The 57,194-nt window shown below is 69.3% G+C and carries 50 protein-coding genes and 1 pseudogene (1 of these 51 running past the window's edge); 30 read left to right on the forward strand and 21 right to left on the reverse strand.

The window, feature by feature from the left end; genetic code table 11:
• Positions 1-96: 96 nt before the first annotated feature.
• A complete protein-coding gene (locus ACFYY6_RS29955) occupies positions 97-1,401 on the reverse strand; it encodes a hypothetical protein (RefSeq protein ID WP_389196551.1) in 1,305 nt (434 codons plus the stop codon).
• Positions 1,402-1,783: 382 nt separating this feature from the next.
• Between ACFYY6_RS29955 and ACFYY6_RS29960 the strand changes: the two genes are divergently transcribed.
• The 3 genes from ACFYY6_RS29960 to ACFYY6_RS29970 are packed head-to-tail and all read left to right on the forward strand — an operon-like array spanning position 1,784 to position 4,744.
• The gene (locus tag ACFYY6_RS29960; RefSeq protein WP_389196553.1) at positions 1,784-3,460 is read left to right on the forward strand and encodes an Eco57I restriction-modification methylase domain-containing protein; all 1,677 of its coding nucleotides are present in this window, start codon (positions 1,784-1,786) and stop codon (positions 3,458-3,460) included.
• Positions 3,461-3,472: 12 nt separating this feature from the next.
• The gene (locus ACFYY6_RS29965) at positions 3,473-4,192 is read left to right on the forward strand and encodes a PaeR7I family type II restriction endonuclease (RefSeq protein ID WP_389196555.1); all 720 of its coding nucleotides are present in this window, start codon (positions 3,473-3,475) and stop codon (positions 4,190-4,192) included.
• Positions 4,193-4,246: 54 nt separating this feature from the next.
• The gene (locus tag ACFYY6_RS29970) at positions 4,247-4,744 is read left to right on the forward strand and encodes a hypothetical protein (RefSeq protein WP_389196557.1); all 498 of its coding nucleotides are present in this window, start codon (positions 4,247-4,249) and stop codon (positions 4,742-4,744) included.
• 53 nt (positions 4,745-4,797) lie between these two features.
• Here ACFYY6_RS29970 and ACFYY6_RS29975 read toward each other — a convergent pair whose 3' ends face one another.
• Entirely contained in the window at positions 4,798-4,965 is a 168-nt protein-coding gene (locus ACFYY6_RS29975) for a hypothetical protein (protein ID WP_389196559.1), read from the reverse strand.
• A gap of 179 nt (positions 4,966-5,144) precedes the next feature.
• On the opposite strand from ACFYY6_RS29975, the gene ACFYY6_RS29980 reads away from it, so the two are divergent.
• Complete coding sequence (locus tag ACFYY6_RS29980; RefSeq protein WP_389196561.1) at positions 5,145-6,773, forward strand: NaeI family type II restriction endonuclease; 1,629 nt, start codon at positions 5,145-5,147, stop codon at positions 6,771-6,773.
• A 139-nt stretch (positions 6,774-6,912) separates the two neighbouring features.
• Here the strand turns inward: ACFYY6_RS29980 and ACFYY6_RS29985 are convergent, their stop codons facing one another.
• Positions 6,913-7,620: a PaeR7I family type II restriction endonuclease gene (locus ACFYY6_RS29985; RefSeq protein ID WP_389196563.1), complete on the reverse strand. Its 708-nt coding sequence runs from the start codon at positions 7,618-7,620 to the stop codon at positions 6,913-6,915.
• Positions 7,621-8,659: 1,039 nt separating this feature from the next.
• Here ACFYY6_RS29985 and ACFYY6_RS29990 point away from each other — a divergent pair.
• Positions 8,660-9,334 (forward strand): hypothetical protein, encoded by a 675-nt coding sequence (locus ACFYY6_RS29990; protein WP_389196565.1) that lies wholly within the window; start codon positions 8,660-8,662, stop codon positions 9,332-9,334.
• 188 nt (positions 9,335-9,522) lie between these two features.
• Here the strand turns inward: ACFYY6_RS29990 and ACFYY6_RS29995 are convergent, their stop codons facing one another.
• A complete protein-coding gene (locus ACFYY6_RS29995) occupies positions 9,523-9,729 on the reverse strand; it encodes a hypothetical protein (protein ID WP_351630259.1) in 207 nt (68 codons plus the stop codon).
• Between the two features lie 94 nt (positions 9,730-9,823).
• On the opposite strand from ACFYY6_RS29995, the gene ACFYY6_RS30000 reads away from it, so the two are divergent.
• The gene (locus tag ACFYY6_RS30000) at positions 9,824-9,976 is read left to right on the forward strand and encodes a hypothetical protein (protein ID WP_388651426.1); all 153 of its coding nucleotides are present in this window, start codon (positions 9,824-9,826) and stop codon (positions 9,974-9,976) included.
• 170 nt (positions 9,977-10,146) lie between these two features.
• On the opposite strand, the gene ACFYY6_RS30005 is transcribed toward ACFYY6_RS30000, so the two are convergent.
• The gene (locus ACFYY6_RS30005; protein ID WP_351516945.1) at positions 10,147-11,385 is read right to left on the reverse strand and encodes an MFS transporter; all 1,239 of its coding nucleotides are present in this window, start codon (positions 11,383-11,385) and stop codon (positions 10,147-10,149) included.
• 120 nt (positions 11,386-11,505) lie between these two features.
• Between ACFYY6_RS30005 and ACFYY6_RS30010 the strand changes: the two genes are divergently transcribed.
• The 5 genes from ACFYY6_RS30010 (at position 11,506) to ACFYY6_RS30030 (ending at position 17,678) form a co-directional block, all read left to right on the forward strand.
• Positions 11,506-12,402, forward strand: a complete 897-nt coding sequence (locus ACFYY6_RS30010) for a LysR substrate-binding domain-containing protein (protein WP_351516946.1) — start codon at positions 11,506-11,508, stop codon at positions 12,400-12,402.
• A gap of 679 nt (positions 12,403-13,081) precedes the next feature.
• Positions 13,082-14,080, forward strand: a complete 999-nt coding sequence (locus ACFYY6_RS30015) for a LysR family transcriptional regulator (RefSeq protein WP_351516948.1) — start codon at positions 13,082-13,084, stop codon at positions 14,078-14,080.
• A gap of 394 nt (positions 14,081-14,474) precedes the next feature.
• Positions 14,475-14,798, forward strand: a complete 324-nt coding sequence (locus ACFYY6_RS30020) for a 2Fe-2S iron-sulfur cluster-binding protein (RefSeq protein ID WP_351516949.1) — start codon at positions 14,475-14,477, stop codon at positions 14,796-14,798.
• Positions 14,798-16,183 carry an NAD(P)/FAD-dependent oxidoreductase gene (locus ACFYY6_RS30025; RefSeq protein WP_389196568.1) on the forward strand — a complete coding sequence of 462 codons (1,386 nt, stop codon included), beginning with the start codon at positions 14,798-14,800 and terminating at the stop codon, positions 16,181-16,183. The genes ACFYY6_RS30020 and ACFYY6_RS30025 overlap by 1 nt, the downstream gene beginning before the upstream one ends.
• A 325-nt stretch (positions 16,184-16,508) precedes the next feature.
• A complete protein-coding gene (locus tag ACFYY6_RS30030; RefSeq protein ID WP_351516951.1) occupies positions 16,509-17,678 on the forward strand; it encodes a glutathione-independent formaldehyde dehydrogenase in 1,170 nt (389 codons plus the stop codon).
• A gap of 152 nt (positions 17,679-17,830) precedes the next feature.
• On the opposite strand, the gene ACFYY6_RS30035 is transcribed toward ACFYY6_RS30030, so the two are convergent.
• Positions 17,831-18,601, reverse strand: a complete 771-nt coding sequence (locus ACFYY6_RS30035) for a phosphotransferase (protein ID WP_389196570.1) — start codon at positions 18,599-18,601, stop codon at positions 17,831-17,833.
• 561 nt (positions 18,602-19,162) lie between these two features.
• On the opposite strand from ACFYY6_RS30035, the gene ACFYY6_RS30040 reads away from it, so the two are divergent.
• The 3 genes from ACFYY6_RS30040 (at position 19,163) to ACFYY6_RS30050 (ending at position 22,368) form a co-directional block, all read left to right on the forward strand.
• Positions 19,163-20,530, forward strand: coding sequence for an alpha-lytic protease prodomain-containing protein (locus ACFYY6_RS30040; RefSeq protein WP_351516953.1), 1,368 nt, complete (start codon positions 19,163-19,165; stop codon positions 20,528-20,530).
• A gap of 362 nt (positions 20,531-20,892) precedes the next feature.
• Positions 20,893-21,720, forward strand: coding sequence for a carbohydrate-binding protein (locus ACFYY6_RS30045; protein ID WP_351630284.1), 828 nt, complete (start codon positions 20,893-20,895; stop codon positions 21,718-21,720).
• Between the two features lie 219 nt (positions 21,721-21,939).
• Complete coding sequence (locus ACFYY6_RS30050; protein WP_351630287.1) at positions 21,940-22,368, forward strand: hypothetical protein; 429 nt, start codon at positions 21,940-21,942, stop codon at positions 22,366-22,368.
• 24 nt (positions 22,369-22,392) lie between these two features.
• Here ACFYY6_RS30050 and ACFYY6_RS30055 read toward each other — a convergent pair whose 3' ends face one another.
• The 4 genes from ACFYY6_RS30055 to ACFYY6_RS30070 form a co-directional block, all read right to left on the reverse strand.
• Positions 22,393-24,144, reverse strand: a complete 1,752-nt coding sequence (locus ACFYY6_RS30055) for a bifunctional 3'-5' exonuclease/DNA polymerase (RefSeq protein WP_389196573.1) — start codon at positions 24,142-24,144, stop codon at positions 22,393-22,395.
• 156 nt (positions 24,145-24,300) lie between these two features.
• Positions 24,301-25,353 carry a type III polyketide synthase gene (locus ACFYY6_RS30060; protein ID WP_389196575.1) on the reverse strand — a complete coding sequence of 351 codons (1,053 nt, stop codon included), beginning with the start codon at positions 25,351-25,353 and terminating at the stop codon, positions 24,301-24,303.
• A gap of 815 nt (positions 25,354-26,168) precedes the next feature.
• Positions 26,169-27,374: a cytochrome P450 gene (locus ACFYY6_RS30065; protein WP_351516961.1), complete on the reverse strand. Its 1,206-nt coding sequence runs from the start codon at positions 27,372-27,374 to the stop codon at positions 26,169-26,171.
• A gap of 366 nt (positions 27,375-27,740) precedes the next feature.
• Positions 27,741-28,772, reverse strand: a complete 1,032-nt coding sequence (locus ACFYY6_RS30070; RefSeq protein ID WP_351516962.1) for a DUF1259 domain-containing protein — start codon at positions 28,770-28,772, stop codon at positions 27,741-27,743.
• An 839-nt stretch (positions 28,773-29,611) separates the two neighbouring features.
• On the opposite strand from ACFYY6_RS30070, the gene ACFYY6_RS30075 reads away from it, so the two are divergent.
• Both ACFYY6_RS30075 and ACFYY6_RS30080 read left to right on the forward strand, forming a co-directional pair.
• Complete coding sequence (locus ACFYY6_RS30075) at positions 29,612-30,844, forward strand: DUF2786 domain-containing protein (RefSeq protein WP_389196577.1); 1,233 nt, start codon at positions 29,612-29,614, stop codon at positions 30,842-30,844.
• A gap of 417 nt (positions 30,845-31,261) precedes the next feature.
• Complete coding sequence (locus ACFYY6_RS30080; protein WP_351516965.1) at positions 31,262-33,427, forward strand: FUSC family protein; 2,166 nt, start codon at positions 31,262-31,264, stop codon at positions 33,425-33,427.
• 198 nt (positions 33,428-33,625) lie between these two features.
• On the opposite strand, the gene ACFYY6_RS30085 is transcribed toward ACFYY6_RS30080, so the two are convergent.
• Positions 33,626-34,162 (reverse strand): hypothetical protein, encoded by a 537-nt coding sequence (locus ACFYY6_RS30085; RefSeq protein WP_388651414.1) that lies wholly within the window; start codon positions 34,160-34,162, stop codon positions 33,626-33,628.
• A 253-nt stretch (positions 34,163-34,415) separates the two neighbouring features.
• Between ACFYY6_RS30085 and ACFYY6_RS30090 the strand changes: the two genes are divergently transcribed.
• Entirely contained in the window at positions 34,416-34,658 is a 243-nt protein-coding gene (locus tag ACFYY6_RS30090; protein ID WP_073789582.1) for a DUF397 domain-containing protein, read from the forward strand.
• A gap of 194 nt (positions 34,659-34,852) precedes the next feature.
• Here ACFYY6_RS30090 and ACFYY6_RS30095 read toward each other — a convergent pair whose 3' ends face one another.
• Positions 34,853-35,416 (reverse strand): ATP-binding protein, encoded by a 564-nt coding sequence (locus ACFYY6_RS30095; RefSeq protein ID WP_351516981.1) that lies wholly within the window; start codon positions 35,414-35,416, stop codon positions 34,853-34,855.
• On the opposite strand from ACFYY6_RS30095, the gene ACFYY6_RS30100 reads away from it, so the two are divergent.
• The 5 genes from ACFYY6_RS30100 (at position 35,352) to ACFYY6_RS30120 (ending at position 39,589) form a co-directional block, all read left to right on the forward strand.
• On the forward strand, positions 35,352-35,669 hold the full coding sequence (locus tag ACFYY6_RS30100; protein ID WP_351516982.1) for a hypothetical protein: 318 nt from the start codon (positions 35,352-35,354) through the stop codon (positions 35,667-35,669). The two genes, ACFYY6_RS30095 and ACFYY6_RS30100, sit on opposite strands and share 65 nt — an antisense overlap.
• A 73-nt stretch (positions 35,670-35,742) precedes the next feature.
• Positions 35,743-36,627, forward strand: coding sequence for a helix-turn-helix transcriptional regulator (locus ACFYY6_RS30105; RefSeq protein ID WP_351516967.1), 885 nt, complete (start codon positions 35,743-35,745; stop codon positions 36,625-36,627).
• A gap of 53 nt (positions 36,628-36,680) precedes the next feature.
• Positions 36,681-38,138: an aldehyde dehydrogenase family protein gene (locus ACFYY6_RS30110; RefSeq protein WP_389196579.1), complete on the forward strand. Its 1,458-nt coding sequence runs from the start codon at positions 36,681-36,683 to the stop codon at positions 38,136-38,138.
• A 239-nt stretch (positions 38,139-38,377) separates the two neighbouring features.
• A complete protein-coding gene (locus ACFYY6_RS30115; RefSeq protein WP_386608418.1) occupies positions 38,378-38,929 on the forward strand; it encodes a DinB family protein in 552 nt (183 codons plus the stop codon).
• Between the two features lie 18 nt (positions 38,930-38,947).
• Positions 38,948-39,589 carry a PadR family transcriptional regulator gene (locus tag ACFYY6_RS30120; RefSeq protein ID WP_351516971.1) on the forward strand — a complete coding sequence of 214 codons (642 nt, stop codon included), beginning with the start codon at positions 38,948-38,950 and terminating at the stop codon, positions 39,587-39,589.
• 96 nt (positions 39,590-39,685) lie between these two features.
• On the opposite strand, the gene ACFYY6_RS30125 is transcribed toward ACFYY6_RS30120, so the two are convergent.
• On the reverse strand, positions 39,686-41,110 hold the full coding sequence (locus ACFYY6_RS30125) for a glutamate decarboxylase (protein WP_351516972.1): 1,425 nt from the start codon (positions 41,108-41,110) through the stop codon (positions 39,686-39,688).
• Positions 41,111-41,159: 49 nt separating this feature from the next.
• A pseudogene (locus ACFYY6_RS30130) lies at positions 41,160-41,783 on the reverse strand (flavodoxin family protein).
• Between the two features lie 259 nt (positions 41,784-42,042).
• Here ACFYY6_RS30130 and ACFYY6_RS30135 point away from each other — a divergent pair.
• Together ACFYY6_RS30135 and ACFYY6_RS30140 are read left to right on the forward strand one after the other, a co-directional pair.
• The gene (locus ACFYY6_RS30135; RefSeq protein WP_351516974.1) at positions 42,043-42,801 is read left to right on the forward strand and encodes a MerR family transcriptional regulator; all 759 of its coding nucleotides are present in this window, start codon (positions 42,043-42,045) and stop codon (positions 42,799-42,801) included.
• Positions 42,802-42,998: 197 nt separating this feature from the next.
• Entirely contained in the window at positions 42,999-43,715 is a 717-nt protein-coding gene (locus ACFYY6_RS30140) for a VTT domain-containing protein (protein ID WP_351516975.1), read from the forward strand.
• Positions 43,716-43,911: 196 nt separating this feature from the next.
• Here ACFYY6_RS30140 and ACFYY6_RS30145 read toward each other — a convergent pair whose 3' ends face one another.
• A complete protein-coding gene (locus ACFYY6_RS30145) occupies positions 43,912-45,633 on the reverse strand; it encodes a threonine/serine exporter family protein (protein WP_351630309.1) in 1,722 nt (573 codons plus the stop codon).
• A 353-nt stretch (positions 45,634-45,986) separates the two neighbouring features.
• Positions 45,987-46,481, reverse strand: a complete 495-nt coding sequence (locus ACFYY6_RS30150; protein ID WP_351518875.1) for an inorganic diphosphatase — start codon at positions 46,479-46,481, stop codon at positions 45,987-45,989.
• Positions 46,482-46,567: 86 nt separating this feature from the next.
• On the opposite strand from ACFYY6_RS30150, the gene dacB reads away from it, so the two are divergent.
• The 6 genes from dacB (at position 46,568) to folE (ending at position 54,323) form a co-directional block, all read left to right on the forward strand.
• Complete coding sequence (gene dacB / locus ACFYY6_RS30155; protein ID WP_351518813.1) at positions 46,568-48,073, forward strand: D-alanyl-D-alanine carboxypeptidase/D-alanyl-D-alanine-endopeptidase; 1,506 nt, start codon at positions 46,568-46,570, stop codon at positions 48,071-48,073.
• Positions 48,074-48,199: 126 nt separating this feature from the next.
• Positions 48,200-49,327, forward strand: a complete 1,128-nt coding sequence (locus ACFYY6_RS30160) for a zinc-dependent metalloprotease (RefSeq protein ID WP_351518815.1) — start codon at positions 48,200-48,202, stop codon at positions 49,325-49,327.
• 225 nt (positions 49,328-49,552) lie between these two features.
• Positions 49,553-50,683 carry a tRNA lysidine(34) synthetase TilS gene (gene tilS / locus ACFYY6_RS30165; RefSeq protein ID WP_389196582.1) on the forward strand — a complete coding sequence of 377 codons (1,131 nt, stop codon included), beginning with the start codon at positions 49,553-49,555 and terminating at the stop codon, positions 50,681-50,683.
• Positions 50,684-50,783: 100 nt separating this feature from the next.
• Complete coding sequence (hpt, locus tag ACFYY6_RS30170) at positions 50,784-51,323, forward strand: hypoxanthine phosphoribosyltransferase (RefSeq protein ID WP_335938371.1); 540 nt, start codon at positions 50,784-50,786, stop codon at positions 51,321-51,323.
• 218 nt (positions 51,324-51,541) lie between these two features.
• Complete coding sequence (gene ftsH, locus ACFYY6_RS30175; protein WP_351518817.1) at positions 51,542-53,572, forward strand: ATP-dependent zinc metalloprotease FtsH; 2,031 nt, start codon at positions 51,542-51,544, stop codon at positions 53,570-53,572.
• A 145-nt stretch (positions 53,573-53,717) separates the two neighbouring features.
• Entirely contained in the window at positions 53,718-54,323 is a 606-nt protein-coding gene (folE, locus tag ACFYY6_RS30180; RefSeq protein ID WP_073789601.1) for a GTP cyclohydrolase I FolE, read from the forward strand.
• A 271-nt stretch (positions 54,324-54,594) separates the two neighbouring features.
• Here the strand turns inward: folE and ACFYY6_RS30185 are convergent, their stop codons facing one another.
• From ACFYY6_RS30185 to folP, 5 genes are all read right to left on the reverse strand, one after another.
• Positions 54,595-55,077 carry a DUF3180 domain-containing protein gene (locus tag ACFYY6_RS30185; RefSeq protein WP_351518819.1) on the reverse strand — a complete coding sequence of 161 codons (483 nt, stop codon included), beginning with the start codon at positions 55,075-55,077 and terminating at the stop codon, positions 54,595-54,597.
• Positions 55,078-55,170: 93 nt separating this feature from the next.
• Positions 55,171-55,782 (reverse strand): 2-amino-4-hydroxy-6-hydroxymethyldihydropteridine diphosphokinase, encoded by a 612-nt coding sequence (gene folK, locus ACFYY6_RS30190; RefSeq protein ID WP_351632593.1) that lies wholly within the window; start codon positions 55,780-55,782, stop codon positions 55,171-55,173.
• Positions 55,779-56,138, reverse strand: coding sequence for a dihydroneopterin aldolase (folB, locus tag ACFYY6_RS30195; protein WP_073789606.1), 360 nt, complete (start codon positions 56,136-56,138; stop codon positions 55,779-55,781). Before folB ends, folK begins: the two co-directional genes overlap by 4 nt.
• 259 nt (positions 56,139-56,397) lie before the next feature.
• Positions 56,398-56,892 carry a nuclear transport factor 2 family protein gene (locus ACFYY6_RS30200; RefSeq protein ID WP_386608415.1) on the reverse strand — a complete coding sequence of 165 codons (495 nt, stop codon included), beginning with the start codon at positions 56,890-56,892 and terminating at the stop codon, positions 56,398-56,400.
• A protein-coding gene (folP, locus tag ACFYY6_RS30205; protein ID WP_351518825.1) for a dihydropteroate synthase crosses the window boundary here: on the reverse strand, positions 56,889-57,194 show its 3' portion. It continues 552 nt past the right edge of the window; the window shows 306 of its 858 coding nt (coding positions 553-858); its start codon lies beyond the right edge, outside the window; the stop codon is at positions 56,889-56,891. The genes ACFYY6_RS30200 and folP overlap by 4 nt, the downstream gene beginning before the upstream one ends.

Consider the following 57,194-nt stretch of genomic DNA (forward strand, 5'->3'; position numbering starts at 1 on the left):
TCCAGTACCGCCCGGACCTGGTCGACGGATGCCTCGCCAGCACCGACCTGATTATGGACGACTGACCGACATCACGAATTCAAGTTCAGTAGCGAGTCAGATTACTCGTCCGTTGGCAATGATGATCTGTTCCGCACAGAAACGCATCAAGGGAACTTCGCGCGCCAGTTCCTCATCATTAGTGAAGGGGAAGTACTTTGGGCGCGCTCCGTCCTTTGCGTGTACCAGTGAGTTTCTTGTCCTGTAGATTCGCTTGGCGAGACTGGCCAGGACCTCTCTGGTGTCACTTCCGCGTAGATCCACAGTGTTCGCGTCAGAGAATGATGCGGTCGTGGATTTGTAATGCTGGATTATGGTCGAATCGTACTTGTCCAGGTCGCTCGCCAGTCTGTTCAGTTCTACGAAGTTCTTGAGGGTGAGGGTGAGGGCCTTCTGTTCGTCCACTCCCCCCTCATCCCGATTCTTCTGCTGTGCTCTATTCACTAGTTTGATTACGCTACTGACGTCACCTCGCCGCTTGAGTGAGAATGAAGGGTCAGCGATCTTCGATCGTACCTGCTCGATCAGATCATCGCTGTAGACCTTCTCGAAAAAGTGCTCGGCTACGTGATAGAACGAAAGATAGGCCAACAAGGGGCTCTCGGCGGAGACGGCCAACTGGTAGTGATGCACCAGGTCGGACTTGTATGTCATCCGAGGTGCATCGATTTCGCCGTCCTTGACGCGTCGAACGCGTTCGATACGGCTCGCGCGAGAGATGGAATCGATTCCAGAAGCGAGTAGGAAAGAGTTGTCGTAGTTGTAGGAGAGAGTGAACAGGAATGACTCGCACAGCGATCTGTAGTCGGCCTGTTCGCGAGGTGATTCGATGCGTATGGTTAGGCTCGGGAAAAGGTTGGAAATTGCCTCCTCAAGAGATACTTCGTTGCTTCTGCTCGCGCTAGCCGAGATGCGTGTGCGGAGGCGTATCCTGTCGCGTATGCGTCTGAAGGCGGGGTTTCGGTGCCAGTTCGAAGGTTCCGCCTCCCGAATTCTGTGGAGGATGTATAGCACATAGGCGAGTGACGGATCCCCCATGGAGAAGGTTAGTGCATTTTCGTCTTCAGATTCCACCATGAATCCATCACGGAATATGCGGCTGGCGAGATAGTTGCCTGCCCTGCCATTATCGAGGATCATCACCTCGCATCCTTCTTTCCAGGTCAGGAAAGCCCCATCGTCGCTAACGGCGGAATTGATCCTCTCGATGGCTGCCGATATCTCGTCCGTCTTGATGCGATTGAATTCTACGCCATCGCGAAGAGGTATCGGGCGTTCGAGGAGGATCCAGTCGCCCTCTATTGAGAACTCCCCAAAGAGAGCCCCTATTACCTTGAGGCATTCATCGGTGGTGATCGCCATATGCTTCCTCCCCAGCCATCTGTGACGCGTAGCATACGGTGAATTGAGGAGCGGGGAGGTGGATTTGTACCTCCAGAAGCCCGAGGGGAGGCGTGTTCTTCGAAGCAGCCGAGGGTGACGTCACCCGACAGGGGGAGGGGCGGCACGGGCTGGCGATACGCGAGCCGTGGCATCCCTCGCCAGAGGGTGGACATGATCCACGCGGTCGTCGGTACGGCCGCCGTCATGTCTGAGGCCAGCATCGCCGGCATCCGCGATGCGAGAGCTTGGCCCACTCGTCAGCGAACGCGAGGAGCCGCGAGCGGAACGTGCCCGTTATTATCTGACTACGCTCTGTGGATCGAGGCCGGGTTTCGCGAAGGTTCGGCGGTACTGTCCTTGCGTGGCAAATCTCGCGCTGTTCAGCACCGACGACCTCTCCCTTCCCGAGTCTCTGCAGGAGGCCGTGGAGCACGGTGAGGTGTTCACGCGTGCCTGGGTGGTCGAGCTCATCCTGGACCTTCTCGGTTACACGACAGACAAGGACCTCTGTGATCTGAGGCTCGTGGAGCCGGCCTGCGGTGGCGGCGCGTTCTTGACCGTGATCGCGTCCCGAATCAGTGCGTCATGTCGGGCGCACCAGCGGCCCATCTCGGATGCGGTCGACGCGGTCCGCGCCTTCGACCTGCTGGGCCGCAACGTAGAGCAGAGCCGGACGCTGGTTGCGGAGACGCTGCAAGAAGAGGGCTGGGGACCGAAGGACGCGAGGGAGGTTGCCGCGGCGTGGGTGAAGCGGGGTGACTACCTCTTGCAGTCGGACGCCGATCATCGCGCCGACTACGTCGTCGGTAACCCTCCGTATATCCGGCTCGAAGACGTTCCCGATGACCGGATGGCCGCTTACCGCCGTGCCTGCTCCACGATGGGTGGCCGAGCCGACATCTACATCGGCTTCTACGAGGTGGCCTTGCGTAGCCTCAACCGAGGCGGCCAGCTGGGCTTCATCTGCGCCGATCGTTGGATGCGGAACCAGTACGGACGGCGGCTCAGGGAGCTGGTGACCAAGCACTTCAGCATGGACCTCGCCCTTGTGATGCACGAGGTTGACGCCTTCGACGATCAGGTTTCGGCCTATCCCGCGATCACCCTCATCTCGAACAAGCTCCAGGGCCCAGCGGTCGCCGCGGACGCGAACCGGGCCTTCGGGGCGGAGCAGGCGCGGGCCTTCGCCGGCTGGTACCTGGAGGGCGAGCTGTCCACGGTCGCCACGGCTTCCCACCAAGCCGCTCGCATGCCGCATTGGTTCCCGGAGGAGGATTCGTGGCCGGCCGCTTCGCCGGCCAGGCTCGCGGTTCTTGAGGATCTCACTGAGCGGTTCCGGCTCCTGGAGGACACCGAGACGGGAACGAAGGTCGGGATCGGTATCGCCACTGGCGCGGACAAGGTCTTCCTCTCCAAGGAAGAGGATCTGGTCGAAGACGACCGGCTGCTCCCCATGGCCATGGTCCGCGACACCACCAGCGGCACCATCGACTGGGACGGCACACACCTGGTCAATCCCTGGACGGCCAGCGGCGACCTGGTCGACCTCGACGCGTATCCGCGTCTCGCCTCCTACTTCGAGAAGCACGGCGAGGCCCTGCGCAAGCGCTACGTCGCGGTCAAGCAGCCGCAGCGCTGGTACAAGACCATCGACAAGGTCGACCACCAGCTCACCCGCCGTCAGAAGCTGCTGTTTCCAGACATGAAGCTGAGGATCCACCCGGTCCTCGACGAAGGCGGCCTGTACCCTCACCACAACCTGTACTTCATCGTCTCGGACGTTTGGGACATGCGCGTACTCGGTGGCCTGCTGCTGTCCAAGGTCGCGGAAGCGTTCGTGGAGGCGTACGCGGTCAAGATGCGCGGGGGAACCCTCCGTTTCCAAGCCCAGTACCTCCGGAAGATCCGGGTCCCGGATCCGGCGACGATCGGCGAGGGCGACCAGGCCGCTCTCGCCGAAGCCTTCGACAAGCGGGATAGGGAGGCCGCCACCGAGGCCGCTTTGCGTGTCTACGGGCTCGCCGAGCTGCCTGACTAGGAGGAGCGGATCTTGACGGTCACCCGCCAAGACTTCGAGGACGCCGTCGCGGCGTTTTGGGGTGCCAAGCAGCTGCAGAACGAGCAGTCCGCGATCCGGGATGCGGTAGGGGCCGGCACTGCTGGCTCCGTACGAGGCGGCAAGCACTTCGACGTCATCGCGACACTCTTGGCGAAGTTCTTCCTGGAGGCTGGCTTCCCGCCTGAGAGCATTCGGGTCGCCTCGGGCCTGGAGCTGCCTGGTTACTACCGACCGCAGAAGCAGTGGGATGTCGTGGTCGTCCACAAGGACGTGCTCGTAGCGGCGTTCGAGCTGAAGTCACTGGGCGGTCCGTCGTACGGAAACAACTACAACAACAGGGTCGAAGAGGCGCTGGGCAGCGCCGTAGACCTGCGTCGAGCGGCCCTCGCCGAGCTGTACCCGAAGGAGAGGCCCTGGTTGGGCTACTTCTTCATGATGCAGGATGGGGAGAAGTCCCGGAAGCCGGTCAGAACTGCCAAGGGTGCTCTGCCTGTTGACGGCATCTGGCATGACACCTCGTATCAGGATCGGTTCGGCATCTTTTGCGAGCGGCTTATGGCCGAGCAGCTCTACGACGCCGCGTGCTACGTCACGTCATCGGCCGAGAATCCGAAGCCGATCGAACTGGTAGAGAGCCTCGACTGGCGCCATTTCTCGGCAGCGATAAACGCTCGCCTCACGTACCTGAAGGACCTCGGCATCCCTGGATAAGTGCGGCACCTAGGGACGTTGGTGAGGCGCGGCCGTCGGGTACGAATCTGAGGCATGGCGATAGATGACGACAGGCGATCAGCCGTACGCCTCGCCAGCCAGGCCCACGAAGTCGGTCGCGCGTTCGGGCGAGTTCTCTGGCGCGAGGCGCTGCAATGGCTCAGCGGTGGGAGGCTGGGGCGGTCTCACGGCTGGCTGGACGTTCCCCAACTGGATTCACCGTGGCAGGACACCACCTCGCCCGAACGAATGGGCTGGCGCCAGCGAGCGGCCAATCTGCAGGGCGAGTTTGCGTTCGCGGTCGACTGCCGGATCTGTCACCGCTGTCGCATTGGCTGGGTTGAGCAGCCCTACACCCTGCCGCAGTACCAGCGGTGCGGGCTCGGGATTGCCGGCCTGGCCGTGTTGCGTGCCGAGCACCCCGGTCTGTCCTGGCACACCCTCGGCGGCCGCCTCACCGAATCGAGGGGGTTCTGGGCCGCGGTCGGCCTTGATGTACCCGGTGGCTACCAGCAGCGCTCGCTCTGCCCGCACATCGACGCAGACGGGTGAACAAGCGTTCCAACCAGGGTTCGGCTGAGGGAATCGTCGTCCTCGACCACCGCTCATACCGGGCCGCCCCCGCTTCCTGAGCGCCATGCCGAGTACAACAGCCCCAGTGCTGTAGCCAGCCCAACGATTTGATCGGGTTGCACATCAAGCGCGATCAATACGAGCGCGGTGATCAGGATGGAGACGAACGCGAGCAGGTCAGGGATGCGGTGCTGGGGCATGATTCCTTCCAGGCCAGGTTGCAGCATAAGCAGGGCTCGGCCAAGGAGCGCGATGCCCCGAGACCACGCCAGCTCCGGTGGATCACCAGCATGCGCCCGTCGCAGGCGATTTCCTCCTTTGATCTTTTGTGCAAGGCGATCAAATGGCATAGTGGCTGGATCAATGAGGGGCGGGGGTCGTGGGGTCGGAGAATCCGAGGCGGAAGGGGCGGCACTGGGCAGCAGTCGATGACCTTGATCCTGAACTTGCCACCCTGATCAACCTTCTACGTGGCCTGACTAGTCAGGCGGACGGCGGACTGCGAGGACTGAGTGCACGTCTGAAGCCCGAGCACCTCGATGGCCTCACCCCGCCGAGCTATAGCACCTTGTCCCTGCGTCTCCGCGGCGAGAACCTGCTGAACGATCCAAAGCTGATCTACGCGATCATCAAGGTGTGCGCCCAACCAGAGCAGGTGGAGCCGTTGAAGAGGGAGGCGGCACGCCTCCTCGAAGGTGCACGATCGCGTTCGGCCGAGCAAAGACACGTGCAGTCCGCCGCCATCGTCGAACCGTCGACGCAGGATGGGGCGCTGACGGCCGCCTTGAAGCAGACCGTTGAGCTGCAGAGGGAACTGGCGGAGGCAAACCGTACGGTGGCAGAGCTTCAGCGCACTCTTGCTTGGGCTCATGGGCTCTTGGCTGGATCACTAGCGAATCCGCAGGCGTCAGACATGCTCGCCCCGCTCCCGAAGATGAGGGAAAGGGCGATCGTTGCTGAGCAGCTGGTAGCAACAGGCGATGATTCGAGGCAGCCGGAACCCGAGAGTAACCCGGGCCGTGGACACGACCGAGACCCTGGAGAGACAAGCCCCGCCGTCCGCCAGCGAGCCGAGGAACTGGCGATCCAACTCACGGGGCCGCAGAAAGAGTCGGACGCCGACGTGTCCGATGTCGGCTCTGTCTTCGCTGCTCTCCGGGGTCTTGACCCTGACGGCTCCCAGGTCGCCACAGCACTTCGACAAGCGATCGATACCGTACTCGCCGGCCCCAGCACGGGCCGGTACAGCTGGCACCAGCTGACCAAGGCTGAACGCCTTCACCTGGGGACTCAAGCCGAGATCTCGGTGTCAGATGCCTTGAACCTGCGGCAGGGGCCGGGCGAAGGGTATGTAGTCGCTGGCAGGAACATCAACTTCAGGTTCGCGCGCGACCATACTTGGCTGATCCCGCCGGGAAGTGTCGGTGAGCTGTTCCTCCTCGTGGCAGCCAACGATGACAGGTCCACCTGGAGCGCAGGCGTAGTCCGTGCCGATCGCCATCTTCTCTCGCGAGGCGGCAATAGGGATGGCAAGCAGGCCCTGTCCGCCGAAGGCAGGGAGGCGGTCCAGTGGTTGTTCCGGGACGCCCCTCTGCCTGAGAACACACTTCTGCACCTTCCAGAGCAGATCGTGACGTCTGTGCTGTCTCACCGCTCGGGCCAGTTGCGCATTGACGAGCTGTTTCGCGCGGTCCAGCGTCAGCCGATCAGCCTCAACGCCATTGCAACGGTGAGCATGCAGAGAGACTTCATGAAGCGAGTCCGCCAGTCACGGCAGACCTTGAGGCGTGAGGGGACGGTAATCCTGGGCAGCTACCGGCTTCACGCAGACCTGGCGCAGCAGCTGGGCCTGCCGACGCTTGGCCACGGCGAATTGATGAGTGCTCGGCTGGCACGCCTTACCCACCACCACGGCGATGCCCCCAGGGTCGAGCTCGATGGCGATCTGTGGACCCTCGCCACAGAGTCCGACGAGATCGTGCCGGCACCCCACATTCCGACGCACTGACATCTTTCGGTCTTCCAGCGGCAGACGTATCGGCTGGACAAGTCCTAGCTGCAGCTCGGTGCGGTGAGCATCCGCAGGCACACGCCGTATCGGTGCTCATCCGGGCCGTGCAGGGATTGGCTTATGGCGTGGATGTCATCTACTCCTTCAGCATCGCCTTCACCACCTTGACGCGCCCCTCAATCGCTGCGCGAAGGACACTCGCTGTTGCGGTTGCCAGGGGCTCCAGGTAAGTGATGTCACCGTCGGCACGCTTTGTGGTGATGAACCAGCCGGCATCGTAGACGCGCTCTCCGATGAAGCGCCGGATCATCTCCTGGTATCGCTGGTTGTAGGAAAGCCCCTGGAAGGCGGCATCGGTCGGGAACATGGCCCGCGTGGTCCTACCTTCCTTCTCCGTCTCGGGGGTCTCCTGCAGGATGAACACGTAACCGAGCCACGGAGGTACCTGCCCGAACGGGCTCTGCTCGTTCTTCCGCTGTGCGGCGTCGATGTCGGTGGCGCTACCCAGCGCCTCCTCGAATCGATTGTTGAAGTTCTTCCCGACGCTACCCACCTGGGACTTGAACTCGAATGCGGCGACCAACACGCCGTTGTACTTCACGACCAGGTCCCACTGCTTGCGGACACGGTAGTAGCCAGGCAGGTAGGGCTGTCCGGTCTTGATGCACTCTTCGGGGATCCCGCAGTCGATGAAGATGCTCTTCACCAGGGCTTCGAGGGGCTTCATGTGCCCGTTACCCCTGGCCGCCCCACCCGACTTCCCCTCGTCATCCAGCTTGCCCTCCTGGCTGTCCCGCCGGAACCAGAAGTCCTCGACTGCGTGCTGGATGTCCTGGGTCTCCACGTTGCATCTCCCGCTCGTAGGAAAGGGGCGGGGTACTCCCCGGCCGATGCCAGTCTGCGTGATGGGTCTGACATCCCGTCTGGTAGGGCTGCTGCTGTGTGAGCGGTGCATGAGCGCACTGGGTGGCACAAGGTGGATCGGGCGGCACGTGGGTTCAGGGACCTAGGTTCCTGACCTGAGGAAACGGCATCCTGCTGCATTCTCTGGCACCACCCGGGATGATCTTGTGGGGCCTCGGCATTCCTGGGTAAGTGCGGCGCCTGAGGACGTTGGCGACGCGCGGCCGGCGCCAACGTCGCACCGTCCCGAGTCGACCGCACAGGGACAATCGCCACCGCCAGCGCCCTGCGTCACTACCTCGCCGACGGACAGCAAGTGCCCCTTGATGGCTGCTAGCCCCTCAATCTGGGGCTGCTTGTCAGTGACCGCAGCTACGCTCCCGAGGGCATAGGCAACTGGGGAGGGTCACATGGCGACGGAGCGGAAGTGCCCTGAATGCAAGGTGCGGGGCAGCGCTAACCGCAACGGGAAGCCCGGAAGATGTGCTGCGTGCATCGATAGCCGCTACACGCACACCGGCTGGGAACCTCGCGAGCCCTACGTCTCCCCAGAGCACATGCGCTTGTGCGTTTGTGTCGAGTGCGAGCGCCCCGATGAGGTCGCCTATGCCGAAATCCGTGACAAAGACAGGCGATACTGCGACTGGTGTGCCAGCCGTCAGGTGTACGAACACGGCCTCGTGGCGGAGCCGTCACGGTGGGACATCACGCGGGAGCAGGCTGCCCAGATCGTCCTCGGGGACGACTTTCTGGCGCGAGGACCGGATGGCGTAGTACTCGCTGCTACGGATCTCGCCCGGCAGATGGAACACGTCTGGTCACTTGTGGACGTTGAGTGCGCTGTGTGCGCAACCGTCACCCAATGGAGCGCGTCGAGAGACCTCAGTAACGCTCAGGTGGCAGGTCGCAGCCGATGCTGGCACTGCAACTCCCTGCCCTTGGCGCCCTGGCAGAACGACTTCTTTCAGCAGCATGGGCTGGTGCGTGAGCACGACGGGTATGCTCCGCACGGTCAACGAGTCGCCGCCCACTGCGAAGCTTGTGGGTTCAAGCGCAGCATCTCGATCTCCGAACTCAAGAGCGGTGTTGCCCCTTGCCTCAACTGCGCCGAAGCCACTGACCCCGATGCCGTTCACATCGTCTACCTGATCCACTTCCCCAGGCTCCGTGCATACAAAGTCGGCTTGACCAGCACCGAAGTCCGAAACGACAGGATCGCCTCTCACACGGCACATGGCGGCAGGCCGATTGAGCAGCACGAGGTACCGAATAGGGAAGCTGCACGGACAGTGGAGGACGCCGTGCTCCGCGCCGTCCGGGACTATCCCAGCGGCTGCACAGAACGGGACTTCCCGCAAGGCGGCTACACGGAGACCTGGAGTGATGATGCGCCCGGTATCGATATTGGTCAGGTCATTGCCGAGCTAGCACGGGACGAAGCGCCGGGCTTCGATCGGCTGAGAAAGCTCCGGGCCTACTTCGAGAATGATCCACCAACCATTGAGGAGCTGGTTGCGTTTCGGCACGTCGAGACTGAAGAGGTAGATGGAGCCGCGATCCATCACGTGGGCCTTAGCGAGCCTCTGGAGCAGGTGTACCGCAAGATCCAGGCACGCCGGAAGGCTGTGTCTGCTGATCGCGGCGAACTTGCGTGAGCGATGCGTGAGCGGACGGGCTGGCATCAGGGGGGAACAGGCGTCACGGTGATCACATCCGTAAGTCTCTGACCAGGGAAAATGGGATTCGGCGGCACCGCCTGGCACCACTCGGGATGATCTTGTGGGCCCTCGTAATGCGTAGGTCTCGGGTTCGAATCCCGAAGGCGGCTCAGAGAAACCCCAGATCAGATGCTCTCTGATCTGGGGTTTTCTGTTGCTCGGAGTTCCTGGGAAGACCCCGTGCCCCCGAGGGCCAGCGGGTCCTGGATCTGTGTGATGCGGCCCTCCCGGATGGCGAAGCCCATGACGGAGACCGGTACGCAGTCCTGGTGGATCAGGGCGGCCGGGGTGCCGTTGACGAGGGCGGGGGTGTTGGCGAGGGCGGCGGTCACGGTTCAGGTCTCCTGAACGGCGCCCTCGGCCTCGGCGACCGACGCTGTGCGCGATGTGCATGGCGATGTTCACGGCCTCACTCGATCCGACAGCGTGAACGTCGCACTGCCCTCGATGCGGGACGAACTGCTCATGAGTTCCGCCGAGTTGGAATGGGTGCTCGCCGCGTACTCACCGAGCCCGGCCGCCGCCATTTCGGTGGTCGGCGCGTTCGTGTCCCGCCGTGACCCATGTGGCCATGCGTGATGTGCCCTCCGGTGTCTCCGGGGCGGCTTCCGGGGTGCTGAACGCGGCCCGGCAGAACCGGCCGTCGACCGGGCCGGGGCCGGGCGGACCCGGTCCCGGTCCCGGCCCCGCATACAGGTCGGGCCGGTCGTTGGACCTGTTGGCCGGGCGGTCGGTCGCCTCGGGCGGTGTCAGTCGGTGGCGTCGGCCGTGGCAATCGTGGCGGGTGTGGTGGCGGCCGGCGTCGGGCGGCGCAGGACGAGGCGGTGGGAGAGCTCGGAGAGCAGGAGGGCGAGGACCGCCAGGGCCGCCGCGATGAAGCCCAGCGAGCCCGATCCGCCCACGCTGATGCCGAGTCCGCCGAGCGCGCCGGCCAATGCGATCGCGAGGTAGAGGATCGACGAGTGGAGGGAGACCAGGACCGCGGCGAGGCTCGGGTTCAGGCCGATCAGGCGGTGCTGCTGCGGTGCGCTCATGCTGAAGGCGGTGACCGCGAAGATGCCGATGAAGACGAGCGAGGCGGCGTACGTGCCGTTGACCAGGGGCAGCGCGAGCAGGCAGACGGCGACCCAGACGAGGCAGATCGCCATGACGCCCCGGCCGCCGATCCGGTCGGTCAGCACCCCGGCCGCGTAGCTGCCGAAGATCGCCACGGTTCCGAGCGTCAGCATCAGCAGGGCAACCTTGTTGCCGGAGCCGCCGGTCGCGTCCGTGAAGATCTCGGCGATGTACGTGTACAGGATGTAGACCGAGGTGAACGCCACCAGCGTGGTGCCCAGGGTGGTCACGACGCGGGAGTCGGCGAGCGGCGCGAAGCGCCTGCGCAGGGGCTCGGCGGGAGGGCCGACGATGCCGCGCGGCACCAGGCTCAGCAGGCCGACGATGCCGACGACGGCGAGGGCCGCCACGAACCACATCGTCGCCCGCCAGCCGAACCGGCTGCCGAACGCGGTGCCGATGGGCGCGCCGAACGCGGTCGCGGCCGTGAAGCCCGTGAGGACGATGGCGATCGCACGGCCGCGGCGCTCGGGCGGTACGAGGGCTGCGGCCGTCGCTGCGGCGACCGGCACGAACATGCCGGTGCCCGCGGCCGCGACGGCCTGGGTCACCAGCAGCAGACCGAACGACGGCACCAGCGCCGAGCCGATGGTCCCCAGCATGTAGATCAGCGCCGCGCACAGCAGCGTCACGCGTCTCGACCAGGTCGTGGTGACGGTCGCGAGGACCGGCCCCAGCACCGCGCACGCCAGCGCGTACACGGTGACGACCTGGCCCGCCGTGGCGGCGGACACGTCGAGGGAGGACTCCAGGTGGGGCAGCATTCCGGCGAGCACGAATTCGTTCGTGGCGACCGCGAATACACCGAAGCCAAGCGTGGAGACGCTTCGCCAGGAAGTTTTCACCAATGGTGCGTCAATGGTGCTCTCCACCAGATTCTCCCTCTATTTCAAATCGGCCAACTCGTTTTTAGCCGCGTGCACTTGGATTGTCCCGGCCTCTTCCTTCGGGCGTCCAATATCCGCTGCATCTCGCTGATATAGTGCGCGACTATGGAGCTGAGGCAGCTGGAGTACTTCGTAGCCGTCGCCGAGGAGCTGAACTTCACCAGAGCGGCTGCCCGGCTGCACGTGGCCCAGCCGAGTGTCAGCAACCAGATCAGGCAGCTGGAAAGGGAGTTGAAGCAGGACCTCCTCGACCGGAGCCGACGCGCCGTCCGCCTCACCGAATTCGGTGAGGCCGTGCTGAAGCAGGCCCGCGCCGCGCTCGCCTCCGTGGACGTGCTGCATCAAATGGCCGATGACTACACGGGGTTGATCCGGGGCCACGTGTCGTTGGGGATGGTGACCTCGTCCGCGACCGCGTACGGTCTGCCTCAACTGCTCGCCGATTTCCATGCGGCGCATCCCGGTGTCGAGATGACCCTGGCCGAGGCGACCTCGGATCAATTGATCGATGCGCTTCGGCGGGGGCATTTCGACGCCGTCGCCATTTCACCGCCGACGCCCGTGCTCCCGGGTATCGAAACCCTCACGGTGGCAGATGAACGGCTGGTCGTCGCAGTGCGGCCAGGTCACCCTCTCGCGGCCCGTGCGTCGATTCGCCTCGCAGAACTGCGGGACGCGCCGATCATCACATTCCATCGAAGTGTCGGCGCCCGTGCCACGGTCGAGGAATCCTGTGCCGCCGCCGGATTTTCGCCGCGTATCGCATTCGAGGCGAGCGACCCCAATATGCTGGCGGAGCTCGCCATCAGCGGACTCGGCGTCGCCATCCTGCCGGAGCCGTTCGCGCTCGCCCGGCCGGCCGCGTTGCGCATGCTCACCGTCATGGATCCGCCGATGCGCGGGTACATCGTGTTCGCGTGGCGCGAGGGCGGGCCGTCCGGTTCCGCGGCGCGGGCCCTCGTGCGGCACCTCCGTCGCGCCATGGCGGCGCGACCGTCCTGACGGGGTGCCACCCTTCCGGCGTGCGCGTCCGGTCCGGCGTGCGCGTCCGTCCCGGTGGGTGTCTGCCGTGGTGCGCGTCCGCCCCGGTGTGTCCGCTCGTGTGTGTCTGCTCTGGTGTGCATGAGCTCTGGGAGTTGGGGCGTCGACGGGCGGCGGTCGCGCTGACCGGGCGCGGCGTGTCGGGTACGGATGCGGGTACGCGTGCGGCACCCCGTACCCGTACACGTACCCGCAGAGAATCGACGGACGCAGGGGTACGTGTACGTGTACGGGGTGCCGCACCGCTCGGGGAGGGTGGGTTCGGTCGGGTGGGGTTGTTGGCGGGCGGGGTGGTTCGCGGGATTCGGTTCGGGTTCGGTCCGATGTGGATGCCGCGGTGGCGATGGGCACCTCGCGGTGGTGGACGGCTCACGGTCGTGGCGGACGCCGTGCGCGGTGGGTGGCTGACGGTACGCAGTGGGTCGTGGACGGTGCGGAATGACGGCAGGAAGCGGAAATGACGGCAGGAACAGGAAGGGCCGGGGTCCTCGCTTCGCGTGTGCAGGTGTCGGGCGCCCTTTGCCCGGCACCTGTGCGGTGACTCCGATGGAGACCGTAAACCGCATCGCTTATAGGCTTCCAAGACCGATTTGGCCATGTGAAAATGACTTCCAAGGCATAAGTGGAGGTGGGGCGGACCGTGGATCTGCTGCAGTTGCGCTACTTCCAGACCGTCGCGCGTTACGAGCACATGAGCCGCGCCGCGGAGGAGCTGCGCGTCGCCCAGCCTTCGCTCAGCCGCACCATCGCGCGCCTGGAGGCCGAGCTCGGCTCCCCGCTCTTCGACCGGCACGGCCGCCGCATCCGGCTCAACCAGTACGGAGCGATGTTCCTGCGTCACGTCGACCACGCCCTGAGCCAGCTCGAGGACGGCCGCCGGGCCCTGCGCGACGCCCGTGACACGGGGCTCGGACGGGTCGGCGTCGCCTCCGAGACCCTGCTGACGATCACCCACGTCCTCGGTAGTTTCCGGGCCGCCTTCCCCCGCGCCGACGTGCGCCTCTTCCAGTCGAACGCGCAGGAGATGACCCGCCAGCTGCGCGCGGGCGAGGTCGACTTCTGCGTGGCCTCGCAGCCGCTGGCCGGTACGAACCTCGCATCGGTCGAGCTCGCCCGCGAGGAGGTGCTGCTCGCGGTGCCGCGCGGGCACTGGCTCGACGGCCGGGAGAGCGTGAGGATCCCCGAGGTCGCCGACGAGCCCTTCGTCAGCACACGTCCCGGACACTGGCAACGCGCGCTCCTCGACCGGCTGTTCGCGTCCGAGAGGCTCACGCCGCGCCTGTCCTGCGAGGGTAACGAACCGGGCGCCAGCCAGGACATGATCAGCGCCGGTCTCGGGATCGGCCTCATCCCCGCGATGTCCCGCCGGGCCGGTACGGATTCGCACACGCCGGTCGCCTGGGTGCACCTGGACGCGCCCGACTGCTACCGGGTGCTCACCCTGGTGTGGAACCGCGACAACTACCTGTCCGAAGCCGCCCTGAAGTTCCGGGAGTTCATCACCGGTCGACCGTTCATGACACACCGGAAGCCCGTTCCGCGCCGCGTAGCCGCCCAGGACCGGGCGGGCCGACGGGCCGATGGACCGGCGGACCTGGAGACCGGCGGCACGGCGGCCGGTGGACCCGGGGATTCGTAGGCCGACGGAGCTGTAGGTCGGGGGACTCGTGGACCGCCTGCCGGGGAAACCGTGGGCGTGTGCGGTTGCTGGAGTCACCGGTGAGGGTGTTTGGCGTCACCGGTGACTGTTTGGTACGGTCCGTCGCGCTGCCATCCCGTCGGCCGAGGACGTCGCGTGTCCCGAGGCCGTATTGCGAAGGCGAGGCGCGGCAGGGGTGTCGATCTCCCCCTACCCAAATACCGGCAGCGCCGCCATCGACCCGTGCCTCCGCCTCCACCCCTCTTTCCACCCGAGCCCATTTCCGAGTGACCGGTCCCGAGCGACCGGCCCGTGCACCGTTGTGTTGTGTCCGTGCGCGCGGCCGATCGGCACCTCGGCACGGACCGGCATCCCGGTACCGAGGAGTTCCGCCATGCCCGAAATCACCTATGTCGCCGTCGACGGAGTCGCGCGGACCGTCGACGTCCCCACCGGCACCAGCGTCATGCGGGGCGCCGTCTTCAACGACATCGAAGGCATCGTGGCGCAGTGCGGCGGCAACGCCCAGTGCGCCACGTGCCACGTCTACGTTGACGAGAGCTGTGTCGACAGACTGGAGGCGATGCAGCCGAACGAGGACAGCATGCTTGACTTCGCGGCCAGCCCGCGCCGCCCCAACAGCCGGCTGAGCTGCCAACTTCCCGTGACCGAGGCCTTCGACGGCCTGATCGTGCACCTGCCGGAGCGGCAGCACTGATGGCCGACGGCATACGACCCGCTTCGGTGGTCGTCATCGGAGCCGGACAGGGCGGCCACCAGACGGCCAAGTCGCTGCGGGAGCGGGGCTACGAAGGGCGGATCACGCTCATCGGCGAGGAGGACACGCTCCCGTACGAGCGCCCGCCGCTGTCCAAGGCGTACCTCAAGGGTGAGACGGACGAGACGCACCTGTGGCTGAGACCGGAGGCGTACTACGCGCGCCAGGCGATCGACAGGGTCACGGGCACGGTCGTCGCCATCGACCGGGCCGCGCGGTCGGTCCGGCTCGCCGACGGCAGTTCGTACGGCTACGGGCATCTCGTGCTCGCCACCGGGGCCCGGCCCAGGATGCCGCAGTTGCCCGGCGCCGGGCTGCGCGGCGTGCACACGCTGCGCACCGTGCGCGACGCGGCGGCCCTGCGGGACGCGCTCGCCGCTGCCACGGCCGGCGCCCCTGGCGGGGCCGCCCGTGCGGTGGTCGTCGGGGCCGGGTTCATCGGCCTCGAATTCTCGGCCGTCGCAAGGGAGTCGGGGTGCGAGGTGACCGTCGTGGAGGCTCTCGACCGCCCGATGGCCCGGGTGGTCTCGGCGCGGACGGCCGCTCATTTCACGGGACTTCACCGACGGCGGGGCAATCGGCTGATCTACGGCCAAGGCGTCACGGCCTTCCACGACGACGGTCACGGCCGGGTCGCGGCGGTGGGGACGGCAGACGGCCGCCGACTGCCGGCGGACCTGGTCCTGGTCGGCATCGGCGTCGTGCCCCGTACGGAACTGGCCGAGGCGGCCGGGCTGGCGGTCTCCGGCGGCATCGTGGTCGACGCCGGGCTGCTGACCGGCGACCCGTGCATCTCGGCCATCGGCGACTGCGCGATCTTCCCGCTGTCGGGCCCCGGCACGCAGCCGCGGCCCCAGCGGGGGTCGGATTGGCAGCCGGCGTCGGAGTCGGAGTCGGAGGCGCGGTCTCGGACGCGGATGCGGCTCGAATCCGTGCAGAACGCCGTCGGGCACGCCAGGCTGGTCGCCGAGCGGCTCACCGGGGCGCCGCGCCCGTACGACGAACTGCCCTGGTTCTGGAGCGACCAGTTCGGTACGACCGTACAGATCGCGGGAATCGGTGACGGACACGACGCCGAGGTGGTGCTGGCGGGCAGCCCGGACGCCGATGCCTTCTCGGTTCTCCTGTTCCGGCAGGAGGCGCTGATCGCGGTCGAGTCCGTCAACCGGCCCGGCGACCACATGGCGGCCCGCCGACTCCTGGGCGACGGTCTGCCGTTGAGCCGTGCCGAGGCCGCACGCGCGGGCTTCTCGCTCACGGAACATCTCAGGCGTTCCGCGGACGGGGGCGTGTCCGCCCCTGCCGGGGCGATGGCCACGGGCTGAGCGACGACCGACCGCCTCGCGACGACCGTGCGCCGAGCACCGCGCGACCGACCGCGGGCCAGCCCCGATGCTCGCGCCGCGGTGTTGCGCCGCGGTGTCGTGGGGCGGCCGGTCGGTGTGCGCCGGGCACGGCGCGCCGGTCGCGGGGCGGTGGTCACGGGCCGCGTGGATCGTGTCGCGGTGGTTTCGCCAACGCCTCCGGTGCGTGCCTTGTCACGGGCCGTCCCGGGGGCGCTCTGCGTTTGACACGCGGCGGCCCGGTGGGACGGTGGAAGAGGCAGTCCGCCCGACAGCGTTCCCGCCCGACGAACGCGGAGGCAGTCCCATGAAGGCGTTGGTGTATGAAGGGCCACGTTCGGTGAGCGTCAAGGACGTACCGGACGCGAGGATCGAACGGCCCACGGATGTGCTCGTGAAGATCACCTCGACGAACATCTGCGGCTCGGACCTGCACACGTACGAGGGGCGCACGGACATGGAGAAGGGGCGTGTCCTGGGTCACGAGAACATGGGCGAGGTGATCGAGGTCGGAGACGGTGTGGACCGGGTCAAGGTGGGCGACCTGGTGTGCCTGCCGTTCAACATCAGCTGCGGGTTCTGCCGCAACTGCGAGCAGGGGCTGACGGCGTTCTGCCTGACCACCCCGTCGGATCCGCGGATGGCGGGTGCCGCGTACGGGTTCGCGGGGATGGGCCCGTACAACGGTGGACAGGCGGAGTTCCTGCGGGTGCCGTACGGCGACTCCAACTGCCTGGTCCTTCCGGAGGAGGCGTGGGAGAAGCAGACCGACTACGTGATGCTGTCCGACATCTTCCCGACCGGCTGGCACTGCACGGAACTCGCCGGGGTGCGACCGGGCGAGACCGTGGTCATCTACGGTGCGGGTCCGGTCGGGTTGATGGCGGCGCTGTCCGCGACCCTCAAGAGCGCGGCGAAGGTCATGGTCGTCGACCGGCATGCGGACCGGCTGCGGCTGGCCGAGGAGATCGGCGCCATCCCGATCGACGACTCCAAGGGTTCGCCGATCGACCGGGTCAACGACCTCACCGACGGACTGGGCGCGGACCGCGGCTGCGAATGCGTGGGCTACCAGGCGCATGACCCCCAGGGCCACGAGCAGCCGAACATGACGCTGAACAACCTGGTGCAGTCCGTGAAGTTCACCGGCACCATCGGCGTGGTCGGCGTCTTCGTGCCCCATGACCCCGGAAGTCCGGACAAGCTGTACAAGGACGAGGGAGAGATCGCCTTCGACTACGGCATGTACTGGTTCAAGGGCCAGTCGATGGGGACCGGTCAGGCCAACGTCAAGGCGTACAACCGCCAGTTGTGCAACCTCATCCAGCAGGGGAAGGCCAAGCCGTCCTGGATCGTCTCCCACGAACTGCCGCTGACGGAGGCGGCGCAGGGGTACGAGCACTTCGACAACCGGGACGCGGGCTGGACGAAGGTCGTCCTCCACCCCGACGGCGGGGGCCGGAGCGGCGGTCGGTAGGTGGACGGGCAGTCAGAGAGCCGTGGTCGTCGGGCGGGGCGCGAGGCGTAGGCGGAGCCGGGCGGTGATGGGGACGGCGGGCAGGTGTGGGGCCGGGGCCGGGAGCGTGTTCTGCGTCCCGGCTCCCGGTGCGGCGTGCCGGTGTCGTGGTGTCACATCACCTCGGTGACGAGAGCGACCGCACGGCCGAACAGGTCCGCCTCGTCCCTGCTGTCGCTGCGCTTCCTGCGGGCCCTGACGTCCCCGCCGTCCTCGTCGTGGCTGTTGTTGCTGTCGTGCCTCTTGTGAGCCGCACCGCCGTGCGTCGCGTCGGCGGTGCGGCGTGCGGCGGCTTCCGCGAGGTGGGCGGCGGGCATGCCGCCGGAGGCGGAGAAGTGCGGCACCAGGGCGTTGAGCAGGGCGAGGGCGCATGCCGATGCCGCGTCCCTGGCCCGGGGATCGACCGCGGTCCGGGCCAGGATCAGGGCCGTCATGGCCCGGTCCAGGGCAGGCGCGCCCTCCGCCGTGTCGCTCCAGTCGGTCACCACCGGTCCCCGGGGCGTCAGCACCACATTGCCCGGGTGCAGGTCGAGGTGGAGGATCCGATCCTCGGGCTGCGGGGAGAGCCGCGCCGGGACGGTGTGCAGTTCGGCGAGGAGCCCGGCCAGTACGGTGGCCACCTCGGACGCGGTGAGGTCGCCGGACTCCAGGGACTCCAGCATGGTCGGGCCGGTCAGGCGCCGCAGCACCAGGTCGCAGGGGGCCGTCGTGGCGTCGCGTGGACCGAGCCGGGGGACCGGGTAGCCGTGTGCGCTGAGGTAGGACATGACCGCCCACTCATGGGTGGCGTCCAGCCCGTCGCGGTTGCGCCGCAGGACCCAGTTCTCGTCGAGCGCGTACACGTCGGCGGTGCGCCCGGCACCCAGTAGCTCACCTATTCGCATGGGACGAACCTATGGGTAGGCGCGTGCGACGGGGAGTTCACCGGCGCGTGCGAGTTCAGCGGCGCGTGCGAGTTCAGCCACGCATGCGAGTTCAGCGGCGCGTATGAGTTCAGCGGCGACCTCCGCCTGACGATGCACCGCATCCGACGCCGCGCGCTGATCCACCAGGGATTACGGGCACACGACGACAGCTGCGGCAGTTCGCGGTGTTGTCGTAGTCGTCCTCGTGCGTCCGGTGAGAGGACGATCCGCCGCCTCGCGGTCGTACGCACCGGACGGACGCCGCACGAACCGACCTCCGGCCGAACGACGGCACTTCGACGCGCGGCCTCGCAGTGTCCCTCCCTACGACGCCTGTCCCGACGGCGCCCCCTCTCTACGACGCCTGTCCCTACGACGCCTCTCCCGGTGACGGCGCCGGTCGTCGCGCCGACCCTGCGGTCCGTGACCTCGCTGGTCACGGACCCCATAACGCGAAGTGAGGGGGAGAACGGGATCTCCTTGGCCTGACGTGTACGCGGCTACCTTGGCGGCAATTCCCCCGAAGTCAAGGAGAGTTCCGTGGAGAGATCCATCCTCCGCAGACGTGCTCTGGCCGCGTGTACCGCCACCGTCGCCGTCGGCACGCTCGCGTTGGCCGGTCTGACCGGCAACGCGTCCGCCGATCCCGCCCCCCAGGCCGCCACCCCCGCCACCAAGCAGCTTTCGCCGGGTCTGCTGAAGGCGATGCACCGTGATCTCGGACTGACCGAGACCGAGGCGCGCGCCCGGATCGGCCAGGAGTCGCGGGCCGCGACCGTCGCGGCCGACCTGAAGCGTGCTCTCGGTGCGGACTTCGCCGGAGCGCGGGTGAGCGGTGACGATGCCGCCCTGACCGTCTCCACCACCGACGCCGGGCAGGCCGCCCGGATCGGCAAGGCCGGCGCGAAGGCGGTCGTCGTCGAGCACAGCCTGGCCGAACTGGACGCGGCGAAGGCCGCGTTGGACCGGGTCGCACTGCGCGAGGCGCCCCAGGGCGTGCCCGTCTGGTACGTCGACATCGCCACCAACCGCGTGGTCGTGCAGGCCGCCGACACGTCGGCCGCGAACACCTTCCTGGCCGCCGCCAAGGTCGCGCACGAGCTGGTGATGGTGCGTCAGGCTACCGAGCAACCACGCACGTTCGCGGATCTGCGGGGCGGCGACGCGTACCACATGAACGGGCAGGGTCGTTGCTCCATCGGCTTCCCCGTGAAGCGTGGCACGCAGTCCGGCTTCGTCAGCGCCGGTCACTGCGGCACGCCCGGGGTGAGCACCAGCGGCTACAACCAGCAGGCCCAGGGCTCCTTCCAGGGCTCCACCTTCCCGGGACGCGACTACTCGTGGATTGCCACCAACACCAACTGGACGCCGCGCGCCCTGGTGAACGGGTACGGCAACGGCGACGTGACGGTCACCGGTTCCACCGAGGCCCTCGAAGGCTCCTCGGTCTGCCGCTCCGGTTCGACGACCGGCTGGCACTGCGGCACCGTCCAGCAGCGCAACACCAGCGTCACGTACCAGGAGGGCACCGTCTCCGGGGTCACCCGCACCAACGTGTGCGCCGAACCGGGCGACTCCGGCGGTTCGTTCATCTCCGGCAGCCAGGCGCAGGGGGTCACCTCCGGCGGCTCCGGCAACTGCTCCCAGGGCGGTACGACGTACTTCCAGCCGGTGAACCCGGCCCTCCAGGCGTACGGGGTCACCCTGGTCACCAGCGGCACCCCGACCGACCCGCCGGACCCGACGGACCCGCCGACCAACCCGGGCGGCACCTGGGCGGCCGGGACGAACTACGCGGCGGGCGATGTCGTGACCTACGGCTCCGACAGCTACCGCTGCCTCCAGGCCCACCTGGCCCAGTCCGGCTGGACGCCGCCGAACGTGCCGGCTCTCTGGCAGCGGATCTGACGACTCCGCAGGCTCCGGTGCGCGGGCCCGGAAGGGACCCCGCCCGGCGGACTCCGGCAAGGGGTCCGTCCGCCCGACGGATCGCGGAGCAGGGCACATCCCACGGCCGTGCCCCCGCGACGAGGTCCGTCATCGTTGCCGCGCCCGCCCGCCCGGCTCGCGCTCGCGCCTCCCGGCCGGGCGGGCGCGCACCAGCCGTACTCACCCGCACTACCCGTACTCACGCGCACCAGCCGCACTACCCGTGCTTCCCGCACCAGCCGCACTACCCGTGCTTCCCGCACCAGCCGTACCACCCGTGCTTCCCGCGCTTTCCGCTCTATGTCATGCACTTGTCCTTCCCCCATACCGAGGAATCAGCCATGACTCCAGCTCCTGAGGTGCCCGAGGACTCCGGCGAGGACCGCCGGATCAGCCGCAAGTCCGTTCTCAAGGCCGCCCTCGTCGCCGGCGCCGTCCCGCTGCTCGCCGGTGGTGGCGTGGCGCTGGCCCGCGACGCGGGCGGCAGCGGCAAGACCCTCGCCCCCACTCCGTACTGCGGCGACGGCGACGGCCCGACGCGCGAGCAGATCGAGGGTCCGTACTTCAAACCCAACTCCCCACTCCGCACCAGCCTGGTGACCTCCGGGACCCCCGGCACCCCCCTGACCGTCAGCGGCTATGTCTTCGGACGGTCCTGCAAGCCCATCCCGGGAGTGCTCCTCGACTTCTGGCAGGCCGACACCTACGGCGCGTACGACATGAACGGGTTCGCCTTCCGGGGCCACCAGTTCACCGACCAGTCCGGGGCCTTCTCCCTGACCACGATCGTGCCGGGGCTGTACCCGGGCCGTACGAGGCACATCCACGTCAAGGCGCAGGCGCCCGGCTCGCGCATCCTGACGACGCAGCTCTACTTCCCGGGCGAGCCGCGCAACAACACCGACGCCATCTTCGACCCGGCGCTCCTGATGAACATCCGGAACGTCGGTTCCGGGCAACAGGGCACCTTCGACTTCGTGCTCGACGTCGACCAGGGCCCGTCCGTCCCGCCCACCGATCCGCCCGGCTCGACGTGGAAGGCCGGGACGTCCTACAACGCGGGTGACCGCGTCACGTACGGCGGGGTCGCGTACCGCTGTCTGCAGGCGCACTCGGCCGTGTCGGGCTGGGAGCCGCCGAACGTCCCCGCATTGTGGGAACGCGGGTAGACGCGCAGCACGGCAGGGGTGTACCACCGCCCTGCGGCGTGTGCCGGGGTGTCCCTCGCGGGGTGCGCGCCGCACCCGGCCCGGACCGGAACCTCTTCCGGTCCGGGCCGTCGGCCGTCCGGGGGCGGCGCCGGGGCCGCGGAGTAGCCTGGGGATGTACGGCTTCCCGGTGGGGTGAGCCGTTCGTGTCGGCCCGCACGTCGAGGGAGGCCGTGACGCATGAACACCCTGATCAATGTCGTGGTCGTCCTGGCGATGATCGCGATCGCGGCGTTCGTCATCCACCTGCTCAACACCCGGCACCGGCATCAGCATCTGCGTCCCGCGCACTACGATCACGGCCTGGCCGGGTTCGATGACGGCCCCGCGTCGGGCCCGGCCCCCGGCACGGCTCCGGGGCGGCGGGACATGGCCGAAGGACAGCACGTGGCCGAACGGCAGGACGTGGCCGGACGGCAGCACGTGGCCGAACGGCGGGAGGCCGATGCTTCCGGATCCGGGACAGACACCAGCACAAGTACCGGCACCGGCCTCGGAACTGGCGCCGACACCGGCCCGAGCACCGGTACCGACACCGGCCCAGGTACCGGTACCGACACCGGGCCCAACACCAGTCCCAACCCGGGCCCCGGAGCAGGCCCCGGCTGACGTCAGCCGTCGGCATGCGGGCCCCTACTTCGCGTCCGAGTAACGCTCCACCACCGCCGTCGTGAACGGAAATCGCACCGGTGTCTCGCCGAAGACCGTTCGTCCTGCTGTGTGACCGGCCGCCCGGATCGCCTCCACGACCGCTTCCGCCTCCTCGCGTGGACAGTGCACGATCACCTCGTCATGCTGGAAGAAGACGAGTTCGGCCCGGAGCCCGGCGGAACCGATCGCCCGGCGCAGGGCGGCCAGGAGCAGCAGCGCCCAGTCCGCGGCGCTGCCCTGCACCACGAAGTTGCGGGTGAATCGGCCCCGCGCGCGGGCGCTGGACGACGCGTAGCCGGGCGTGAACCCGCCGCCGGTGGCAGTGTCGGAGCCGTCGGGGGACCCGAGAGCGGATCCGTTTCCGGCTCTGTCCGCGGAGAGGTGTGCGGGTTCCTCCTGGGGGATGCCGGCCTCGTCGTCCTCCGCCCCACCGACCGCGGGCGGGCTGGTCCGGCCCAGCCACGTCCGTACCAGGCGCCCTTCCTCGCCCGCCTTCGCGGCTTCGTCGACATAGGCCACGGCCTGAGGGAACCTGCGGCGCAGGGCGGCGAGGTTCTTCAGGCCGTCGCCCGAGGTCTGGCCGTAGATGGCGCCGAGCAGGGCGAGCTTGGCGTGTTCCCGGTCGCCGTGGAACGCCCGGTCGGACAGGGCCGTGTAGAGATCGCCGCCGTGGCCCGCCACCTCCATCAGGCCCGGGTCGCGCGAGATCGCGGCCAGCACCCTGGGCTCCATCTGGTCGGCGTCGGCCACGACGAGGCACCAGCCCTCGTCGGCGACGACCGCCCGCCGTATCACCCTGGGGATCTGCAACGCACCGCCGCCGTTGGTCGTCCACCGGCCGCTGACGGAGCCGCCCGGCTGGTACTCGGGGCGGAAACGGCCGTCGTGCACCCAGTCCTGGAGCCAGCTCCAGCCGTGCGCCGTCCAGACGCGGTACAGCTTCTTGTACGCGATGAGGGGTGCCACCGCCGGATGGTCCAGCTCCTCCAGCTCCCAGCGCCGCGTGGACTTCACCTTGATCCCGGCCTGCGCGAAGGCCTTCACGACATCGGCGGGGAGGTCGGGGCGGACGCGTCTGCCGAAGGCGGCCGAGACCTCGTCGGCCAGCTCGGCCAGTCTGCGCGGCTCCCCGCCGCCCGCGTAACGCTCGCCGAGCAGCTCCTGAAGCACCTCCCGGTGCACGTCGGCGCGCCAGGGCAGGCCGGCCCGGTTCATCTCGGCGGCCACCAGCATCCCGGCCGATTCGGCTGCCGTCAGCAGGCGCATCCGGCCCGGGTGCGCGGTGGCGTCGTGACGGCGGAGCTGGTCGGCGTAGACCTGGATCAGGTCCTCGAAGGGCAGGTCCGTGCCGGGACGCGGCTCGAAGAGGGCGGACTGGGAGCCGGGCTCGGCGGCGCGGGGTGGCGGATCGGGAGGCACGGGGGCGTTGTGCAGGCGGGCGTGGGCGGCGGCAGCGGAGCGGGGTTCACCCAGGCGGCCCTCATGGGCGAGGAGGAGGGATTCGGCGACCTCGATGTCGTAACAGCGGTCCACGGGCACGCCCGCCGCGAGCAGCCGCGGGTACGTCTCGGCGGTGGAACGCCAGACCCAGCGCGTGACCTCCGGCCGGGAGCGGACGGCCGTCACGAGGTCGGGCTCGGCCAGGACCGGTCCTGTGGGCACGCCGAAAGCGTCCAGCGGGGCGAGGAGCGCGCCGCCGTTCTCCGTGGTGGCCAGGGCCCAACGTTCGGACATGCTGTCGAGTCTGGCACCCACCACCGACAACGGAAACGGACAGTGAGGATACTGGATGCGTACGGTGACGGGACGGGGGTGAGGCCCTGGACCTCACCCCCGTCCCGTCACCGGCTTCCCGCGCCGGAGAGGCCGACGGGGCCGGACGGCGTACGGCTACGAGTCCGTCGTCCAGGTGCCCAGCGATATCTCGGCGGTGATGCCGGGCCCGAAGCCCGCCATCAGGCCGCGGTGGCCCTCCAGGGCCGACCCCTCGTCGAACATGCGGCCGAGAGCGTCGATCACCACCGCGCTGGCTATGTTGCCGTACTCGGTGAGTGTCGCGCGGCTGAAGCGGAACGCCTCGGGCGGCACATCGAGGAAGCGGCTCAGGTCGTCCAGGATGCGCGGACCGCCCGCGTGGATGATGTAGAAGTCCATCTTCCCGGCGTTCCACTGGTGTTCCTCGGCGACCGCGTTCAGGGCCGGGGCGAGGGGTTCCATCGTTCCGGGCACCCGCTTGTCGAGCTGGAAGTGGAACCCGGTGGACCGCACCGCGTAGGAGATCCAGTCCTCGGTGTCCGGGATGACGTACGAGCCGTTGCGTTCCATCCGGACCCCGGTGCCGCCTCGGCCCCGGAGCACGACGGCGGCGATGCCGTCGCCGAACAGCCCGTTGGACAGCAGGGAGCCCACGCCCAGATCGGTGGGCTGGTAGCAGAGCGAGCAGAACTCGCAGGCGACCACCAGGACGTTGCCGTCGGGGTACGCCCGGCAGAAGTCATGGGCGCGGTTGAGGGCAGCGCCGCCCGCGGCACAGCCGAGCTGGGCGATGGGCAGCTGACGCGTCTCCGGCTGGAAGCCCATCTCGCCGATGAGCCACGCCGTCGGCGGCGGCATCATGAACCCGGTGCAGGAGACGTACACGATCAAGTCGATCTGCCGCGGTTCCAGTTCGGCCTGATCGAGTGCCCGGCGTACCACAGCCGGGACGCGTGCCTTGGTGTGCTGCTCGTACGTGACGCTGCGGGCGTCGAAGCCCGGGTGCTGGAGCACCTTGTCGATCGGCTGGATCAGGTGCCGCTTCCGCACCCCGGTGTGTTCGATCAGGCGCAGGACCAGGCCGAGCTGTGGGTGGTCGCCGTGCAGCCGTCGAGCCAGTTCGAGGGTTTCCTCGTTGGTGATGACGTACTCGGGGACCTCGATTGCCGGCTTGCAGAGAACCGCCATGGAACTCCTCCTAGCGGATTTGGTCTACACGGCCGGGCCCGGAACGGTCGAGGAGTGTCCGCCGACGGCGGGAGACGGAGGGAGAGGGCGGGATCCGCCCACCATGACCCCGGCGCACCGCGTCGTGCGAGGAGGACTGTGGGGGATTCCCGCGCCGGTCTCAATACCCCTGGAGCGGGCGCGGACGGGCCGACCGTCGAAGACTGAGTTCTCGCCGTTCGTGGGCGGATCCTGATCCGCCACGGCTTGGGTGGCCGTCGGGAACACGCTACGGCAGGCGGATCGGAGCCGCATGTCGAGATGCCGAACGCCCTCGCCGCCCGCCGTGCTGTGGCGGGGCGAGGGCGGTGAGGACGAAGCAGATGGGGCGAACGGGGGCGGGACGGGCAGGGCGGGGTGGGCGCGACGGGATCGCGGAGTGGGCCCGGCGTGGCTGGGGTGCTCGGCGCGGGCCCGGAGTGGCTGATGTGCCTGATGTGCCCGGTGGCGCCTTGCGCGCGCAGGGGACCCGTTCCCGGGCCGTGTTTGTACTGGGGCCAGTCCTGGGCCCTTCCGGTTGCCGGGCGCTTCGCCGGGCCGCATCATCGGTGACGGTCGACGTCGGGGACGGCGACCGACAACGCCAGAAGCGGCGACCGACAGACCATGAATGACGGCCGATGACGTCAGAGGAGACGCCGACGACGTCGGAGAAGACTTCGGCAACGCCAGGAACGACGGCCGACGATGTCAGAGAGGACGCCGACGACAGGCCGGGGCCGTCCGCGGTGTGCCCGGCCGACCCGTGACCGGCCGACCGGGTAGGGGGTGACCGGTTACCAGGTGACGGGCAGTTCGAGCGGATAGCGCCAGATCGAGGTCTTGTTCCAGCGCACTTCCTCGGCGGGCGTCGCCAGTTTCAGTGCGGGGAAGCGCCTGAGCAGCGTTCCGAGGGCGACCTCCAGTTCCGTGGCGGCGAGCGGCGCGCCGAGACAGTGGTGGCCGCCCCAGCCGAAGGTCATGTGCGACGGGCCTTCGCGCTCCAGGTCCAGCTCGTCGGGGCGGTCGAACTTCCGCGGGTCGCGGTTGGCCGTCAGATAGGAGACGTGCACGATGTCCCCGGCCCGGATCAGTACCCCGCTCAGCTCCACGTCCTCGGTGGCGACCCGGGGGATGCCGACGCCCTTGCGGAAGGGGATGAAACGCAGCATCTCGTCGATGGCCTGCGGCAGCATCTCGGGGCGCTCGCGCAGCATGGCCAGCTCGTCGGGCCTGGTCAGCAGCGTGTAGCAGATGTTTCCGATCTCGTACGTGGTGGTGTCCTGGCCGGTGATGAGCAGGACCATGGCCATCACGGTCAGTTCCTGGTCGTTGAGGATCTCGTCCCCGTCGCGCGCCGTGGCCAGCGCGCTGATCAGGTCGTCGCCGGGGTTCGCGCGGCGCTCCGCCGTCAGCCTCTGGAAATAGGCGCGGAGGTCGGCCTTGGACCGTACCGCGTTGTCCCGGTTCTCGACGGTGGTGTCCATCATGGTCCGGGCATGGGCGCGCAGTTGCGCGTCTTCGCCCTCCGGGATGTCGAGCACCTCGCAGATGGTGGTCAGCGGCAGCGGGTCGGCCAGATGCGCGAAGAGGTCCGCAGGGGCGCCGTGCTCCTCCATCCGGTCCAGCAACTCGTCCACGACGTGCTGGGTGCGTACCCGCATGCGTTCCATGTGGCGGGGGGCGAAGCCCTTGGAGATCAGGCTGCGCAGCCGGCTGCTGTCCGGCGGGTCCATCACGTTGATCGCTTCGTCCTGCACGATCGGCTCAGGCGTCATGCGCGGGAAGTTCCGGCCGATGATGGCGTTCCGGCTGAAGCGCCGGTCGGTGGTCACCGTGCGCACATCGTCGTAGCCGGTGACGAGCCACGCGTCGCCTTCGCCGTGAGGCAACCGGATGCGGGAGACGGGTTCTTCGGTCATCAAGTGCCTGAGAACCGGGTCGAATTCGAGGGCTTCGGCGTAGTCGAACGGGCAGAGCCGGGCGCCGGTGGCTGGTTCCATGCGGAGCTCCAGAGGGAGAAAGGCTGACGGGGTGGTTCGAGGAGGTGGAGGAGGGGCGGGTGGGCCGGACGGAACATGGGTGCCCGGTCTCCCGCGAGGGCACGCGCCGTCGGGGTCCGATTGGTCCATATATTGGTCCATATGCAGAACGGATCCCACGGCCGGGGGTGTCCGGGTTCGCTGGACCGGCGGATCCGGCGCGCGGGGAGGGCGCGGCGAAGCGGAGTGGGTCGGGGTGGAGGGGACCGGGGTAGGGCGGGGTGAGGTTCGGTGGGCCGGGATGTGCCGGGTCGGCGCTCGCGGTGTTACGGGCGGGCGCGTGTCGCGGTGGCCATACCGGCAGTGCGGGTACGGGTGCGGGGCGGCTCAGCCGATCGGGGCCGGTACGACGTTGGTCGCGTCCAGGGCCGGCCGGATCGCGCGGGCGAGCGCGACACCGTCGTCCACGGCCCAGAAGTGGGTGAAGAACAGGCGGGGGTCTTCGGCGAGGTGGTGATTGTGCAGCTCGACGAGCTTGATCCCACCCCGCCGCAGGGCCTTCAACACGGCCGGTGTCTCGTCGGCGAGCATGGCGCAGTCGCCGCTGAGCGCGGCCCGGCCGCCGCCCAGGGGCTGGAAGTTGAACGCGCTGGTCGAACCCAGGCCGGGCGGCAGGATCAGGTGACCGTCCGCGATCGTCTCGCGGCGGACGAAGAGGATCTTGTAGAGCCCGTCCTCGACGGTTCCCTTTGTGTCGAGCACCGCCTCCATTCCGGCGGTGTCCAGGTCGACCGGGGCCGACGGCCGGGGCGGCCGGGCGGGCGGGGTGCCGGTGCGGTCGAGCCCGGCGCGCAGGCCACGGGCCATGGCCACGGGGTCGTGGCCATGCGCGTGGACGTGGGTCCACCAGATGTCCGGGGTCTGGGCGAGCAGGTGCTTGTGAAGCGCGGTCTGCCCGATCCCGTGCGCCAGCCAGGCGTCGGTCACCCGCTGCAATTCGTCCTCGGTGACCGCTACGTCGCCCATGAGCATCGTGCTGCCGTCGGCGTAGCGGACGAAGGCCACGTGCGTGCCGAGCGCGAGCCCCGGCGTGACGTTCACCCCCTCGGAGATCACGTGCAGGTCCCGCCGGGGGAAGCCCGTGTGGTAGATCGTCCCGCGCAGCATGTTGCCCGCGCGACCCAGCGCCCGTGCCACACCGGCCCAGTCCTCCAGCGCGGTGGGCACCGGCGAGACCCGCCCGCCGTGCGGGTTGGTGCGCTCAGTGAGTTTGTTGCCGGTGGCGGCGGTGGCGGTGGGCGCCCCTGCGGCGGTCAGCACCGGCGCGAGCGCCGCTGCCGCCAGCACTCGGCGTCGTGATGTGAACGCCCGTGCATTCGTGTCGTGCTGTCGGTCTCCGGTCCTGCTGTCGGTCTTCACGTGATCGCCTCCATAGCGAGATGAAAACACGTGAAACTTGGATAAAAGGATGAAAGCGGATACATCGTCAGCGGGTCGGGCCGGATGGCCCAATGGCCCCACCGGGTGCTCTGCCGGGACGCAGCGACGAACCTGCGCGGCTCCCTCACGGGGGCCTGTCGCAACTGACCGAACCTCAGAAGAAGGCGGGGTGGCGGCGGGTGGCCCTCGACGGGGGGCCGAGGTGCGTACGTGGGCCGATGGCGGTGAGCGGCAGGCGGATGCATTGCGGTGGCTCGCCTCCGGGGTCGAGCGCGATTTCATCGCCCGGGACGAGGTGTGCTGGTACAGGCTCACCCCTGCCCTTTGCGTATACGGGATTTCACCCCCGAGGCGGGCGGGCCGATCTCCGCGTGGCCGCCCCTCTCGCAATTCCCGTCCCGGCGGACGAAAGATTCAGAATCGCGAAACAGGGATCAGGAAACCGTGCCTCTCCTGGCGCCTTATGTTGCCTCACGTTCCACCGAACTACCTGTGCGGCAAGCAGAGTTGACGTTCGAGTTCGCTCCGGGCGAGCCCCGGCTCGCGTACCGTGATCCGAACCGTCGTGGACGTTCCGTAGCCCGTCGGCCGTGCTCGCGCTCGACGCACAAGGGCGGCATGGAGGTTCGGAGTACGTGGGGCGGCGCCGCGTCCGGGGATGTGGACGATGTGTGTGGAAGTTGAATATCCACAGGTTGTGGATGGAGATGTGGGCAGGTCGCCCGCGACCGCCGCGGTGATCGTACGACCGCCGCGGCGGTCGCGGGCCGGACCCGTCCGGCATCCCGCCCGTCCGGCGCTCTGCCTACGCTGACCTCATGGAATCGGTGATCGACCAGGCATTCGCGGCGGCCCTCTACTCGGACGGCGACGCCGGTCTCGACACCGGGGCCTCGCTCCTGGCCGCCGCGCCGGCGGCCGACGCGGAGCTCGTCCGGCGCGGCGAGGAGTTCGTCCGCCGAGCCTGGGAACGCGGCTGGCAGCCTGCCGACCTCATACGTTTCGTCCGTCGCGAACTCGACGAGACGGCCGTCGGACTTGTCGCAGCGCTGATCGTTTCGGAGACCGGACGGTACGAGGGGCTTCCGCCCCGCTGGCGGGGGCAGATCGACAGGTTGCCCGACGCACCCGCCCGGAACCGGCCCGACCGGTTCTCCTACGCCTCCGCCCTCCTCGGGCTCTACCGCCTGCTGCTCAGGCTCCCCGCCATCGAACCCGTCGGCCCGCCGCCCGGCACCTCCCCCCTCGTGCGGCCCCTGCCGCCCGCCCACGACGAACCCCGGATGCTCACCCGCATCCGTGCCCTGCTCGCCAAGGCGGAGGCGACCGGCTACCCCGAGGAAGCGGAGGCCCTGACCACCAAGGCGCAGGAGCTGATGGCCCGGCACTCCATCGACGAGGCCCTGCTCGCCGCCCGTACTCACAGCGCGGAAGCCCCCGGCGCGTGCCGCATCGGGGTCGACGCTCCGTACGAGACGGCGAGGGCGATCCTGCTCGACGCGGTCGCCTCGGCGAACCGCTGCCGCGCGGTGTGGAACGGCGACCTCGGCTTCTCCACCGTGGTCGGCTTCGAGCCGGACCTGGAAGCCGTGGAACTGCTGTACACGTCCCTGCTCGTCCAGGGCACGGCGGCGATGACGAAGGCGGAGGCCGGGCAACGGGCCGGTGGGCGCAAGCGCACCAAGACGTTCCGGCAGTCCTTCCTCATGGCGTACGCCCAGCGTCTGGGCGACCGCCTCGCGGCCGATACCGCCCGCGTCACCGATGCCCGGGCCGAGGCCGAGACGGAAGCCGGGACCGGGGCCGGGGCCGGGGGCGAAGACGCGTCGGCGGCCCGGCTGCTTCCGGTCCTCGCGGCTCGCGATGTCGCCGTCACGGAAGCCGCCGATCGGATGTTCCCGCAGACCACGACCACCAGGGTCCGCGGCGTCCCCGACCTCGACGGATGGAACGACGGAACGGCCGCCGCGGACCGTGCCAGGACGGGCGGCCCGGGCCCCGGCCTCCCCGACGGGCGCGGGGCGCGCCGCGGGTCGGGGAGGCGGAAGTGAGCCAGTGCTGTGACCGGGAAGGTTTGCCGGGCGTCGCGAGCCGGTGAACCTTCCCGGTCACAGCACTAGGGGGAAGAGGCCGGGCGCGCGGCGGTGTACCTGGGCGTGGTGGTGCCATGGCGCCGGGATACCGGGCCCCTGGACCCGTCCTGAAGACACCGGTCACGGGACCAGCAGGTCACGGGACCACAGGGCCAGGAGACCACCGGGGCACGTGGCGCCGGACCACACGACCTCGGACCACGGGTCTGAAGCACGGGACCCGCCGGGCCGCGGAGCACCGGACGATCGCGGGACACCGGGCTGCGGGGAACGGTCCGATCACGGGACACCGTGTCACGGAGCACGGGTGCGAGGGGCACGGCTCCAAAGTCGGGCAACTCGGGCAAATAGGATAATTCCGGTTACGCTCTGGGCATGAGCTGGCTCCGGGCGCTGAAGGAGACGGCCCGCTCGGGGCTGACGATCGAGCGGCGGCGTCTCGAACCGCTCATCGCGATCCGCGGTGCGGCCGGGCTCGCCCTCGTCATCGGGATCAGCCTCGTGTTCTTCGGGCCGGTCGTCGCCGCCAGCTCCGCGTTCGGCGCGTTCCAGGCCGCCATCGCCACGTTCCAGCGCAGCTGGCGACCCCGGCCCGTGCTCGCCCTGGTCTCCGGGGCGAGCCTCGCCGTGTCGACTTTTCTCGGCTACCTCACCGGTGCCCACCTGCCGCTGTTCCTGGCTCTGCTGGTGCTCTGGACCTTTCTCGCGGGCCTGGCATGGGCGGCGGGGCCGACGGGCGGGCTCATCGCGTCGTCCAACGTGGCGATCATGCTGGTGACGGTCACCCTGCCCACTTCCGTCGCGAACTCGGCCGTGCATGCCGCGGTGATCCTGTTCGGCGGCGTCGTGCAGGCGACCCTGATCGTGCTCTTCCCGGTCCGCAGATGGGGTGCCCAGCGCGACGCCCTCTCCGACGCACTGGCCGCCGAGGCCGACTACGCCCGCCGGCTGCGCCATGACCCGCTGGCCCCCTTCGACCCGGTGCCGCTGATGACCGCTCGCAGTGCCGCCGCCGTCACGCCCTGGCAGGCCCGCCGTCGTCCGCCGGAGCTGCGTGGTTCGCGCGGTGTCGCCGAGCGGATCAGGCCGGTGCTCGCCTCGCTCGCGGACCCCGCGATGGGCGTACCGCCCGAGGGCCCCGAGCGGGACCGGGTCCGCGAACTTCTCGCCGCCGCCGGTTCCGTGCTCGACTCGGCGGCCCGCGCGATCCGCCACGGCGACCCGGTGAAGCTGTCCCCGTCGGCCGTCGCCGCGTTGAAGACCCCCGACACCGGCTCCCTCCTCGAAGGCCCGCCCCGCCGCGCCGCCGACCGGCTCGACACGTTGTTGTCCGACGTCATCGAGACCGCCGAGGGCGAAGGAACGAAGGAGGACCAGGCCCGGGCCGAACAGGCCGTCGAGGCCCTCAGAGCGGCGGGGGAGGAGGAGGCCCCGGTCTCCCCGCACCGCCCGCACCGTCGCCGCCCGACGCTGCTGAGTCTGGTCCCCGTCGTGGGGCGGGCCATGCGCGCCGAACTGCGTCCCGGCTCCCCGATCCTGCGGCACGCCGTACGGGTCGCCGTTGTCGCCGCCGTCGGCTATCTCATCGGCACCGCACTGCCGTTCGGCCACGGCTACTGGGCGCCGATGGCGGCCGTGATGGCCATGCGGCCGGAGTTCTCCCAGACGTACGGACGTGCCGTGGCCCGCTTCGGCGGCACGATCGTCGGGGTCTCGCTCGCGACGGCGATCGTCCGGACCGCCCACCCCGGTGTGACGTTCTCGGCGGTGCTCGCGGTGTGCTGCGCCCTGCTGATGTACCTGCTGATGCGCACCGGGTACGTCGTCGGCCAGGTGTGCGTCTCCGCCTACGTCGTGTTCCTGCTGGGCATGGGCGGCGACAACTGGTCGCAGACCGTGCATGAGCGGGTGATCCTCACCCTCGTCGGCGGCCTCCTCGCGATGATCTCGTACGCCGTCTACCCGGCCTGGGAGACCCCGCGTCTGCCCGGCAGGCTCGGTGACTGGCTGAAGGCGGGCGGGAAGTACGCCGCCACGGTCGTCGGCCAGTACGCCGTACCGGCCGAGCGCGGACCCGACGAGGTGCGGTCCGCCCTGCTCGACACCCGTGAGGCCCGGATCGCCTGGCAGGAGGCGGTGGCCGCCGCCCAGCACGAACCGGTGCGCAGCCGAGGTCTCTCCCGTGCCGCCGCCGACGACACCGAACACGCCCTGGCCGAGTTCGGGCGGGTGGCGATGTTGCTGGAGGCGCATCTCCCGTGCGGCGCCGCCACCCCCGTACCGGAGGCCGGGCCGCTGGCCGAGGCGCTGCGCCGGTCCACCGAGCGGGCCGCGAAGGAGGTGCGGGAGCGGCGGGTACCGGACTGGCCGGAGGTGCGCGAGGTGCTCGCGCGCTGGGACGCGCGGCAGGAAGCGGCCGAGGGGGACACCGACCCGGTCGTACGCAGCGGGGCGGGGCTGCTGCTCGACGCCCTGGAGGAGTTCTCGCGAGGGCTGGACGGTGCGCCGGGTGGCAACCCTCCTGGAAAGAAGGCGGGTTGAAGCCCGGTGGCCGACCTGCCGCCCAGACATCAGGGACCTGGTTGGGCCCGGTAGGCCCGGCGGGTCCGGGCAGGACCCGCCAGGTCCAGTAGGTCCCGCTGGTCCGGCAGGACCTACTGTGCCGGGGGCTACTTGTCCGGCAAGTTCACCGGTGCGGCAAGTTCACTGGTGCGGCAAGTTGTACTGGTCAGGCAAGTTCTACTGATCCGGCAGGTCGGGCAGGCCCGGGAGCGCCCCTGGCGCGGTCTTCGCCAGGGTGTCCTTCGTGCCGGCGGACCAGGACACCACGATGGTCCGGCCGTCGGCGGACTCCACGGTCCCGTCGGTGCGGCCGGTGCTTCCGTCGGCGCACTTGAGTGCCAGCGTCACCCTGCCGGTGGCCCGCACCTCGCCCGTGCAGGCGCCCTGCTCGGTGATGAGCACCGCCTTCCCGGACGCGACGGACAGGACCACCGCCTTGCCGTCGGTCTTCCCGGCCCACGCCCCTTCCAGCGCCCCGGCGCCGTTGGCCGAATCGCCCCCCGAGCCACTCCCCGAACCGTTCCCCGGCCCGTCCCCGGTATCGTCTCCGGAGCCGTCGCCGCCGGGAGCCCGGCCGGTCTTCCCGGCGTCCTGTCCGTTGCCCGGGCCGTTCTTTCCCCCGTCGCCCCCGTCACCGCCGCCGCAGCCGGCCAGCGTGAGCGCGGTGAGGAGTCCGGCGGCGATCACGGCGCCGGAGCGTACGACTTTCCACATCTGGAATTCCCCCTCGTACGGCATAAAGACCGCGCCAAGCTACCAGTGCGCGGTATCGGGATGGGCGGGCCGAGGCGGGGTAGGCGAACCGAAGAGGCATCCCGGATGCCTCTTCCTGCGTCTGAGTCTGTAATCGTGGGAACACCTTGTGTGCACGTGCATCCGCTCATGCATCTGCTCATGCATGGATATCTGAACAAGGTTATGATCCGAGACAGTTGACACTTGCACCTTGTAACTCGGGGAGCGTCCTGTGCACCACGTGTACAACGGCATGGCGGCCACAGAGCTTCGCGGAGTCGTCTGGCAGAAGAGCAGATACAGCAACTCTCAAGGATCCTGTGTGGAGTTCGCGAAACTGCCCGGGGGAGATGTGGCGATGCGGAATTCGCGCCACCCCGACGGTCCGGCCCTGGTCTATACGCCGGCCGAGATAGAGGCGTTGCTGCTCGGCGTGAAGGACGGCGAGTTCGACCATCTCGTCGCGGGCGGCTGAGCCGAACCCTCAACGGGCCTCGCGTAGACCGGAGTTCGAAGCAGAGCGGGCGTCGCGCGGGCCGGTGGGGTCGGCAGTGTCACCCGTCGACTGTTCACTCGATCGTCCCGGCCGCCGCCCGCCGGGCGATGGCCCGTCCGTCGCCGGACGGCCCTGTCCCCTGCGGTCAGGGTGTCCCGGTCGACGGCCAGTCGTCAGCTCGTCAGCTGTCCGCCCGGTACACGGGTGTACGGCACCCGGGGGGCCGCCGACGCGGCCTCGGGGCACCCGGACAGCCGGAACAGCGCCCAGACGACCTTCCCGCGCGGCATCACCCCGGCCCCGACGCCCTCCGCGCCCAGGAAGGGGGAGGGGTACCAGCCCCATGAGTCGCTGATGGACTCCACCAGGAAGAGACCGCGCCCGGACTCCGCGGAGTCCGCCGCCTCCGAGGCGATCGGGCTCTCCTGGCTGGGGTCGCGCACCGCGCACACCAGACGTGAGCTCCAACGCATCAAGTGCAGTCGTACGGGTGGTTCCTGCGGTTCCGGTGCGATGTCCGAGGGAAGCGCGTGGCGCAGTGCGTTGGTGACGAGTTCGGAGACGACCAGGGCGACGTCGTCGAAGCGGTCGTCCAGCCCCCAGCCGGTCAGGGTCGTCCGGGTGAACCGTCGCGCCCCGCTCACGGCTTCGTAGCGGGCGGGCAAGGTGCAGGTGGCCGAGCCGGAGACGGCTGAGGGATCGATGGGTGGAAGCCCTTGCCGTAACGGCGCGAGCATCGTCGATCCATTCGTCCCCATGCGAGGCACTCCCGGGATTCGCGGCTGTATCGGTACTACGGGGTACAGCGGCACAACACGAACGAGCACGCAGGTGCGCGATGGCCATCGTTCCGAATGCGCCGAGCAGATGCAAGGGCAGATGCACGTGCACGCGCCGGACCTGTCCGATCCCGTGCCGGTTCTTGGTCATTTCTTCCTGCGGGGATTTTCACAGCTTTACGAAGCCCTTCCCGTCTGCGTAATCGAATGAGTACGGGGCGAAGCGTTTTGGTGGCAGAATCCGGCACTTGGGGTTCTGGGGGCGGCCCCTTGTCCAGGAAGCGATGGGGAGGACCGGACCAGTGGCGGCAGGCGAGTCGAGTGGATCTGTGGTGCGGCGCATCCTGCTGGGCTCACAGCTCAGGCGATTGCGTGACTCGCGTGGGATCACCCGCGAGGCGGCCGGCTACTCCATCCGGGCATCCGAATCCAAGATCAGCCGCATGGAGTTGGGACGGGTGAGCTTCAAGGCCAGGGACGTAGAGGATCTGCTCACGCTCTACGGAGTCACGGACGAGGCGGAGCGCGAGGCCCTGCTGGGTCTGGCGCGCGAGGCCAACGTGGCGGGGTGGTGGCACAGTTACGGAGACGTGCTGCCGGGGTGGTTCCAGACGTACGTCGGCCTGGAGGGCGCGGCGTCGCTCATCCGGGTGTACGAAGTCCAGTTCGTCCACGGACTGTTGCAGACCGAGGCGTACGCGCACGCGGTCGTCACCCGGGGGATGGGCGGTGACGCCCCCGCCGTCGAGGTCGAACGCCGCGTCGCGCTGCGGCTGGAACGCCAGAAGGCCCTCGTATCCGAACGCGCGCCGCGTTTCCACGCGGTGCTGGACGAGGCGGCGCTGCGCCGGCCGTACGGTGACCGCGAAGTGATGCGCGGGCAATTGCGGCATCTCATCGAAATGTCCGAACACCCCAACATCCTGCTTCAGGTGATGCCCTTCAGTTTCGGCGGACACGCGGGAGAGGGAGGTTCATTCACCATGCTTCGATTCCCGGAATCCGATCTGTCGGACATCGTCTACTTGGAGCAGCTGACAAGTGCGCTCTATCTGGACAAGGCCGAAGAAGTCGCTCAGTACGAAAAGGCCATGACGCGGTTGCACAAGGACAGTCCGGGTCCCGAGGAGAGCCGCGATCTCCTTCGTGGTCTCCTCCAACTCACCTGATTCATCGTTACGATGACGGTCCGATGGGAGTCTGCACCTGAGTTGGGGATCGTATGTCGTTCTTCTACGAGCTGGCCGACCAGTACATCGACGGTGAGTGGCGGACCGGAACCGGCTCGTGGGACATCATCGATTTCAATCCCTACAACGGTGAGAAACTCGCCGCGATCACCATCGCCACCGCGCGCGAGGTCGACCTGGCCTACCGCGCCGCCGAACGCGCCCAGGAGTCCTGGGCCGCCACGGGACCGTACCGGCGCCGGGCAATTCTGGAACGTGCGCTGCGCATCATCGAGGAGCGGCACGAAGCGATCGTCGAGGTCATCATCGACGAACTGGGCGGCATCCGTTCCAAGGCCGAGCAGGAGATCCACGTCGCCAAGGAATTCCTGCGCGACGCGACACGGCTGGCGCTGAGCCCCATGGGCCGCATTCTGCCCTCCCTGGTGGACGGCAAGGAGAACCGCGTCCACCGTAGGCCGATAGGCGTCGTCGGTGTCATAAGCCCCTTCAACTTCCCTTTCCTGGTGGCGATGAAGTCCGTCGCTCCGGCTCTCGCCCTCGGCAACGCCGTCGTCCTTAAGCCCAACCAGAACGCCCCGGTCTCGGGCGGTGTGCTGCTGGCGAAGATCTTCGAGGACGCCGGGCTGCCCGCAGGACTCCTCAACGTGCTGATCACCGATGTCGCCGAGATCGGGGACGCGTTCATCGAGCACCCCGTGCCGAAGATGATCTCCTTCGCGGGTACGGACCGGGTCGGTCGGCACGTCGGCGCCGTCGCGGCCGGGCACTTCAAGCGCACGATCCTCGAACTCAGCGGCAACAGCGCCCTGGTGGTGCTGGACGACGCGGACGTCGACCATGCCGTCGACGCCGCCGTCTTCAGCCGATTCATGTACCAGGGCCAGGTATGCATGGCCGCCAACCGCGTCCTGGTGGACCGTCGTGTCGAGCGGGAGTTCACCGAGAAGTTCACCGCCCGGGTGGCCGCGCTGCGGACCGGCGACCCCCGCGACCCGCGGACCGAGATCGGCCCGGTCATCGACACGTTCCAGGCCGACGCGCTGACCGCCTTCGTCGACCAGGCCCTCGCCGAGGGGGCCACCGCGCCCGTACGGGGCCGTACGCGCGGCAACCTCGTCGAACCGACCGTGCTCACCGGGCTGCCGGAGGACTCCCCGCTGCTGTCCCAGGAGATATTCGGCCCGGTGGTGGTCCTGATGACGTTCGACGGCGAGGACGAAGCCGTACGGATCGCCAACGCCACCCCGTACGGTCTGAGCGGCGCCGTCCACACCCGTGGCGTCGAGCGCGGGGTGCGGTTCGCGCGGCGCGTGGTCAGCGGGATGTTCCACGTCAACGGGCCCACCGTCCAGGACGACCCGCTGGTGGTCTTCGGCGGCGAGAAGTCCTCCGGGGTCGGCCGGCTGAACGGCGAGGCGGCCGTGGAAGCCTTCACCACCCAGACGTGGATGTCCATCCAGCACGGGCGGAGCGCGTTCCCCTTCTGAGGTGCCCGCTGCGGGGAACGTGCCCGCTGTGGGTTCCGAGGGACGCTGTGCATCTGTTCCGGGGCCGCGCCGATCCGGGGCGGCCATGGGGACGCCGGTCAGGGCATCCATCGGGCGTCGGTCGGGCGTCGTCGGGCGCCCGTTGCGCAATGAGGTCAGGATCTGACCTCTTGGGGTCCTAACGTGACCGGCGTCAGGAAGAACAAGCAGAATCCGGCACGGTTCCCGAGGTGGACATCATGGTCACTCACGTTCCCGCAGAAGCTTTCGGTGACGAGCGCGGCGCGCTTCTCTCCTTCGTCGAGGCGCAGCGCGGCGCGATCCGTCGCTCGCTGATCGGTCTGACCGCGCAGCAGGCGGCGAGCCGTCCCAGCGCGAGCGAACTGTCCCTGGGCGGGCTGCTCAAGCACGTCGCCGAGACGGAGCTCAACTGGCTGCGGATGGCCCAGCAGCGGCCGAGCGAGACTTCGCGCAACCAGGAGACCTGGGCGGACAGTTTCCGGCTCGCCGACGACGAGACCGTGGAGGGGATGCTGGAGTCCTGGGAGGACATCGCGGTCCAGGTCGAGAAGTTCATCCGCTCGGTGCCCAGCCTGGACGACACCTTCCCGCTTCCCGCGGCGCCCTGGTTCCCCAAGGAGGGGCGGGTCTCGATGCGCTGGCTGCTGCTCCACCTCGTCGAGGAGCACGCGCGTCACGCCGGACATGCCGACATCATCCGGGAGTCCCTGGACGGCAGCACCGCGCTCGAGCTGGTCGCCAAGGCGGGGGGTTACGCTGGTCAAAGTTGATCAGGAGGGGTGCGTGACATGTCCGCGATCCGGCTGCTCGTCCTGTGCGCGGTGCGTCAGCACGGGCGGGCGCACGGCTATCAGGTCCGCAACGATCTGGAGTACTGGGGCGCCCACGAGTGGTCCAACGCCAAACCCGGATCGATCTACCACGCGCTGAAGCAGATGGCGAAGCAGGGGCTGCTGGTCGCCCACGAGACCGCTCCGAGCACGGTGGGCGGCCCGCCCCGGACCGAGTACGAGATCACCGAGCGGGGGAACGAGGAGTACCTGGCACTGCTGCGCGAGGCACTGACCTCGTACGACCAGAAGCCGGACGCACTGGCGGCGGGCCTCGGCGGCATGGTCGACCTGGAGCGGTCCGAGGTGATCGGGCTGCTCAGGCAGCGGGTGGCCGGTCTCGCGGCCTGGCGGGCATCGGTCACGGAGTACTACACGCCGGAGGCCGGGCCCGAAGCGCTCGGGCACATCGGCGAGATCATGAACATGTGGGTCCACTCGGCGGATGCGGGGGCCGAGTGGACGCGCGGGCTGATCGCCCGGATCGAGGGCGGGGCGTACTGCTTCGCGGGGGAGGGCGAACCGTTCGTCGGCGTGCTCGCGGAGGGGCAGGAGAATCCGTACGCGACCGGCGTCCAGGATCCCGGCGACGACGAGTGACCGGGCGGAAGGGCGAGCGACCGGTCGGAAGTGGGTGGTGGAGGCCGGTGACGCACGTCAGCGGCGGACATCAGTGGCGGACGTCAGTGGCGGACGTCAGTGGTGGAAGGACGTCGCCGCCTGCTTGTCGTGGCTCAACGGATGTGGCTGACGGCGTAGTTCGGGCAGGATCAGTCGGAGGTCCTCCGTGAGCAGTTCGGCCAGGTCCGACGAGAAGCCGTTGCGGCACACCACCCGCAGCACGGACAGGTCCTGCCGGTTGGCCGGGAAGGTGTACGCGGGCACCAGCCAGCCGTGCTCGCGCAGCCGCCGCGACACGTCGAAGACGTCGTACGCCTCCACGTCCGGTGTGGTCGTCAGCGCGAAGACGGGCAGCTGATCGCCCCGCGTGAGCAGCCGGAAGTCCCCCAACTCCTCGATCTTTCCCGCCAGTTCGCAGGCGATGTCACGGGACGACTGCTGGACGGCCCGGTATCCGTCCCGGCCCAGCCGCAGGAACGTGTAGTACTGCGCGACCACCTGGGAGCCGGGCCGGGAGAAGTTCAGCGCGAAGGTCGGCATGTCGCCGCCCAGGTAGTTGACCCGGAAGACCAGTTCCTCGGGAAGTTCGGCGGGCGAGCGCCACAGCGCCCAGCCGACGCCGGGGTAGACCAGTCCGTACTTGTGGCCCGAGGTGTTGATCGAGGAGACCCGGGGAAGCCGGAAGTCCCACACCAGGTCCGGGTCCAGGAACGGCGCGATCATCCCGCCGGACGCCCCGTCGACATGGACGGGGACGTCGAGGCCGGTGCGTTCCTGGAGCGCGTCCAGGGCGGCACAGAGTTCGGCGATCGGCTCGTACGAGCCGTCGAAGGTGGAGCCGACGACGCCGACGACGCCGATGGTGTTCTCGTCGCAGAGGTCGGCCGCCGCCTGCGGGTCGAGATGGAAGCGGTCGCCCTCCATCGGGACCTGCCGCGCCTCGATCTCCCAGAAGTTGCAGAACTTCTCCCAGCAGACCTGCACGTTGATGCCCATGACCAGGTTCGGCCGGGCGGACGCCGGATAACGTTCCGCGTTCCTGGCCGCCCAGCGGCGCTTCAGCGCCATTCCCGCCAGCATGCACGCCTCGCTGGAGCCGGTCGTCGAGCAGCCCACGGCGGCCGACGGATCGGGTGCGTTCCACAGATCGGCGAGCATCGCCACGCACCGTCGCTCCAGCTCCGCGGTGCGCGGGTACTCGTCCTTGTCGATCATGTTCTTGTCGCAGCACTCGCCCATCAGCACCCTGGCCTGGGGCTCCATCCAGGTGGTGACGAAGGTGGCGAGGTTGAGCCGCGCGTTGCCGTCCAGCATCAACTCGTCATGGACCAGTTGGTACGCGGTCGACGGCGGCATCGGCCCGTCGGGAAGCCGGTGGCGGGGCGGCGCCGTCTCCATGCCGGCGACCGGATCGGCCTCCCCGAAGAACGGGTTGAGGGCGAGCCTGCGGCGTTCCCGGGACGGTTCCGTGCCGCGGGGCGAACCAGTGTGGAGAGACATCGGCGGACAACCCTTCTCGGCTCTCGACGGACTTCGGGCGGCGGGGGGATCAACTCTCCGCGGCGAGGCCGCCTTGACGGCACGGGCGGACCTCACGACCCGCTCGGCCCGGATCCGGGCGGCGGTCAGCGTCTGCTCGCCGACCGGGATGTCGCCCTGCCCCGAAACGGGCGAGGTGCCGTACGGATCCCCGTCGACACACTTCACGGGCTCCGTGCAACCGGGGGTGACCAGGATGCCGCCGAAGTGGTGAACCGTGTTGTGGAGCGCCAGCAGGCTGGATTCCTGGCCGCCGTGCGTGGTGCTGGTGGAGGTGAAGCCGCGGTACACCTTGATCGGCGAGCCGGCCCGCCTGCCAGAGGCCCCCGAGGGGGTCCAGGAACTGCTTCAGCTGGGGGGTGACGTTGCCGAAGCGGGTGGGCGTGCCGAGGATCACGGCGTCCGCCCAGATCATGTCGTCGGGCGACGCCTCGGCGACATCGGCGGTCGCCCTCGCGTTGGCGGCCCAGGCCGGACTGGAGCCGATGGCGGCCTGCGGGGCGGGTTCGGCGGCCTTGCGCAGCCGTACCCCCGCACCGGTCTTCTCCGCGTACTCCGCGACGGCTTTGGCCATCGCGGCGACCGTGCCGGTCGAGGAGTAGTGGATGGCGGCGACGTCGACGGGCGTGGGCATCGCGGAGACCTCCGGCAGGCACGAGGGAACGCATCCGAACATATCCGGGCTTATCCCTATGGAGGGGACGATACGGAACATGGGGGCGTCCGGCGCGTCGGCCGGCCGCTCGGCCGAGTGGCCGGCCTGGCCGAGCGGTGCCGCGAGGGGCTCGGGCTTGCACCTCACGTGACGTCAGGACGCAGGATCGGAACGTACCCGGGATTCAGGCGTCCCCGGGGTGGGAGGCGCCGGGTGCGGAGAAGGGAGCGGGAGGGTCGTGGACTACTCCGTGGGACAGGTGGCCGGCTTCGCCGGGGTCACGGTGCGCACCCTGCACCACTACGACGCCATCGGGCTGCTCTCGCCCGGTGGGCGCAGCCACTCCGGTCACCGCCGGTACGACGACGCGGACCTGGACCGGTTGCAGCAGATCCTGTTCTACCGGGAGCTGGGCTTCCCGCTCGATGAGATCACGGTACTGCTCGACGACCCGGACGCGGACCCGCAGGACCACCTGCGCCGCCAGCACCGACTGCTGACCGACCGGATCGCCGGGCTCCAGAAGATGGCGGACGCCGTCGAGACAGCCATGGAGGCACGGAAGATGGGCATCAACCTCACGCCGGAGGAGAAGTTCGAGGTGTTCGGGGACCAGGACCCCGAGGAGCACGCGGAGGAGGCCGAACGCCGCTGGGGCGGCACCGACCCCTACGTCGAGTCGCAGCGTCGGGCCGCCCGGTACACGAAGGAGGACTGGAAGCGGATGCAGGCGGAGATGGCCGACTGGGACGCCGCCTACGCCGCGCTGATGGAGGCCGGTGAGCCGGCCACCGGTGCGCGCGCCATGGACCTGGTCGAGGCGTACCGGCAGCACATCACCAAGTGGTTCTACCCGTGCACGCCCGAGATGCATCGGGCGCTCGCGGAGATGTACGTGTCCGACCCGCGCTTCCGCGCCCGCTACGAGTCGATCCGGCCCGGCATGGCCGAGCACCTGCGCGACGCCGTCGTCGCCAACGCGGAACGCCTCTCGTAGTCGCTCGCGGCCGTGCGGCGGCCTCGCGCGGCCGTGCGGCGCCGCACAAGGGAGCGCTTTGTCCCGGTTGGCCCGGTCCGTGCGCCCGTGAGGGAGACTGGAACCCGACGACGGCATTCTGCGTTGATAGCTTTGGGCGGCCACGCAGTTGTCGGCGGCCACGCAGCCGCCATCGACCGACTCAGGAGCCCGGACCCTTGAATACGCTTGCGCTCGGACCGAGCTGGCTGGACCCGGACTATCTCATCAACACCTTCGGACTCCCCGGTGTCCTTCTCATCGTCTTCGCCGAGTCCGGACTGCTGATCGGCTTCTTCCTGCCCGGTGACTCCCTGCTCTTCACCACGGGCCTGCTGGTGACCACGGACCAGCTGCGGTCCCCGCTGTGGATGGTCTGCACGCTGGTGGCCGCGGCTGCGATCATCGGTGACCAGGTGGGGTATCTCTTCGGCCGCAAGGTGGGCCCGGCGCTCTTCAGGCGCCCGGACTCCCGCCTCTTCAAGCAGGAGAACGTCGAGAAGGCGCACGACTTCTTCGAGAAGTACGGGCCGAAGTCGCTGATCCTGGCCCGCTTCGTCCCCGTGGTGCGCACGTTCACGCCGATCATCGCCGGTGTGAGCCGGATGAACTACCGCTCGTTCATCGTGTTCAACATCATCGGCGGAATCCTGTGGGGGGTCGGCGTCACGCTCCTCGGCTCCGCCCTCGGCAAGATCGAGTTCGTCCACAAGAACATCGAGGCGATACTCATCCTGATCGTGCTCATCTCGGTGGTGCCGATCGCGATCGAGTTCCTGCGGGCCCGTTCCAAGGCGAAGAAGGAAGCGGCGGCGGGTATCGCGGCTTCGGGCGACGGGGCGGCCGCCGACGGCGGCCCGGTCGCCGTCCAGCGCGGGCGCCACGCCAAGCGCTGACCGGGCCCCGAGTCCCACGACACTCGCTTCCCGCGGGGGCGTACGCGTACGGCGCGTACGCCCCCGCGGCGTATCCACCGACTCGGCTCCTCGACTCCGTCCCCCGGTATCGCGGGCCCGGACACTCGGGCCGCAGGCCCGCGGGCCGAGACTCCGGCGGGGAGTCCGGAGCTCCGGCCCGGAGGTCGCGACCGGCTCAGAAGCCGCGCGTCCGCTTGGCCGCGCGGCGGTTCGCCCCGCCGACCTCTCCCGGCACCCGCATGAACAACCGGGAGATCTCGCTCCCCAGGTTCACCCCGATGGCGATGGCCAGCGCCGTCGCCACGGCGGTGGACAGCGACACGAGCCCGGCGTTCACGTTCCCCTGCGCCACGGCCAGCAGCCCGAAGTACGTGGCCGAACCCGGCAGCAGCGGGCCGATCGCGGCCGTGATGAAGGGGAGCGACGAGGTGTGCCGGTAACGCGAGAAGAGCTGTCCGAACAGGCCCACCAGACCGGCCGCCGTCGCCGTCGCCAGCACCGGTGAGATGCCTCCGGTACGGGCCATCGCCCCGAAGATCACCCAGGCCACGGCGCCGTTGAGGGTGACCGCCAGGACCGTGGAACGGTCCTGCTGGAGCAGGATCGCGAAGGCGAAACAGAGCGCCATCGACGCCAGGATCTGCACCACGGGCCGGTCGGGGACGAAGAACCTGGTTCCAGGGTTCAGCTGTGCGCCCAGCTGGAGGCCCATGTACAGCACGAGCAGCACACCGACGACGATGCCGATGAACAGGTACATGACTTCGAGCAGGCGTGCCGCCGCCGTGATGTAGAAACCGGTCAGTCCGTCCTGCACGCCCGCGACCAGGGCCCGTCCCGGCAGCAGCGCGAACAGCCCACCCGTGATGACCGCGGACGGCCGCAGGTCCGACCAGTGGGTCAGGGTCAGCGCCACGCCCAGCGCGGCCGGCGGCATCGCCGCCACCACGAACTGGTAGAACTCCGGCAGCCCGCGGCCGGCGCACAACCAGGCGAGCCGGTCACCGAGCATCGCGCCGATCGCCGCCACCACGAACACCAGCGCGCCACCGCCGACCAGCACCGAGGCCGCCCCCGCGAGACCGCCGCCGGCCAGCGTCAGCACCCAGCCGGAGTACGGGTGCCGGTTGCGTCGTATCTCGGCCAGGCGCCGGTAGGCGTCCTCCAGCGAGACCTCGACGTCCCCGGTGGTGATGTCGTCGATGAGCCGGAAGACGGCGGCCAGCCGGGTGTAGTCGGTGCCGCGGCGGCGTACGGTACGGCTCGCCGTCACCGGGTCGTCGACCAGCGACGGCTGGTACGAGATGGACAACAGGGTGAAGGTGACCGTGGGCTCGCTGCGGTCCAGCCCGTAGCTGCGGGTCACCGCGAACATCGCCGCCTCGACATCCTCGGCGCCCTCGCCACCGGCGAGCAGCAGTTCCCCGATGCGCAGCGTCAGGTCGAGCACGCGCGGCACCGCCGGGCCCGTCTCGTCGGACTTCTGCACCAGCTCGGGCGCGGGACGCTCGGCGACCGGCATGCGCAGCATCGTGCGCATCCGGTCCTGCCAGGGAGCCTCCTTGGTCAGCTGGATCATCGGGCTGCCGTGCGCGGGAGTGAAGGCAGGAGGCGATTGGCGGGCGCGGTACGTGCGCGGCGGCGCGAAGGCGGAGCCGATCGTGTCCGAGCCCGAACCGGAACCCGGTCCCGAGCCGGAGGCGGAACCCGAAGCGGAACCGGCTCCGGCCCCCTGGGGCTCGGTCGCCAGACCGGCCGGAACGGCGAATTCCGAGGTCGGGTGGTCGTCGTCCGCGGCCGACGCGGGCGGCTCCACCCCCGCCGGTGGTACGAAGGCGCTGCGCGCCTCGTCGGACTGGGGCTTCTGGTCCTCCGGACCGCCCGGTTCCGCCGCCACTCGACCAGTTCCTCCTCGGCTGTGCGACCTCGGCTCGCGCCTCTGCACCCCAGTATGGGCACGGGCGGGGCCGGTAACGCGAGGGGCCGGACGTACGGAACGGGCGTAAGGAACGGGCGGGCGCGGCGGGCAGGCGAAACGGGCGGCACTCCGCGGGAAGGAGTGCCGCCCGTTTCCGGAACGTCAGTGTCGGCCGGGCCGCACACAAAACCGTGGGCGGGAGTCTGAGCGCGGAACCGCGGACGGAACCGCGGGCCGGAGCACAAACGGAACCACTAAACGGACCGCGAACGGAACCGTGATCGGATCCGCGAACGGAACCCTGATCGGACCCGCGGACCGGACCGTGGACGTCAGTGCGCGCCGCCCTGCGCCTCAAGGCGCTTGTAGGACGCCTCGATCTCGGCCTCGGCCTCGGCGCGGCCCACCCAGTCGGCGCCCTCGACCGACTTGCCGGGCTCCAGGTCCTTGTAGACCTCGAAGAAGTGCTGGATCTCCAGGCGGTCGAACTCCGACACGTGGTGGATGTCGCGCAGGTGCTCCACCCGGGGGTCGGAGGCCGGCACGCACAGCAGCTTGTCGTCGCCGCCGGCCTCGTCCGTCATGCGGAACATGCCGATGGCGCGGCACTTGATGAGGCAACCGGGGAAGGTCGGCTCGTCCAGGAGGACCAGCGCGTCCAGCGGGTCGCCGTCCTCGCCGAGGGTGTTCTCGACGAAGCCGTAGTCCGCCGGGTAGCTCGTCGAGGTGAAGAGCCGACGGTCCAGACGGATCCGACCGGTCTCGTGGTCCACCTCGTACTTGTTCCGCGAACCCTTCGGAATCTCGATGGTGACGTCGAACTCCACGGGTGGCTCCTCCATGATCAAGACATACGACTGGTGATTAAGTGTCCCCCACGCAGATGTGTGCTCGCGAAAGGGGCTGGTCAACGGTGGACGAGCCGGTGAAGAGACCGTCGGTCAACCCGCTGGACAGACTGGGCGCGCTCACCCGCAGGGGCGGTGCGACCAGGCTGAAGGGACTGAGCGACCGGCAGTTCACGGCCGTCGCCGCCGGCCTCGGTCTGGTGCTCGCGGCCGGCGCCGCCCTTGCCGCCGGTCCGTGGGACTCGGGTCAGCGTAAGGCCGAGCAGGACTGGGCCGCGGCCCGCGGCGGCACAGGTGGCGTACATCACGAAGCCGGTACGCCGTCCGGCGCGCGTCCCGCGCCCAGCGCCCCGCCCGTCCTGGCCCCCCTCTCCGTCCCGGGCGGCGCCGCCGACACCGCGGACGACTCCGCCCCCGGCGGGACGGCGTCCGCCCCGACCGCCGCCCTCGGCCGGCTGCTGAAGGACCCCGCCCTGGGCACCGCGCGCGCCGCCGTCGTCATCGACACCGCCACCGGGAAGCGGCTCTACGAGCAGGGCGCCGACACGCCCATGACCCCCGCCTCCACGGTCAAGATCGCCACCTCGGCCGCCGCCCTGAGCGCGCTCGGCCCCCACCACCGCATCGCCACGACGGTCCGGGCGTCCCCCGACTTCCGTGCCGTCACCCTGGTCGGCGGCGGCGACCCCACCCTCGACGAGCCGGCCCTGCGCGCCCTGGCCGCCGACACCGCCCGGGTCCTGAAGCAGCGGGGTGTGACGAAGGTCCGCCTCGCGTACGACACCTCCCGCTACTCCGGGCCCGCACGGCATCCGATCGGCCGCAACGAGAACATCGCGCCCCTCACCGCGCTGATGACCGACGAGGGCCGGCTCGACCGCAGCGACAGCGGGCCCGCCCCGCGCAGCGACGACCCGGCCGGCGACACCGCCCGCGCCTTCGGCGAACTGCTCGACGACGCGGGGATCGCCGTCCCGTCCGGGCCGGTGTCCGGCCGCGCGCCCGCCGGCTCCCGCCCGGTCGCCCGGCATCTGTCCGCCCCGCTCTCGGCCCTGGTCGAACGCGCCCTGACCAACAGCGACAACGACATCGCCGAGGCCCTCGCCCGGCAGACCGCCGTGGCCGCGGGCGAACCGGCCGACTTCGACGGCGCCCGACGCGCCGTCACCGCGCGGCTCGGCGCGCTCCAACTGCCGCTGAAGGGCGCGAACCTCGCCGACGGCAGCGGGCTGAACCGCAAGGACAAGGTCACCGCCGGACTGCTGGCCGGGCTCCTCGCCCGCGCCGCCGACCCGGCCCACCCCGAGCTGCGCCCGGTCCTCACCGGCCTCCCCGTGGCCGGGTTCACCGGCACGCTCAGCGACCGCTACACCGCGAAGTCCGCGGGCACCGGCCTGATCCGTGCCAAGACCGGCACCCTGACCGGGGTGAACTCGCTCGCCGGCACGGTCGTCGACGCACGGGGCCGGCTGCTCGCCTTCGCCTTCCTGGCCTCGGGCACCACCTCCCCGTCCGAGGCGCAGTCCTCCCTCGACGCCCTCGCCACCAGCCTCGCCGCCCCCACCCGGTGAACCGGTGCGCCCGGTGAGCCGGTGCCCCTCCCGGCACCGGTCCGCCGGCCGCCCGGACCCCGGGCTTCCGCGCGTGGCCCCGTCAACACCCCGGCGCGGACGGAGCCGAGCACGTACGGTTGACACATGACGAGCATCGGTGGGGCCGAGATGGTCGACTGGAATCTCGCGGTCGCGACCGCGACCCGGCTGGTCCGGCCCGGGCCGGAGATCAGCCGTGAGGAGGCCCGCGAGGTCGTCGCGGAGCTGCGTCGGCACGCCAAGGCGTCCGAGGACCACGTCCGCTCCTTCACCCGGATGATCCCCGAGGGGACCGAACCGGAGGACACCCCGGTCCTGGTCGTGGACCGGGCCGGCTGGATCCGGGCCAACGCCGACGGCTTCCGCGAACTGCTCCGCCCGCTGCTGGGGAAGATGCGCGAGCGGCGCGGCAACGGCCCCGGAGGAGTCGTGCTCGGCGCCGTCGGCGGCAAGGTGACCGGTGTCGAGGTGGGGATGCTGCTGTCGTTCCTGGCCTCCCGGGTCCTCGGCCAGTACGAGACGTTCGCACCCGCCGGGCGCGAATTCCCGGCCGCGGCCGACGGCGGCAGGCTGCTGCTGGTCGCGCCGAACATCGTCCACGTCGAGCGCGAGCTGGCGGTCGACCCGCACGACTTCCGGCTCTGGGTCGCCCTGCACGAGGAGACCCACCGCACCCAGTTCACCGGTGTGCCCTGGCTGCGCGACCACCTCCAGGGCGAGATCCAGTCATTCCTCGAAGAGACCGACGTCGACCCGATGACCTTCCTGGAGCGGCTTCGTGAGGCCGTCCAGTCGCTGGCCGGGGGCCGCCCCGAGGGCGAGGACGGCGAGGAGGGCGGACGCAGCCTCGTCGAACTCGTCCAGACCCCCGCCCAGCGGGAGATCCTCGGCCGGCTCACCGCCGTGATGTCCCTGCTCGAAGGGCACGCCGACTACGTGATGGACGGCGTCGGACCCGAGGTCGTCTCCTCCGTCGCCGAGATCCGCGAGAAGTTCCAGCAGCGCCGGGCGCGCGGGGCGAGCCGCCTCGACCAGGCGCTGCGCAAGCTCCTCGGGCTCGACGCCAAACTGCGCCAGTACCGCGACGGCGAACAGTTCGTCCGCGCCGTGGTCGACGAGGTGGGCATGGACGGCTTCAACCGGGTCTGGACCTCGCCGAACACGCTCCCCACCAAGGCGGAGATCTCGAAGCCCGCGGACTGGATCGCGAGGGTGCACCGCAGGGCGGAGTGAGGGTGCACCGTAAGGCAGAGCCGCGACCATGGCGGCCACGACGGCGCGCGACAGGACAAGAACGCTCCGGTAATCACCCATCCGAGGGACCGTAGAGGCATGGGAAGGCGTGCAATGCTCGATGGACGGCTTGCCTCTGTCACCATCGATGCACTCTGAGTGACGGAATTCTCACTCGTCCCGTCACTCCTAGGCACTCCCGATACTCCACGAAGGGCACCGGACATGGGTCCCCATCCTGCGGTCGCGGCGATACGCCTGGCGGTCCGCCGCGTACTCCACGACGTACTCACCGAACACACTCGCAACAACGCCCGCGACAGCAACCACGGCCACAGCTGCGACAACGCCGGACGCGCCCGCGACGCCGGGCACCCCCGGCGCACTCCGCACCCCGGGTTCGCCGAAGCCGGCGCGGGCAGACAGCGCCCCGCACTCCCCGATACCCCACTGGTGCTCGTCGCATGCTCCGGCGGCGCCGATTCCATGGCACTCGCCTCCGCACTCGCCTTCGAGGCGCGCAAGCTCGACGTCCGGGCCGGTGGCATCACCGTCGACCACGGCCTCCAGGACGGCTCCGACACCCGGGCCGCCGAAGTCGTCGACCGCCTCGCCGCCATGCACCTCGACCCGGTCGAGTCCGTCGCCGTGCGCGTCGGCCAGGAGGGCGGGCCCGAGGCCGCCGCCCGTGACGCCCGCTACGCGGCCCTGGACGAGGCCGCCGAACGGCACGGAGCCGCCGCCGTGCTGCTCGGCCACACCCGCGACGACCAGGCGGAAACGGTGCTGCTGGGCCTCGCCCGCGGCTCCGGCATCCGGTCTCTCTCCGGCATGGCCGCCGCGTCCGGACCGTCCGGCCGCTACCGCCGCCCCTTCCTCCAGCTCGACCGGCAGACCGCCCGCAAGGCCTGCCTCGTCCAGTCCCTGCCCGTGTGGGACGACCCGCACAACATCGATCCCGCCTACACCCGCTCCCGGCTGCGCCACGAGGGCCTGCCCGCCCTGGAGAAGGCGCTGGGCAAGGGGGTCGTCGAGGCCCTGGCCCGTACCGCGCAGCTCTCCCGCGACGACGCCGACGCGCTCGACACCTGGGCCGCCGAGGCCGAGCGCACCGTACGGGACGAGGCGGGCCGGCTGGAGTGCGCCGCGCTGTACGCGCTGCCGCCCGCCGTACGCCGCCGGGTGCTGCGCCGGGCCGTCGTGGAGGCCGGTTCCCCGGCCGGTTCGCTGTTCGCCCGGCACATCGAGGAGGTCGACCGCCTGATCACCGGCTGGCGCGGCCAGCGGGCCATCAACCTGCCCGGCCGCGTCGAGGCCATGCGCCAGGGTGGCAGACTTGTGATTCGGCAGAGCTGAAGCACGAGCGGCTGACACGCAGGCGAGAGGCCGCCGCCGGTACGGGGCGCCGCCCCGGGCCCGGCAGGCACAGAAAGAGACGCGGGTGAACGAGAAGGACATGGGCACCGACCTCCAGTCGGTGCTCCTCACCAAGGAAGAGATCGACGCGAAGCTCGTCGAGCTGGCCGCGAAGATCGACGCGGAGTACGCGGGCAAGGACCTGCTCATCGTCGGCGTCCTCAAGGGCGCGGTGATGGTGATGGCGGACCTGGCGCGTGCGCTGTCCAACCCCGTCACCATGGACTGGATGGCCGTCTCGTCGTACGGCGCGGGCACCCAGTCCTCCGGAGTCGTCCGGATCCTGAAGGACCTGGACACCGACATCAAGGGCAAGCACGTCCTGATCGTCGAGGACATCATCGACTCGGGCCTGACCCTGTCCTGGCTGATGTCCAACCTCGGGTCGCGCGAGCCCGCGTCCCTGGAGATCTGCACGCTGCTGCGCAAGCCGGACGCGGCCAAGGTCGCGCTCGACTGCAAGTGGGTCGGTTTCGACATCCCCAACGAATTCGTCGTCGGCTACGGGCTGGACTACGCGGAGAAGTACCGCAACCTCCCCTTCGTCGGAACGCTCGCCCCGCACGTCTACGGCGGCTGACCGCCCGCCCGGTGCCGCCTTCCGGTACGGACCACGGCGGCGACCGACGGCGGGAACCTTTTACTCGATTCCCGTCGTTGAGACATGGAAGGACGGTTTTGACAGACGTCCCCGGCAGTCGCGGGTGACAATGCTGGGGTACCGTCCGAAGAACAGTCTTTTCTCACAGCAGCATTTACCTACGGGCAGGAGGGACGGGGCGTGATCGCCCCGTATGGATGGACGTGAAGCGATACTTCCGTGGGCCGGTCATGTGGATCGTGCTGGCCGTCCTCGCCGTGGTCGTGTTGATGCAGGTCGTCGGCTCGTCGGGCGGCTACAAATCGGTGGACACCGGCAAGGTGGTCCAGGCGATCAGCAGGGACCAGGTGGCGCAGGCCAAGCTGACCACCGGTGACGAACAGATCATCAAGATCGAGCTGAAGAACGGCCAGAAGCTCTCGGGCGAGTCCGGCGGCAAGTTCCAGGCGAACTACATCGGCAACCAGGGCGTCCAGCTCGCCGACACGCTGCAGCAGAAGTTCGAGAGCGGCAAGATCGACAAGGGCTACACGGTCTCCCCGTCGAAGCAGTCCCCGTTCATCTCGATCCTCCTGTCGCTGCTGCCCTTCGTCCTGATCGTGGTCGTCTTCCTGTTCCTGATGAATCAGATGCAGGGCGGCGGCTCCCGGGTCATGCAGTTCGGGAAGTCCAAGGCCAAGCTGATCACCAAGGACACCCCGAAGACGACGTTCGCCGACGTGGCGGGCTCGGACGAGGCGGTCGAGGAGCTCCAGGAGATCAAGGAGTTCCTCCAGGAGCCGGCGAAGTTCCAGGCCGTCGGTGCCAAGATCCCCAAGGGCGTCCTGCTGTACGGGCCTCCCGGTACGGGCAAGACGCTGCTCGCGCGCGCCGTCGCGGGGGAGGCGGGCGTCCCCTTCTACTCGATCTCCGGTTCCGACTTCGTCGAGATGTTCGTCGGTGTCGGTGCCAGCCGGGTCCGTGACCTCTTCGAGCAGGCCAAGGCGAACGCCCCGGCGATCGTCTTCGTCGACGAGATCGACGCCGTCGGCCGGCACCGCGGTGCCGGGATGGGCGGCGGTCACGACGAGCGCGAGCAGACGCTGAACCAGCTGCTCGTCGAGATGGACGGCTTCGACGTGAAGGGCGGCGTCATCCTGATCGCCGCCACGAACCGGCCGGACATCCTCGACCCGGCGCTGCTGCGTCCGGGCCGTTTCGACCGGCAGATCGCGGTCGACCGGCCGGACATGCAGGGCCGTCTGGAGATCCTCAAGGTCCACCAGAAGGGCAAGCCGGTCGCGAAGGACGTCGACCTCGGCGCCGTTGCCCGGCGCACGCCCGGCTTCACCGGCGCCGACCTGTCGAACGTGCTGAACGAGGCGGCGCTCCTCACGGCGCGCAGCAACCAGAAGCTGATCGACAACAAGATGCTCGACGAGGCCATCGACCGCGTCGTGGCGGGCCCGCAGAAGCGGACCCGGATCATGTCCGAGAAGGAGAAGAAGATCACCGCGTACCACGAGGGCGGACACGCCCTGGTCGCGGCGGCTTCTCCGCAGGCGGACCCGGTCCACAAGATCACGATCCTCTCCCGCGGCCGCGCCCTCGGTTACACGATGGTGCTCCCGGAGGAGGACAAGTACTCCACGACGCGCAACGAGATGCTCGACCAGCTGGCCTACATGCTGGGTGGGCGCGCGGCCGAGGAGCTGGTCTTCCACGACCCGACCACCGGTGCGGCGAACGACATCGAGAAGGCCACGGCCACGGCCCGCGCGATGGTCACGCAGTACGGCATGACGGAGCGTCTCGGCGCGATCAAGTTCGGCGGCGACAACACCGAGCCCTTCGTGGGCCGGGAGATGGGCCACCAGCGCGACTACTCGGAAGAGGTCGCGGCCCTCGTCGACGAAGAGGTCAAGAAGCTCATCGAGACCGCCCACAACGACGCGTGGGAGATCCTCGTCGAGAACCGCGACGTGCTGGACAACCTCGTTCTCCAGCTCCTGGAGAAGGAGACCCTCGGCAAGGAGGAGATCGCCGAGATCTTCGCCCCGGTCGTGAAGCGCCCGGCCCGCCCGGCGTGGACCGGTTCCGCACGGCGCACTCCGTCGACGCGGCCCCCGGTGCTCTCGCCGAAGGAGCTCGCGCTGACCAACGGCGCCACCACGGCGAACGGCTCGGTCGTCCCGGCGGACAGCGTTCCGGCGACCGAGGTGCTGCCGGAGGACCGCCCCGAGTCCTGATCCGGATGTGGTCCCTGTCACGGGGGCCGGACCGGGCTCGGAATGGATGCCGCGCCCTCGCAGGTTCTAGCCTGTGAGGGCGCGGCTTTTTCGTACGACCGTACGAGAAGTGTGTGCGGTGACAGCTCAGAGGAACGAGGCACAGATGACCGACCCGGTGACGTTGGACGGCCAGGGGCCGATCGGCGAGTTCGACGAGAAGCGGGCCGAGGCCGCCGTGCGCGAGCTCCTCCTCGCCGTGGGCGAGGACCCGGACCGCGAGGGGCTGCGCGAGACGCCGAGCCGGGTGTCGCGGGCGTACAAGGAGATTCTCGCCGGGCTGCGGCAGGTGCCCGAGGACGTCCTGACCACCACGTTCGATCTCGGACACGACGAGATGGTCCTGGTGAAGGACATCGAGATCGTCAGCCTCTGCGAGCACCACCTGCTGCCGTTCCACGGGGTGGCCCACGTCGGCTACATCCCGGCGGAGAGCGGCAAGATCACGGGTCTGTCGAAGCTCGCCCGCCTGGTCGACGTGTTCGCCCGCAGGCCCCAGGTGCAGGAGCGGCTGACCACGCAGATCGCGGACTCGCTGATGCGCATCCTGGAGGCGCGCGGCGCGATCGTGGTCATCGAGGCGGAGCACATGTGCATGTCCGTCCGGGGCATCCGCAAGCCCGGTGCGAAGACGACGACCTCGGCGGTGCGCGGCCAGCTGCGCGACGCGTCCACACGGGCCGAGGCGATGAGCCTGATACTGGCCCGCTAACGACCTCGTCCACGATTGGCAGTGGAGGAAGGAGCGGCGTCTGAGGCCTTCGAATCCAAGGCGGAGGAGGGAGTCGACGCGGAGCGTCGGGGACTGACGACAACGCCGGAGGCGGAGGTCCCAGACACTGCGACGCCGCTGCCAATCGTGGACGAGGTCGTAAGCCCTGTCCGGCCGGGGAGGGGCCCTCGGGGCCCCCGTGGGGGCACGGAGTCCTTGCGCCGGCCGGGAGACGGCGGACGGCGGGGTTCTGGCTCCGGGCAGGCCGCCGTCAGGCGGACGAGCGGGTCTTGTCGCCGTCCTCGTCCTCCGGGAGCTTGCAGATGCGCTCCAGCCAGAGGGCCGCGGCGACCACCGCGATGCCGGCCAGGACCGCGAAGCCCGCGTAGATCGCCTGGTCGCGGCGGGCGGGGACGTCGAGGGAGCCGAGCAGGAAGACGCCCGTGCCGCCGTACATCCCGGAGACCAGGGCCACGACCAGCGCGCTGGCCTGGCCGAAGACGACGGCCCGTGCCGCCATCAGGGGTTCGACGCCCTTGGCTCCCGGTCGGCGCTCGCGCTGGGCGCGCAGCCGGGAACGGATGGAGAGCGCCGTTGCGAGCAGGATGGCGGCGATCACCGCGAGCACGATCGGCGCGGCGAGGGGAACGCTCGGCAGGCTGCCCAGGGAGTCCCAGAGGCGCGCACCGCCCCAGGAGAGCACCCCGGCCGCGGCGAAGAGGCCGATGAGTACCCCGAGCCGTAGTTGCTTCACCGAGTGATCCGCCCTTCGCCGCTCATGTCGTGTCCGTCCGGTCCTGCCGGGCCCGGTCGTGTCCGGCCGGATTCCGTCCGTCGAGCCTAACGACTACTCGGGCAGACGGAGTTCCAGGTCGGCGCGGGGCTGTATGCCGTCGCGGCCTACTTCGGCCAGCAGCTGCGCGACGGGACCGGCGCCCGGCAGCTGGGCGTCGGGCTCGATGTCGTGCCACGGGGCGAGGACGAAGGCCCGCTCGTGGGCCCGGGGGTGGGGAAGGGTGAGCTCCGGGTCGTCGGAGACGACGTCCGCGTACGCCACGATGTCGACGTCGATGGTGCGCGGGCCGAAGCGCTCCTCGCGGACCCGCTCGAACGCCTCCTCGATGGCCTGGCCGCGCTCCAGGAGCGAGGACGGGGGGAGCGTCGTCTTCACCACGACGACCGCGTTGAAGTACGAGGGCTGGGAGCCGGGGGCGACGCCCCAGGGCTCCGTCTCGTACACCGGTGAGACGGCCTTGACCCGCAGGCCCGGGGTGTCCTCCAGCGCGTCTATGGCGCCCTGGAGGGTCTCCAGCCGGTTGCCGAGATTGGACCCCAGGGAGAGCACGGCGCGTTTGGGGTTGGAGAGGGTGCTGTCCGCGGCGTCCACCTGCGCGACCACGGAGGCGGGGACCGGCTGTACGGTCGGGTCGCTCTGCCCCTTGGTGGAAAAACCAGTCATACTCGGCTCCGTGTGATGGTGATGGTGACATCGTCGAAGGGGACGGTGATCGGCGCGTCCGGTTTGTGCACCACCACCTCCACCTCCTCGACTCCTTCGTGCTTGAGGCATTTCTGGGCGATGCGCTCCGCGAGCGTCTCGATCAGATCGACCGGTTCTCCCTGCACGACCTCGACGACCTCCTCGGCGACGATGCCGTAGTGCACCGTCTTGGTCAGGTCGTCGGTGGCTGCCGCGGGGCGGGTGTCCAGGCCGAGCACCAGGTCCACGATGAAGGTCTGGCCCTCTTCCCGTTCCCGGGGGAAGACGCCGTGGTGTCCACGGGCCTTGAGGCCGCGCAGCGCGACACGATCCACGCGAATCACTCCTGCTGTCGTTGGGCGTAGAGACACGGGGCCGCGTGCGGACGGCGAGGTGCTCTCTTTCGAATCTACCTTCGAGCACCGACAGTGCTCCCCCGTGGGGGCTATGGACAGGACCTCACGGGACTGGTAGCCGCTACTACCCGCAGACGTGAATTCCAACCCTCCCGGGAGGTGAACTTTCCGGTCGGGAGACGGCTTCCGGACGATCAGGAAAGGGCTCGTTCGCGCTCAGGAGATGGCTTTCGGCCGGTCAGGAGGCGCCTTCGTCGTTTCCGTTCTCGTTCTCGTCGTCGTCGGACTCGGTCAGTACGGGCGAGCCGTGGTGGGACCAGAGCTTCCAGCCGTCGGGGGTGCGCCGGAACACGTTGGTGGCAACGACGAGCTGGCCGACGAGCGGTCCGAGCGCGTTGCCGTCCTCGGCGGGCCCGCCGCTGAGGATGTTCTCCGTACAGGTCACCAGGGCCGTGTCGCCGGTCATCGAGACCGAGACGTCGGTCAGGAAGAACTGGATGTACTCGGTGTTGGCCATGATCAGGGCGTAACTGCGCAGCACCTCGCCGCGGCCGCTGAGCACCGGCCAGCCGGGGTGGACGCAGGAGACGGTGAGATCCTCGCCCGGCAGCCACAGCCCGGACAGTTCGTCGAGGTCGCCGCGCTCCATCGCCTCGTAGAAGGCGTTGTTGGCCTGCTCGACGGCCGCGATGTCGGCGGCGGCCTCCGCGTGCTCGTCGCGCGGCCCGCTCACGCGGCCCCCTCGACGGCGCGGGCGACCCGGACGGCGTCGGCGGTGGCGCGCACCTCGTGGACCCGGACGGCCCAGGCGCCCGCGTGGGCGGAGAGCGCGGAGACCGCCGCGGTGGCGGCGTCGCGTTCCCGGGCGGGCGGCGGCGCGCCCTCGCCGGCCAGCACATGGCCGAGGAAGCGCTTGCGGGAGGCGGCGACCAGCAGCGGGCGGCCCAGGGCGTGCAGGTCGTCGAGGTGGGCGACCAGGGTGAGGTCGTGGGCGGCGTCCTTGGCGAAGCCGAGGCCGGGGTCGATGACGATCCG

Origin of the sequence: Streptomyces sp. NPDC001750, assembly GCF_042892615.1 — a bacterium.
GTDB lineage: Bacteria > Actinomycetota > Actinomycetes > Streptomycetales > Streptomycetaceae > Streptomyces.

What these genes read in the sequence shown, in the direction of transcription:
- ACFYY6_RS29955 (WP_389196551.1), bottom strand. Translation starts at nt 1,401, where the DNA reads ATGGCGATCACCACCGATGAATGCCTCAAGGTAATAGGGGCTCTCTTT.
- ACFYY6_RS29970 (WP_389196557.1), top strand. Translation starts at nt 4,247, where the DNA reads ATGGCGATAGATGACGACAGGCGATCAGCCGTACGCCTCGCCAGCCAG.
- ACFYY6_RS29975 (WP_389196559.1), bottom strand. Translation starts at nt 4,965, where the DNA reads ATGCCCCAGCACCGCATCCCTGACCTGCTCGCGTTCGTCTCCATCCTG.
- ACFYY6_RS30010 (WP_351516946.1), top strand. Translation starts at nt 11,506, where the DNA reads ATGGAGCTGAGGCAGCTGGAGTACTTCGTAGCCGTCGCCGAGGAGCTG.
- ACFYY6_RS30020 (WP_351516949.1), top strand. Translation starts at nt 14,475, where the DNA reads ATGCCCGAAATCACCTATGTCGCCGTCGACGGAGTCGCGCGGACCGTC.
- ACFYY6_RS30025 (WP_389196568.1), top strand. Translation starts at nt 14,798, where the DNA reads ATGGCCGACGGCATACGACCCGCTTCGGTGGTCGTCATCGGAGCCGGA.
- ACFYY6_RS30030 (WP_351516951.1), top strand. Translation starts at nt 16,509, where the DNA reads ATGAAGGCGTTGGTGTATGAAGGGCCACGTTCGGTGAGCGTCAAGGAC.
- ACFYY6_RS30035 (WP_389196570.1), bottom strand. Translation starts at nt 18,601, where the DNA reads ATGCGAATAGGTGAGCTACTGGGTGCCGGGCGCACCGCCGACGTGTAC.
- ACFYY6_RS30045 (WP_351630284.1), top strand. Translation starts at nt 20,893, where the DNA reads ATGACTCCAGCTCCTGAGGTGCCCGAGGACTCCGGCGAGGACCGCCGG.
- ACFYY6_RS30050 (WP_351630287.1), top strand. Translation starts at nt 21,940, where the DNA reads ATGAACACCCTGATCAATGTCGTGGTCGTCCTGGCGATGATCGCGATC.
- ACFYY6_RS30055 (WP_389196573.1), bottom strand. Translation starts at nt 24,144, where the DNA reads ATGTCCGAACGTTGGGCCCTGGCCACCACGGAGAACGGCGGCGCGCTC.
- ACFYY6_RS30060 (WP_389196575.1), bottom strand. Translation starts at nt 25,353, where the DNA reads ATGGCGGTTCTCTGCAAGCCGGCAATCGAGGTCCCCGAGTACGTCATC.
- ACFYY6_RS30065 (WP_351516961.1), bottom strand. Translation starts at nt 27,374, where the DNA reads ATGGAACCAGCCACCGGCGCCCGGCTCTGCCCGTTCGACTACGCCGAA.
- ACFYY6_RS30075 (WP_389196577.1), top strand. Translation starts at nt 29,612, where the DNA reads ATGGAATCGGTGATCGACCAGGCATTCGCGGCGGCCCTCTACTCGGAC.
- ACFYY6_RS30080 (WP_351516965.1), top strand. Translation starts at nt 31,262, where the DNA reads ATGAGCTGGCTCCGGGCGCTGAAGGAGACGGCCCGCTCGGGGCTGACG.
- ACFYY6_RS30085 (WP_388651414.1), bottom strand. Translation starts at nt 34,162, where the DNA reads ATGTGGAAAGTCGTACGCTCCGGCGCCGTGATCGCCGCCGGACTCCTC.
- ACFYY6_RS30095 (WP_351516981.1), bottom strand. Translation starts at nt 35,416, where the DNA reads ATGCTCGCGCCGTTACGGCAAGGGCTTCCACCCATCGATCCCTCAGCC.
- ACFYY6_RS30105 (WP_351516967.1), top strand. Translation starts at nt 35,743, where the DNA reads ATGGGGAGGACCGGACCAGTGGCGGCAGGCGAGTCGAGTGGATCTGTG.
- ACFYY6_RS30110 (WP_389196579.1), top strand. Translation starts at nt 36,681, where the DNA reads ATGTCGTTCTTCTACGAGCTGGCCGACCAGTACATCGACGGTGAGTGG.
- ACFYY6_RS30115 (WP_386608418.1), top strand. Translation starts at nt 38,378, where the DNA reads ATGGTCACTCACGTTCCCGCAGAAGCTTTCGGTGACGAGCGCGGCGCG.
- ACFYY6_RS30120 (WP_351516971.1), top strand. Translation starts at nt 38,948, where the DNA reads ATGTCCGCGATCCGGCTGCTCGTCCTGTGCGCGGTGCGTCAGCACGGG.
- ACFYY6_RS30125 (WP_351516972.1), bottom strand. Translation starts at nt 41,110, where the DNA reads ATGTCTCTCCACACTGGTTCGCCCCGCGGCACGGAACCGTCCCGGGAA.
- ACFYY6_RS30160 (WP_351518815.1), top strand. Translation starts at nt 48,200, where the DNA reads ATGACGAGCATCGGTGGGGCCGAGATGGTCGACTGGAATCTCGCGGTC.
- tilS (WP_389196582.1), top strand. Translation starts at nt 49,553, where the DNA reads ATGGGTCCCCATCCTGCGGTCGCGGCGATACGCCTGGCGGTCCGCCGC.
- hpt (WP_335938371.1), top strand. Translation starts at nt 50,784, where the DNA reads ATGGGCACCGACCTCCAGTCGGTGCTCCTCACCAAGGAAGAGATCGAC.
- ftsH (WP_351518817.1), top strand. Translation starts at nt 51,542, where the DNA reads ATGGACGTGAAGCGATACTTCCGTGGGCCGGTCATGTGGATCGTGCTG.
- folE (WP_073789601.1), top strand. Translation starts at nt 53,718, where the DNA reads ATGACCGACCCGGTGACGTTGGACGGCCAGGGGCCGATCGGCGAGTTC.
- folK (WP_351632593.1), bottom strand. Translation starts at nt 55,782, where the DNA reads ATGACTGGTTTTTCCACCAAGGGGCAGAGCGACCCGACCGTACAGCCG.